General features: G+C 66.0%; 16 protein-coding genes (2 of these 16 running past the window's edge). 10 read left to right on the top strand and 6 right to left on the bottom strand.

The window, feature by feature from the left end; genetic code table 11:
* The 4 genes in view from NUG20_RS11395 to NUG20_RS11380 are tightly spaced (at most 23 nt apart) and all read right to left on the bottom strand, a layout consistent with a single transcriptional unit that may run on beyond the window.
* Positions 1-2,244, bottom strand: the 5' portion of a protein-coding gene (locus tag NUG20_RS11395) for an efflux RND transporter permease subunit (protein WP_263394612.1). It extends 837 nt beyond the left edge of the window; 2,244 of the gene's 3,081 nt are visible here — the first part of the coding sequence; its start codon is at positions 2,242-2,244; its stop codon lies beyond the left edge, outside the window.
* Positions 2,241-3,359 (bottom strand): efflux RND transporter periplasmic adaptor subunit, encoded by a 1,119-nt coding sequence (locus tag NUG20_RS11390; RefSeq protein ID WP_263394611.1) that lies wholly within the window; start codon positions 3,357-3,359, stop codon positions 2,241-2,243. The genes NUG20_RS11395 and NUG20_RS11390 overlap by 4 nt, the downstream gene beginning before the upstream one ends.
* A gap of 19 nt (positions 3,360-3,378) precedes the next feature.
* Positions 3,379-4,182, bottom strand: coding sequence for a MipA/OmpV family protein (locus NUG20_RS11385; protein WP_263394610.1), 804 nt, complete (start codon positions 4,180-4,182; stop codon positions 3,379-3,381).
* A gap of 23 nt (positions 4,183-4,205) precedes the next feature.
* Positions 4,206-5,660 (bottom strand): efflux transporter outer membrane subunit, encoded by a 1,455-nt coding sequence (locus tag NUG20_RS11380; protein ID WP_263394609.1) that lies wholly within the window; start codon positions 5,658-5,660, stop codon positions 4,206-4,208.
* Between the two features lie 111 nt (positions 5,661-5,771).
* Between NUG20_RS11380 and NUG20_RS11375 the strand changes: the two genes are divergently transcribed.
* The 5 genes from NUG20_RS11375 (at position 5,772) to NUG20_RS11355 (ending at position 11,759) form a co-directional block, all read left to right on the top strand.
* The gene (locus tag NUG20_RS11375) at positions 5,772-6,461 is read left to right on the top strand and encodes a response regulator (RefSeq protein WP_263394608.1); all 690 of its coding nucleotides are present in this window, start codon (positions 5,772-5,774) and stop codon (positions 6,459-6,461) included.
* Positions 6,458-7,645: a sensor histidine kinase gene (locus NUG20_RS11370; protein WP_263394607.1), complete on the top strand. Its 1,188-nt coding sequence runs from the start codon at positions 6,458-6,460 to the stop codon at positions 7,643-7,645. The genes NUG20_RS11375 and NUG20_RS11370 overlap by 4 nt, the downstream gene beginning before the upstream one ends.
* A 681-nt stretch (positions 7,646-8,326) precedes the next feature.
* The gene (locus NUG20_RS11365; protein WP_263394606.1) at positions 8,327-9,043 is read left to right on the top strand and encodes an ABC transporter ATP-binding protein; all 717 of its coding nucleotides are present in this window, start codon (positions 8,327-8,329) and stop codon (positions 9,041-9,043) included.
* 86 nt (positions 9,044-9,129) lie between these two features.
* Complete coding sequence (locus NUG20_RS11360; protein ID WP_263394605.1) at positions 9,130-10,446, top strand: ABC transporter permease; 1,317 nt, start codon at positions 9,130-9,132, stop codon at positions 10,444-10,446.
* Between the two features lie 95 nt (positions 10,447-10,541).
* Positions 10,542-11,759: an ABC transporter permease gene (locus tag NUG20_RS11355; protein WP_263394604.1), complete on the top strand. Its 1,218-nt coding sequence runs from the start codon at positions 10,542-10,544 to the stop codon at positions 11,757-11,759.
* Between the two features lie 178 nt (positions 11,760-11,937).
* Here NUG20_RS11355 and NUG20_RS11350 read toward each other — a convergent pair whose 3' ends face one another.
* Both NUG20_RS11350 and NUG20_RS11345 read right to left on the bottom strand, forming a co-directional pair.
* Entirely contained in the window at positions 11,938-13,668 is a 1,731-nt protein-coding gene (locus tag NUG20_RS11350; protein WP_263394603.1) for a cyclic peptide export ABC transporter, read from the bottom strand.
* A 42-nt stretch (positions 13,669-13,710) separates the two neighbouring features.
* Complete coding sequence (locus NUG20_RS11345; RefSeq protein WP_263394602.1) at positions 13,711-16,149, bottom strand: penicillin acylase family protein; 2,439 nt, start codon at positions 16,147-16,149, stop codon at positions 13,711-13,713.
* 485 nt (positions 16,150-16,634) lie between these two features.
* On the opposite strand from NUG20_RS11345, the gene NUG20_RS11340 reads away from it, so the two are divergent.
* The 5 genes from NUG20_RS11340 to NUG20_RS11320 all read left to right on the top strand — a co-directional run.
* Positions 16,635-18,290 (top strand): fatty acyl-AMP ligase, encoded by a 1,656-nt coding sequence (locus tag NUG20_RS11340; protein ID WP_263394601.1) that lies wholly within the window; start codon positions 16,635-16,637, stop codon positions 18,288-18,290.
* 117 nt (positions 18,291-18,407) lie between these two features.
* Positions 18,408-18,692: an acyl carrier protein gene (locus tag NUG20_RS11335; protein WP_263394600.1), complete on the top strand. Its 285-nt coding sequence runs from the start codon at positions 18,408-18,410 to the stop codon at positions 18,690-18,692.
* A complete protein-coding gene (locus NUG20_RS11330) occupies positions 18,689-41,209 on the top strand; it encodes a non-ribosomal peptide synthase/polyketide synthase (protein ID WP_263394599.1) in 22,521 nt (7,506 codons plus the stop codon). The genes NUG20_RS11335 and NUG20_RS11330 overlap by 4 nt, the downstream gene beginning before the upstream one ends.
* Complete coding sequence (locus NUG20_RS11325) at positions 41,202-51,062, top strand: non-ribosomal peptide synthetase (protein WP_263394598.1); 9,861 nt, start codon at positions 41,202-41,204, stop codon at positions 51,060-51,062. The genes NUG20_RS11330 and NUG20_RS11325 overlap by 8 nt, the downstream gene beginning before the upstream one ends.
* Positions 51,052-57,671, top strand: the 5' portion of a protein-coding gene (locus tag NUG20_RS11320) for a non-ribosomal peptide synthetase (protein ID WP_263394597.1). Its footprint extends 3,250 nt past the window's final position; only the first 6,620 of its 9,870 coding nucleotides appear in the window; its start codon is at positions 51,052-51,054; its stop codon lies off the right edge, out of view. Before NUG20_RS11325 ends, NUG20_RS11320 begins: the two co-directional genes overlap by 11 nt.

Raw genomic sequence — 57,671 nt, 5'->3', positions numbered from 1 at the left:
GTCGCGGATCGCCGAGGCATCGATGCCGCTGTAGCGCAGTTGCAGCGCCTGGGCGATGTCGTCGCTGCCGACTCCGGCGCGGCGCGCCTTGACCTGGTCGACGCGGACGTCGACGCGGGGAATGCGGATCTCCCAGTCGTCGCTGACGTCGATGGTCCCGGGCAGCTGCCGCAAGGCCTGGGCGATGCCGGCGGCGATGCGGCGCAACTGCGCTTCGTCCGGCCCGACCACACGGTAGATTGCCACGCCGGATTCGGTCGAGCCCATCGAGAAGCGCTTGGGCTCGGCGCGCACGGCAGGATAGCCCTGGCGCATGTGCTGGCGGACGCGGGCGATGAGCGCGTCGAGGTCGGTGCCGGCGCGCACGCTGACCGTGAAGTAGGCGATGTTGGCCGCGGCCTGTGGCGGATTCAGGCCCAGCACGATGCGCGGCCCGCCGTCGGCCACGTAGCCGATGCTGTCCACGATCTCGGGGTTGCGTTCGCGATCGGCCAGCCAGCGGCTGATCGATTGCACGGTGCGCAGGGTCTCGCGCGCATCGCTGCCCGGTTGCAGGGTCACCGGCATCTGGAACTGCAGGCGGTCGGACTTGGGCAGGAAGCTGTAGGGAATCGCGCCCAGGATGGTGGCGGCCACCGCCAACAGCAGCAGCATGCTGCCGAGGAACAGCGCCTTGTGCCCGAGCAGGATTTCGATGATGCGCCGGTAGCCGCGGTACAGCCTGGAGTCGTAGTGGTCGGCGCCTTCGGCATGCGCAGTGCCGTGTGCGCGCGCGAAGTACATGCACAGCAGCGGGGTCACGGTGACGCTGAGCAGCCACGAGCCGAGCAGGGTGACCGCCAGCACGATCGCCAGCGAACGCATGTATTCGTTGGTGCTGGTCTGGCCGAAGAAGAACGGCGAGAACGCGAGCACGATGACCAGCGAGGAGGTCAGCAACGGTAGCGCCAGCGTGCGCCCGGCCGCTTCGCAGGCGTGCCGGCGCTCCTCGCCGGCGGCGAGGCGGCGCTCGATGTCCTCGGCGATGACGATGCCGTTGTCCACCAGCAGCCCCAGCGCGAGGATGATCGCGGCGATGGACACCGTCTGCAGTTCCACGCTCAGCGCACGCATCACGATCAGTGTGCCGAGGATGGTCAGCGGCACGATCGCACCGACGATCAGGCCGGTGCGCCAGCCCAGGAACAGCATCACCACCGCCATCACGATGAGCACGGTCTCGCCCATGACGTGATGCATCTTGCCCATCTCGCGCTCGACCACGTCGGCCTGGAACGTGACCACGTGCTGGGCAAAGCCGACCGGCAGCATCCGCGCGGTCTCGCCGAGCTTCTGCCGCAGCGCCTGGCCCACTTGCGCGACGTTGTAGCCGGGCGCCATCGACACCGCCACCACCACCGCCGGTCGGCCCTGGTAGATGGCGGCGCTCTCCGGTGGATCGGCCGGCATCAGCTCGACGCGGGCCAGCTGCGACAGCGGGATCTGGCGTGCGCCGTCGGCGCCGGGCACCGAGATCAGCGTGCCGCGCAGTTCGTCCAGGCTACGGATCTCGCCGGAGGCGGTGACGGTCATCGCCAGGCCGGAGGCGGCGATCTGGCCGCCGCTGGCGACCACGTTCTGCGTGCGCAGCTGTTGCGCCACCGCGCTGGGCGTCACTCCGGCCTCGCTCAGCCGGGTGCGCTCGAAGGCGACGTAGATGCGGTCCTCGCGCAGTCCGTGGAAGCTGACGCGCTCCACGCCGGGCACGGTGTACAGCTGCTCGCGCATCTGCCGCAGCGGCGCGCGCATCTCGCTGGTGGTGAAGCCCGGCGCGGTCACCGCGATCGAGGCGATCGCGACGCGGCCGAAATCGTCGTCGACGAACGGCCCCTGCGTGCCCGGCGGCAACTCGGCGCTCGCGTCGGCGGCCTTGGTGCGCACCCGCTGCCATAGGGCGGGCAGGTCGTCGACGTCGTCGCGCGCGGTCAGTTGCACGATCGCGCTGCCCGGCCGCACCGTGGTGACGATCTTCTTGATGCCGCTCAGTTCGCGCAGGTGTTCCTCGAGCGGGCGCGCGATCATGTTCTCGACGCGCTCGCTGGGCATGCCCGGAAACGCGACCTGCACCACCGCGTCGCGCACGGTGACGCTGGGCTCCTCCTGCGAAGGGAAGCCGAGGAAGGTGACGATGCCGCCGATCAGGATCAGCACGGCGGTGAACAGCGCGAAGCGGCTCGAAGCGAGGGTGGCGCGGGTCAGGTTCATGGCGAGGCGTTGCCGGTCAGGCGGGTAGCGGGGCGGAAAGGGACGACGCGCTGTCCGTCGCTGAGGAAGGCCGCGCCGGCGGCGACGATGCGCTCACCGGCGTCGAGGCCCTGGCGGATCTGCACGCGGCCGCCTTCGGCATTCCCGGTCACCACCTGGCGGCGGCGCACGGTGGCGTTGCCGTCCTGGTAGACGAACACCATCGGCTTGCCGTTGCCCATGCTCGGCACCACGGCGCTGAGCGGCACGCTCAATGGCGGTGTCCGCTGTTGCGGCAGCGCAAGCAGTAGGTTCTCGCCGCTGCGCAGGCGGGCGCTGTCGTCCGCGGCGCTTTCGAACAGCGCCTGCACGGTGGCGCCGCCGTCCAGGCGATCGGATACGCTGCGCAGTCGCAACGGCAGCGCCTGTCCGGGCCCGTCGGCCCGATACGCGGCCGCCGCCTGGCCGGGACGCAGCGACGCTGCCAGCGCCGCCGACAGCGCGACCGTCACTTGCGCATGCCCGCGGCCTTCCAGTTGCAGCACCGGCTGGCCCGAGGCCACGTTGGCATCGGGCTGCTGCAGCCGCGCCACCACGCTGCCGTCGAACGGCGCACGTAGATCGGCCTGGCGCAAGCCGCGGCGTGCCAGCGCCAGGTCCGATCGCGCACTGCGCAGGCGCGCTTGCGCACTGGCGAACGCGGTCTTGGCGGCGGTCAAGGTGGTCGCGGATGCGGCGCCGTCCTCGAACATGGCCTGCTGCTGGGCCAGTTGGGTCTGCTGCTGTTGCAGGTCGGCGGCCGCGATGTGGACGTTGGCCTCGGCCTGCTCGGCGCGCAAGCGGTTCGGTTCCGGATCCAGCCGGGCCAGGATCTGGCCCTGGCGCACCGTGTCGCCGACGTCCACCTCGACAGAGGCGATGCGGCCGCCGCCTTCGAAGCCGAGCTCGGCACGCTGCGCCTGGCGCACCTGGGCCACGAAGCGATGGCCGTCGGTGTCGTCGCGGCTGCCGACGGCCTCCAGCTTCACCGCGCGCGGCGCTTCCGCAGGCGGCGGCGTGTCGCGGCTGCAGGCGGTCAACGACACTGCAGCCAATGGCACGCAGACGCAAAGGAACATCGCAAGACTCGGTTTCATGGGCGTTCTACGTGGCGGGTCAGAAGGTGTAGGTCACGGCGCCGATGGCGCTGGCGAAGGCGCGGCGCTGCACGATCGGGCTGCCGTCGGCGTTGTCGACATAGCGCGTGCCGGCGACCGTCAGCGAGGTACTCCAGTGCCTGGACAGCGCGTGGTCCCAGTTGGCCTCGACCGAATAGGCGTACAGGCCGGAGCCGGCGTTGTAGGCGGCCAACCCGCTACGCGCGCTCTGCGCATCGGTCACCCCGAAATAGGCCTGGTTGTAGCGGCGGTCGCCCCAGTGCGCGTCCAGGTTCATGGTCAGCGTGTCGCTGTCGTTCTGCAGCAGGGTGAACTTGGCCCCGGCGCGATAGTTGTTGCGGCGCGCGCCGTCCTTCACGGCGAATTCGGCTTCGGCGTCCAGCATCAGATACGGGGTGAACTGCTGCGCGACCATGGTGCGGCTGGTGATCGAACCGGGCACGTCGCCCATGCCGGCCAGGGTCCTGGAACCCGGGCGCCAGCTGCTGTTGCGGTCCAGCCGGCCCAGGTCGTAGCCGAACGACTGGCTGACGTAGAAGCCGCCATCGCTCTGGAATTGCGCGCCGAGGCCACGCACGCTGTCGAAGAACAGCACGCCGCTCTGCGCCGCGATCAGCGGGGCGAATTGCACGGGATCGTCCCTGGAGCCGAAGTAGCGCGGCGCCGCCACTGCGGCGACACCCACGCTGAGTTCGGTCTGGTGGCCGAACAGGCGGAAGCCGGATGCGTCCGCATCTGCGGCGTTGGCCGCCAGCGGTGATGCGGCGCAGGCCAGGAGCGGGAGTAAGGCGATGGTTTTCATGAGCGGTCTCTTCGACGTGGGGATCAGGATGCGTGCGGCAGTTGCACGCCATAGAACGCGCGGAACAGCGCGATGCGGTTGAGGATCAGGTCTTGGCGGGCTTGCAGGTGATCCAGTGCGGCCTGCTCGGCGGCGATGCGTTCGCCGAGCAGCGCGGGCCGATCCTGCAGGCCTTGCGCGACGCGCCGGCCCATGCGCTCGATGCGTTGCCGTTCGCGATCGCGATTGGCCTGCTCGCGCTGTTCGCGTTGCTGCAAGGCAGGGCCGGCATCGAGCGCATCGGCCACTTCGCGGAAGGCGGATTCGATCGCCTTCTCGTAGTCGGCGACGCCGGCCTGCTTGCGCAGCTGCGCGATGTCCAGGTTGGCGCGATTGCGGCCGAAGTCGAAGAGCGGCATGGTCAACTGCGGAACGAAACTCCAGGTGCGGCTGCCGGCCTGGAACAGGCCGCTGAGGGTGTCGCTGGCGGTCCCCAGCGAGGTGCTCAGGCGGATCGACGGGAAGAACGCGGCACGCGCGGCGCCGATGTCGGCATTGCGCGCGCGCAACTCGGCTTCGGCCTGCTGGATGTCCGGACGCTGCAGCAGTACCGCCGAATCCAGGTCGCGCAGGGCGATGCCGCCCGCATCGGTCGGCAGCAATTCCTCAAGCTCGCCGGCGCCGGCCGGCGCGTCGTAGCCGGCGACCAGTTGCAGGGCGCGGCGTGCGGCGGCGTGGTCGCTGGCCGCCTGCAGGGCGCGGACCCGGGCCTGATCGGCCTGGTGGCGTTGGCGGTCGAGCGCGTCAGTGGAGATCAGCCCGACATCGTGCTGGTCGCTGGCGAATGCGAGCAGCGCTTTATTGTCGTCGGCAATGGCCTGGAAGCGCGCCTGCGCCTGCGCGGCGGCGCGTTCCAGCGTATAGGTGCGCAGCAGCTCGGCGACCAGCGCGCCGCGCGCGGCTTGCTGGCCGGCGCTGGACGCCAGATAGCGCTGCTGTGCGGCAGCGGACAACGAGGCCAGCTTGCCGAACAGGTCCAGTTCGAAATCGTCGACGCCGACCGCCGCGGTGACCAGCTTCTGCCCGTAGCGTTCCTGCTGTTGCGGCGCGTCGTAGCTCTGCCGGGCCTGCTGCGCGTCGATCCCGATCTGCGGCAGCTGCTGCGCGCGCTCGATCCGGTATTGCGCGCGCGCCTGCCGCACCTGCAGCACCGTGTTGCGGAAATCCGGGTTGTGCGCCAGCGCCTGGAGCACCAATGGCGCGAGGTCGTGGTTCGGCGAGAACGCATGCAGGAACCGCTGTTCCTGTTCCGACAGGGGTGCCGTGGCGGCCGCTGCCTGCGTCGCCGGCGCTGCGGACACGCCACCCAGCGTGCGCGGCACTACGACCTGCGGGCGCTCGTAGACCGGCGCCAGCGAGCAGCCGCCGAGCAGTGCGACCAGCGCGGCGAGGAGGAGGCGAGGGCGGTGCGGACCCTTGCCTGCGGGCGATAGAATCATGGTGGTCAGTCGGTGGCCAATCTCGAGTGATAGAGTCGGCCGGCCAGTTCAAGCTGGCTTCTAGGAATCTTCAAGATTTCGTCAAGACGCACGACAAGGGCTGCACCGGGCATGAGTTCCAAGAAGATTCTCGTCGTCGAAGACGACGCCGACAGCGCCAGCATCCTCGAGGCGTACCTGCGCCGCGACGGATTCGACGTCGCCATTGCCGGCGATGGCGAGCGCGCGATCCAGCTGCACGCGCAGTGGAAACCGGACCTGGTGCTGCTGGACGTGATGCTGCCCAGGCTGAGTGGCACCGAAGTGCTGTCGAGCATCCGCCGCAGCAGCGATACGCCGGTGATCATGGTGACCGCGATGGGCGACGAGCCGGAAAAACTCGGCGCGCTGCGCTACGGCGCCGACGACTACGTGGTCAAGCCCTACAGTCCAAAGGAAGTGGTCGCGCGGGTGTATGCGGTGCTGCGCCGCGCCGGCCCGGCCAGGACGAGCGAGGAGCCGCTGAAATACGAACGACTCACGGTCGACACCAATGCGGTCCTGGCCACAGTGCAGGACGGCGACGGCAACCCGGTGCCGCTGGACCTGACCCCGACCGAATTCAACATCCTGGCCACCTTGCTGAAGACGCCGTTCAAGGCCTATACGCGCAGCGAGCTGCTGGAAATCTGCCTGCCGGAAAGCGACGCGCTGGAGCGGGTGGTGGACGCCCACGTGCACAACCTGCGCAAGAAGCTGGAAGGCGAACGCATCACCGGCGTGCTGGTGACGGTGCGCGCGATCGGCTACCGCTTCCGATGAAATGGCCATTCGCTCGCCGCACCGCGCACGCGCCGCTGTGGCAGTGGGTCGGCCTGCGCATGAGCGCGTTGGCGGTGGTCACAGTGCTGGCCATCGTGTTCGGCATGTGGCTGCGCTTTGCGATCTGGGACATCGTGACGCTGAACAAGCTGCCGCCGGCGGCACGCCAGGAAATGATGGAGCTGCGCCAGGACCCGCACAGCAACGAGCAGCGCCTGTGGCAACTGTTCGAACGCTACTACGACGTGGCCGACTTCCTGCCCGGCCTGGCCAGCCGCGACTGGCTGCTGCTGGCGGTGCTGGTGATCTCATCGATCCCGGTCATCGTGGTATGCGGGCTGCTGGCTTCGCGGCCGTTGTCGCGCCAGTTCTCCAACGTGGCGGAGGCGGCCCGTCGCATCAGCGACGGAGATTTCTCCGCACGCGCCAAGGTGATCGCGCGTGCGCCGGACGAACTGGCCAGCTTCGCGATGGACTTCAACGGCATGACCGCGCAGCTGCAGCAATACGAGCGCGAGATCCGCGATTCCAGCGCGATGCTGGCGCACGAGCTGCGCACGCCATTGAACGCGGCGATGGGCCGGGTGCAGGGCATGCTGGACCGGGTCTTCCCGTGCAGCGACGAACAATTGCAGATGGTCCATCGCCAGTTGGAACAGATCAATCGCCTGGTCGGCGACCTGCACCTGCTGTCGATGGCCCGCGCCAACCAGTTGATGCTGGAGCCGTACAGCTTCCCGATCGACGTCCTGATCCACGAGCGTCTGGCCTGGCTGGCGCAGCCGCTGCAGGCCGCGCAGATGGACGTGGAGCTGCGTATGCCGGCCGGACTGTCGATCAGCGCCGACCGCGACCGTATCGGCCAGGTGCTGTCGGTGCTGATCGACAACGCCTTGCGCTATGGCGCTGCCGGCAAGCGCCTGCTGATCGAGGTGAGCGCCGAGTCCAGCGAGGTGCTGGTCTGCGTCTGCGATCGCGGCCCCGGCGTGGCCCCCGAGGTATTGCCGCGGATGCTCGACCGCTTCTGGCGGGCCGAGGATTCGCGCGCCCGGCACTCGGGCGGCAGCGGCCTGGGCCTGTCCATCGCCGCGGCGATCTGCCAGGCGCATGGCGGCGCGCTGGAATTCAGCAACCGCGAGGGTGGCGGGTTGTGCGCGCGGGTGCGCTTGCCGCGGATGGTTTAGTCGAACTAGGCGGCCGGGGAAGGAGCGGTCGAAGGTATCGCGTCGCACCCTACAAGTGTCCGGAAAGTGTCCGGCGGACACCCGGAGTGTCCGGCCGGACACTTTCGAGGCGTATCCCACCGTTCAAATCGTCTACCTGTTGAGGGCATGGATATTGCTTAATGTCAGTCCGCCAATTGAACGCAACGACGGCATACGCATGGACGACCAACGCCGCATCCGCGACCTTTCAGTTTCCGATATCTGCTTCGACGTGCCGGCCGCTGCCGGATGATCGGCACGGCAATGGCCACGGCGTGCGATCCGCAAGGATTCGGGGATCTGCGTAGACGCCGCAATCCGCGGGGCGGCATCGAGTCCGGTATGGGCGCAATCGAGAGTATCGCCGCGTCAGCGTCCGAACCGGAAACTTGGCAAGACGCGGTTCAAGACGCGGTTGCTGCCGATGAACGCCTGAACGCCGTTTTCCGCGGCTCGGCAGGAGCAGTCGGCGACCGAGCTTGCCCGGGCGCTATCCGCGGCTGTCGGCATGCAGCCAAGACGGCACGGTGTCCGCGGCATGTCCTGTCTTCAAGCGCTGGTCGCTGGAACCGGCTATCGAGCGGGATCATGCCGAAATTGCGGCGTAGCGCCTCGTTCCGCGACCGAATGCCTTGTTACGCCCACAGATAGGACCTCCATATGCTTGAAATGCGCCAGGTCAGCAAGGTCTATCGCACGGAGATGGTCGAGACGCACGCGCTGCGCCTGCTCGACTTGCACGTCAGGCAGGGGGAGTTCGTCGCTGTCACTGGTCCTTCTGGTTCCGGCAAGACGACTTTCCTCAATATCGCCGGTCTACTGGAAACATTCGGCGGAGGCGAGTTCAGGTTGGATGGCGTCGACGTGAAGGGCATGTCCGATCGCCAGCGCAGCAAGCTGCGCAACGAAAAAATCGGTTTCATCTTCCAGAGCTTCAACCTGATCGCCGATCTTGACCTGTTTGACAACTGCGACGTGCCACTGCGTTACCGCCGCATGACAGCCAAGGAACGCAAGCTGCGCATCGAGGCAGCCCTCGATCAGGTTGGACTGGCCTCGCGCATGCGCCACTATCCCGCCGAGTTGTCCGGCGGCCAGCAGCAACGCGCGGCGATCGCCCGTGCATTGGCAGGCAGCCCAGGCTTGCTGTTGGCCGACGAGCCTACAGGCAACCTGGATACGCAAATGGCGCAAAGCATTCTGGAGCTGATCGAACAGATCAATGCGCAAGGTACAACGGTCATCATGGTGACGCACGATTCCGAGCTTGCTGCGCGTGCGAAACGCAATGTTCATATCGTCGATGGTATCGCCACGGACCTGTCGGGAAAGCCTCGCAACGAAAATTCCCTGACACAAGACAACACAGCCACATAGAACGACAACACCGCTCCCTCTTCATTGGATTGCCGCAGAGCCGCGTAACTCGCTCCGCTTCTACGGATAGCGCTAAGAGAGAACACATGTTCGGATACTACTTCGACCTGGCACTGCGCAGCTTCAAACGCAACCGGGTGTTGACCGCACTGATGGTGCTGGCGATCGCGCTTGGTATCGGTGCCAGCATGACAACCTTGACGGTGTTCTACATCCTGTCAGGCGATCCGCTGCCGGGCCGAAGCCAAACGCTGTTCTATCCGCAGTTGGATCCGGGCGACATGGAGAATTTCACCCCGGGCGAAGAGCCCGAGGACCAGATGACGCGGTACGACGCCGAAACACTGCTGCGACAGCGCCGCGCTGATCGTCAGGCGGTGATGAAACGCGGCAGCGTGGTGGTCAAGCCGCAGCGCGCCGAGTTCGGTTCGTTTTCGGTCGATGCCCGCTACACATCCGGCGACTTCTTTCCGATGTTCGCCACGCCTTTCTTGTACGGCAACGCCTGGGGCAACGCCGAGGACGACGGGCGCAGCCGTATCGCGGTGATCTCGAAGCCGCTCAACGACAAGCTCTTTGGCGGGGAGAATAGCGTAGGCAAATCGCTGTGGCTGAGTCAGAACGAGTTCCGCATCGTCGGCGTCCTCGACGACTGGCGTCCAATCCCGAAGTTTTACGATCCATACGGTGGACTCTACGGCGAGATAGAGCAGGTATTCGTTCCATTCTCGACCTCGCGCGATCTCAAGATGGACGTGTCGGGCCGCATGCATTGCTGGGGTGCCGACGATATGGAGGACGATCCCGATGGCACCACCGGCGTCAGTGCGCCATGCGCCTGGTTGCAATACTGGGTCCAGCTCGACACGCCAGAGAAAGTGGCCGCCTATCGGCAATACCTCACCAATTACTCCAATCAGCAGCGTGCCGCTGGCCGCTTCCAGCGACCGACCAACATCCGCCTGCGCAGCTTGATGGAATGGCTGGACTACAAGAAGGTGGTGCCGAGCGACGTCCGCTTGCAGGTTTGGCTGGCATTCGGATTCCTTGTCGTGTGCCTGCTCAATACCAGCGGTCTGCTGCTGGCGAAGTTCCTGCGCCGTTCCAGCGAAATCGGCGTTCGGCGTGCGCTCGGCGCCTCCTACCGCGCGATCTTCACGCAGTACCTCGTCGAAGCCGGCGTGATCGGGCTGGCCGGCGGCGTCCTAGGGCTGGGCTTCGCGCTACTGGGGCTGTGGGCGGTGCGCCAGCGCTCGACCAGCTATGCGGAACTGGCGCAGCTGGATCCCGCCATGCTGATCGTCACCTTCGTGCTCGCAGTCGGTGCCAGCGTCCTCGCCGGGCTGCTGCCTGCGTTCCGCGCATGCCAGGTTGCTCCAGCGATCCAGCTCAAGACGGATTAGTGGCCTGCACCTAGATCGCGCCGACCTGAACGTTGCGCGTTACTTCCAATCGCCCCCGGGCCAGTCGGGGGAACGCGCCATTACCGAGGAACGACATGGACATCCGCCCCATTTTCTCCGCACTGCGCCGGCACAAGACCGCTGCGATACTGATCGTGCTGGAGATCGCCGTGAGTTGCGCGATCCTGTGCAATGCGGTGTTCCTGATCCATAGCCGCCTGCAGCTGATGGATCGCACCACCGGCCTGGCGGAAAGCGAACTCGTGCGCATCCAGTTGGCGAAGAACGACAACAATGATCAGGCCGCAGCACGGGCCAAGGAAGATCTGGCTGCGCTGCGTGCATTGCCAGGGGTCAAAGTCGCAGCGGTTTCCAACTCGGTGCCGCTCGGCTTGCTTGGCAGAAGCCTGGACGTCAAGCTGACGCCGGATCAGACGCCGCTGTTCGAGACCGCCTACTATATTGGCGACAAGCAGTTGCTCGATGCGATGGGGCTGAACCTGGTGGCGGGGCGCCGTTTCCTGGCAGACGAATTCGTCGACTGGGCAGCGCTCGACGCACCCAATAGCAACGTCGGGATCCCCTCGGCCATCATCACGCGCGCGATGGCCAACAAGCTGTTTTCTGACCAGGATCCCCTCGGCAAATCCTTCTACGCCTGGAACGATGCGCCGATCAAGGTGGTCGGTGTTGTCGAGCACCTGGTGCAGCCGCATGGCTTTAATGATCCATCCTCCTACGAATACGCGATCCTATTGCCGGTGGAGGGGGGGTTCTCCACCTATCTGCTGCGCGTCGCGGACCCGTCGCGCCGCGCCGAGGTGCTGAAGCGTGCCGTGGACAGCTTGAAGCGCATCGATCCGAACCGGATCATCCTTGAGCAGGATACCGTCGAGGAGATGCGCGATAGCTACTACCGGCAGGATCGCGAGATGGCATGGCTGCTGGTCGTCGTCTGCGTCGCATTGCTGGTGATCACGGCGCTTGGCATCGTCGGCCTTGCCAGTTTCTGGGTGCAGCAGCGTACCCGGCAGATCGGTGTCAGGCGCGCGCTTGGCGCAACGCGCACGCAGATCCTGCGTTACTTCCAGACCGAGAACTTCCTGCTCGCCACTGCTGGCATCGTGCTCGGGATGTTCTTGGCTTACGCCATCAATCTGTTGCTGATGAGCAAATATGAGTTGCCGCGGCTTCCGTTGACCTATCTGCCGATCGGGGCGATCGTGCTGTGGCTGTTGGGCCAGTTGGCGGTACTTGCGCCTGCGCGGCATGCTGCGTCGATCTCGCCTGCGGCGGCGACGCGTTCGATCTGAGCAAACTCGCTTGCGGGACGACCGGTGCGCACTCAGCAGCCATACCGGGATGGACTTGCTGCAGCATGCGGCCAATGTCGGCCGTCACGTGGTGATGGCGCCGCCGACCAACCGCCATGCCGAGCGGCGTGGCGCGACTGCGGGTCTCGGTCCGAGGCTGGACCGTTGCTGTGACGATCTAGACCGTTTTCAACGTGGCAGGTTCATCGGCCGCATCCGCGTGCGGCGTCGGCCTGTCTTCGGCTTGCCCGTATTGCCGATCGACGCGGGTGACGACCCCTTCGCCGAGTACGACGAGTTGGTCGGCGAGATGGAAATAGCGGTCATCGTGGGTGATTACCACGATTGCCTTGCCCTTTGCCTTTAGCGCCGGAAGTATCTCGTCGTAGAACACCGACTTGAAGGTCGGATCCTGATCGGCTGCCCATTCGTCGAACAGGTACAGCTGCTTGTCGTCGATCATGGCGACGAGCAGCGCCATGCGGCGCCGCTGCCCATCCGACAGCGACAGGGTCGAGAACTTGCCCTGTTCGTACTTCACCTTGCCATCCAACTGGAGCGCATGCAGGTAGTGATCGACCATCGCCGCAAGGCCTTCGTCGGTCACGCCCAGGATCTGGTCGAACAGGTGATAATCGGAGTAGATCGCGCTGATGGCTTGCCGATAGGTGCCGATCGACGTGTTGCCGATGGCCTGGTCGCCGAAGTAAATGGTCCCGCTATCGGCGCGGTAGTGCAGGGTCAGCAGCTTGCCGAGCGTCGATTTTCCAGAGCCATTGCCGCCGACGATGAACGTGATCTCGCCCTTGCGGAATTCAAGATCCAAGGGGCCGACCTCGAAGCCGTTCCCGGTGCCGTTGTAATGGTAGCGAACGCCCTCGAATCGAACACGCTCCCAGGGCCGTGGCGCCTCCTGCTGCGTAGCGATGTCCTCGCTCGGGATATCACGAAACAGCTTGGCGACCCGCTGCATCGACACGCGCGAGATGGCGAGTTGCGGAATGTAGTTGAGAATGATCGAAACCGGGCCGGTCACGTACAGCAAGGCCATGATGACGCCGATCAGTTCCTGGTTACTGACCACTCGATAGTTGACGAAGACGAAGATGATCGAGCCGATCACGAAAAAGCTGAGAAGATCGCCATAGTTGCTGGCGGTGCGAACGACCGTATGGCCAGCCTTTTCATTGCGCTGCATCTCGCTTTCGTAAGACATCAGCACCGATTCGAAATAGGCCTGTCGCTTGCCGTCGTTGAGTTTGAGTTCCTTGATGCCGCGCAACAGCCCGTTGATCGATTCCTGCAGGCCATCGAAACCACGGCGTGCACGGATGAAGTAATGGCGGCCGATCATCATCGGCACTTGATAGGTCAGCACACCGAAAGCGATGCATCCGAGTACGAACCAGAACACATCGGAATTGAGGATCAGCAGGAAACCGAGCATGCCGATCAGGGTGACCATGTTGATCAGCAGATCAGGCAGCATGCGTGCTCCGAGTACGATGCGCGGAACGTCGGTGGTCAGTGCGGTGAGCAGGCGTGCGGATCCGATGCGCTCCAAGGCTGAAAGTGGAGCGCCGGCGATCTGTCGGTACAGCCCGGTGCGCAGCTGCGAGGCCACATCGATCGCGACCCGGCTCAGCATCACCTGCGACAGCGTCCTGCTGACCAGGATGAACACGCACACCGCGATGAAAATCAACGCAAATGGCGCATTGGCGATTTCCAGCGAAAACAGGCGGGTCGGCGCGGCTGCGATTTCGTCCAGACGCGTATCGCCTGGCTTGAGCACGCTCAGGATCAGCGGAATCAGCAAGGAGTAGCACACGCCCGATAGGCCGCCGAGCACGATCGACAGGAATACCTTGTTGGGTGCCTTGCGGGAAAACTCGGCAAACATGTTCATCTCGCGGCTCCTGAGAGTCTTCAACGTTCCTGCCGCCCCGACTCAAAGCGCGTCGGAAGTCCGACCCTTGTCGAAGGTGCTGTCCAGCGTCTGGTAGCGCACGTCGCGAAACGGCTCGACCATATCGTCGTAGTGCGGACTCAGCGCATTGCCGGACTGACCGGTCGAGTTCATGTAATAGTGTTCGGCGTGGACCCCACGCAAGGCGACCACCTGCCTGAACCCCGCGCCGAACTTCTGCAGGTAGCCATCGGCACCGGCGAACTCGGAGGAGGCGACGTTGATCGTGTTTTCAGAGCCCCCGTTGCCGATCCGGCGTTCGAACACTTTGTCCAGTGGCTTCCATTGGCTGAAGGGAAGATGCGTGTACACGGTGCTCTGGATTTCGCCCCAGCGCCAACTGGCCATGCTCCAGTCGCCCTTCAGCTTGTACAGCTCCCACAGCGCGCTGTTCTGCGCCGCGGCCAACTCAGCGTCGCAGGTCTTGCGCGCGGAAGTCGCGCTGTCGTCACACCAGGCAGGGTCATTGCGCTGCAGCATTTCGCGCAGATACGCCAGGGACACTTCGCTTTGCAGGCTACGCAGGATCTTCGAGGCCTGCTGGTTGTTCCAGGTCCCATGCAATTCGTTGCTGAAGACACGCTGGCGAAAGTGCAGCATCCACACGGTGAAGATGGCGGCGGCCTGGCTGTCCGCGCGCATGTCTCCATTCCATGTCTTCAGGTACGCGGCGGCTTGGGCGCCGTGCTCTCCCTGCGGCAGGCGGTGCTTCAGCTCCGCCATCAGCTCGGCCGCGTCCAGATCAGTGGTATCTGCCTGGATCCGCTGCATGTCGCCGACCGTTAAGAGCTTTCCTGCATCGGTACGCTGCCGCAGCAATTGCTCGATACGGCGCGCGCGCGCCGGCGACGCCCAGTCGTGCGAGATCAGGTAAGGATAATCGTTACCGACGATCTTGTTGTTGGCATTGACGATGTAACCGGAAGGCGGGTTGTAGCTTTGCGGCCAGGCAGCCTCTGGTATGTGCCCAGACCAGTCGTGGGAGTCGTCCCACCCGGGCGAGGGCAGCGTTCCCTGGCCCTGTTTGCGGATAGGGATCCGCCCTGCGCCGAGATAGCCTATGTTGCCGCCGCGATCGATGTAGAGGATGTTCATCGCCGGCGCGACATGGCTTGCGAGGGCAGCCTTGAAGCTCTTCCAGTCGGTGGCGTAGTTCAGGCGGAAAAAAGCCTCGTAGCTAGTGTCGCCCGGATCAAGCGCAGTCCAGCGCAGCGCGACGGGTTGGTCGAACACCCCGTAATAATCGCTGATGATGGGGCCATGTCGGGTCTGGCGAACCTTAAGCGTCACTGGTGCGTACTGCTTGCGCAACTGCTGCGGAAAATCCGCGCGGACCTGCAGTGTCTCGGTACGCGTCTGGAAGGGCTGCCATGCGCCGTTGATTTCGTAGCGCTCGCCGCTCCGATCAGGTCGTTCGAGAAATAGGTCCTGTGCGTCGGCCATCATGTTGGTGCCGCCCCAGGCGATATGCGCATTACGCCCGAGGACGGTCACGGGCAGGCCGACGAGGCTCATGCCCGAAACCTTGTAAGTCGGCGCATCGACGCTGACCACATACCACAGTGAAGGAATCTGCAGGCCCAAGTGCGGATCGTTTGCGAGCAATGCCATGCCGTCCTTGGAATGCCGGCCAGCGACGGCCCATGCGTTGCTGCCGACGTTGCGTCCGCCGAGCGCGTAGGCGCTTTCGAGGCCTCGCTGGAAAGCGGCCAGGGCTAGCAGCCGTTGCGCGTCGTGGCTGGTGGGTGGGAAGGCAGCGGCCGTCGTCGGTGCATCGGCTGGATAGGAAGGGAAAAAGGCGGCGAGTTGCGCGTCCGTCAGCGTCTGGCTGGCGACGTAGCGATCGATTTCACGGCGGAAGTTTCCGCCAAGATCAAGTGCGAACACCTTGATCCATGCCAGCGAATCCAATTCGGTCCAAGGCGCGGGGGTGACGCCCAGCGCCCGGAACTCTGGCGGCAGGGGATGCTTTTCCGCTATCCAGGCGTTGATGCCGGCCGAATAGGCAGTCAGCGATCGCTGCGCTTCCGGGCTGAGAGCGGGCCAGGCCGACTTCGCCGAATCATAGAGTCCCAAGGTGCGGAACCAGACGTCCGTCTCGATGCTGGCCTTGCCGAATATCTCGCTCAGGCGGCCGCGCGCCATGCGCCGTTGCAGCTCCAGTTGCCACAGTCGGTCCTGCGCATGCACGTAGCCGATAGCAAAAAAAGCATCGGTGTCGCTGTCGGCCCGTATGTGAGGCACGCCGTTGGGGTCGCGCGCGATCGCCACGGGCGCGGAGACTCCGTGTTCGAGGCGCAGCGTGCCATCGGCAGGCAGACTGGCGTGCAGCGAGAAAAACAGCCACCCCGCACCGGCGAGTAGTGGCAGCACGACGAGCGCGACCAGGCGCGTCGCCAGAGGAAACGATCGTGGCGTCATCAGGCGACGAGGGTCGATGGCGAGTCGCTGCGCGCGATGCCGGCGGTCTGTCGGATACCCGGAGTGAGGCTGAAGAACAGCGTATGGAGAAAAGAATCCAGCTCTACGTGCACCGCTGCGGATTCGCTAACTGCTTCAGCAAGCACGCCCGGCCACAACCGAGTGCAAGGTCCATGCAGGCCCGCGTGGCTCGTCCAGTCGAGAGTTCGTTTGAAAGAGCAACGCGTAGAGCATGGCATGTTCCAGTCCGTCCATGTGATTCCGTCGCGGATATATACACGGACTGGGCTTGACTAATCAAGATATCGGTGGAAAAGTAAATCGGAGTGATGGGCTGGCCCCTCGATATTCTGCGGGCCGCCCCGGGGGAAGGCCTCTTCAGCCAGTTTGGAACCTAGCGTTGCAGCTACTGCTGCCGCTGTTTGTCCAATGCCCTAGCTCAAGATGCGTCAGGAAAATGAAGCGTACTCAAGGAGAGGGTGGTCGTGCAGAGTTTTCCCGAGATCGTGCTCCAGCGTGCGCAGTTGAAATCGGACGACGTCGCCTGCCGCTTTTTCAAGGGGCCTGCGCTTGCGCATGAGCTCATGACGTTTGGTGCGCTATGGGAGCGCGCGTCGGGCTGGGCCCGCAAGTTTCAGGCGCAGGGCCTTGCGCAGCAGCGTGCTGTGCTCGTATGCAAATCGCAACAGAACTTTGTTGTCGCCTTCTATGCGTGCCTGCTTGCGGGCGTCGTCGCCGTTCCCGCCTCTCCGCCACGCCGGCAGAATTCGCAAAATCGTCTACAAATCATCGTCCATGATGCCGGCGCGCATGCGATCATCTTCGATTCCGACGAGTTTCTACAGGCGGAGTTGGCGGTGGGGGATGAGGCGCTGCTCAGAATCGATATGCGCGAACCTGTGGAAACGTTCGCGGACCCAGTGTGCGCCGCACAATGGGAGCCCGCGCGCGTGGAAGTATCGACACCTGCTTTTCTTCAATATACCTCTGGCTCCACCGGGGATCCGAAAGGCGTCGTCGTCACCCATGGAAATCTCGTAGACAATTGTGCTGCGATTCAAGATGGGATGGAAATCACAGGCGAATCACGTTTATTTACTGCACTACCATTGTTTCACGACATGGGGCTGGTTGGCGGCGTCCTGCAGTTCATGTATTCCGGATGTTCGGCGAGCTTCCTGTCGCCTGCCGAGTTCGTGCAGTATCCGGAGCGCTGGTTGCACGTCATCTCCGAGTTTCGCATCACTGTCAGTGGTGGTCCGAACTTCATGTACGATCTGGCCGCACGCACGGTTAGGGACGAAGCCATCGCTGGGGTCGATCTGTCTTCATGGGGTGTGGCGTTCTGCGGAGCCGAGCCCATCCGCGCCGGCGTCATTGACCGATTCACGCAGCGATTTGCGGCACATGGCTTCCGCGCAGAGGCGTTCTATCCCTGCTATGGCATGGCGGAATCGACGTTGCTGATCACCGGCGTGCAGGTCGGCGCTGCGCCGACGCTACGTCGGCATGGCGGCGCAGAGGTGGTGGGCTGCGGGTCGCCGCGTGGCGATGCGCGCATCGAGATCGTCGATCCCGAGACCTCGTCAAGGATGGCGGAAGGGCAGGAGGGGGAGATATGGGTCAGGGGTGGCAGCGTCGCGCACGGTTATTGGATGCGGCCGGAGTTGAGCCAGCGTGTTTTCCACGCGCGGATAGACGGTGCCGGCCCCGGTCACCTGCGTACCGGTGATCTCGGCTTCATGCTCGATGGCCAGTTGTACGTGACCGGACGCCTCAAGGATCTGATCATCGTCAACGGCAGGAAGTACGCACCTCAGGACATCGAAGACAGGTGCGAGCAAAGCCACGAAGCCTTGCGCCAAGCCGGCGGTGCCGCCTTCGGCATAAGCGACGTGGAGGGGGAACGGCTGGTGGTGGTGTTCGAACTCAAGCGTGAATGGCTGCGGCGCCGTCCCGACTTGCCCGCTGTGGTCGGTTCGATGCGCGCATCAGTCAATGCCGAATACGGGTTGCCGGTAGCGGATATCGTGCTGCTCAAGCCTGGTGCGTTGCCGCGGACCTCGAGCGGCAAGGTGCGACGGATGCAATGCCGGATGGACTACCTGTCTGGTGAGTTGGAGCGCGTCGCGGCGCATTGATATCGGCAGCTGATCGACCGCGTGTACGCGGTCATGCGAGTGCATCTCAAAGGATTTGCTGTTTGTCACGTCGTGGGTGGCTTTGGCGTTTTTCTCAAGGTTGAGGAGCGGTGATTGATGAGTGCGCGCGAGCTGTGGCTGAAGGATGCGTTGTCGGAATTGATGGAGGTCGATGTGGCGCAGATCTCGGCGACACGGACCTTCGCCGAGCAAGGGGTCGATTCGCTGATCGGTTTGCGCCTGACCCGCAAGCTCGAAGAGTCGCTAGGCTTGGAGGTCGACCTTGAATGGCTGTTCGACCATCCCAGCATTCGCGAACTGGCGCAGTTCCTTGACTCGCATTTTGGCGTGCTCGATGCCATGCCGGCCCGGCCGAACCATGATCGCAGGATCGATGCATGAAGCACGATGCGCAGGCAGGGCCATGGATGCCGCTGTCGGCTGCGCAACGTAGCCGTTGGTTCCTCTATCGGCTCAATCCTGATGCACAGGGTACCCACAACAACGCCTTCGCTGCGGCTGTCCACGGAGTACTCGCCCCGGACCAGCTTGCGCTCGCTTTACGGCAGCTTGCCCTGCGCCATCCAATGCTGCGGGTCCGCTTTCGCGAGCAAGCCGGGGAAGTCGAGCAGTCGGTCGCGCATTCCGCGGATGTGCCGCTGATCCTCGATGACGTCGCGTCGCTCGACGAGGCGGCTTTGTTGCAGCGCGTGCGGGACGATGCCGCGCAGGCCTTCGATCTTTTCCGGCAGCCGCCGGTCCGGGCGGGTTTATACCGCCGCGCGGACGAAACGCAGATCCTGCTGCTGACGTTCGACCATATCGCCGTCGATGGCTGGTCCTACTGGCGCTTGCTGGAGGAGCTGGGGGGGCTGCTTGGCAGCGGCGCGGTCGAGTGGGAGGCGCCGGATGCCGAGGCAGACTACGAGGACTATGTCCGCTGGCAAGCGCAATGGTTGCAAGGCCCCGCAGCGCAGGCGCAGCGTGCCTACTGGAAAGACGCGTTGCATGGCGCGGCACAGAGCCTGCAGCTTCCGGCGGATCGGCCATTGGCAGCCGCCTCGGGCCAGCTGGGCGAGATCGTATTGACGATCCCACTTTCGTTGAGTCTTGGCCTCCATGCGTTGGGGAGGCGTCATGCAGGCACGCTTTACACGACGCTGCTTGCCGCCTACACGATCCTGTTGCATCGCTATTGCGGCCAGGACGACATTTCGATTGGCTCGCCGATGCCTGGACGTAGCCGTTCCGAGTGGGATGGCGTGGTCGGCGACTTCGTCAATCCGATCGTATTGCGCTCCTCGTTGCCGCAGGACGCGAGCGTTGCGGATGCGCTGCGCACGGTGCGCAATACCGCGTTGCGCGGGATGAAGAACCAGGACTATCCCTTCGCATTGCTGGTCGAAGACCTGCATCCCCTGCGGATCGCAGGGCAGCATCCCTTCTACCAGACCATGTTCGTGTTCCAGAACGCCAGGCACGGCGGCGGCCTGCGCAGCTTGTGGGGCGGAATGGAGGCCGGTGGCCCGGTCGCGTGGGGTGGCGTCGGGCTGGCCTCCTATCCCGCGTGCCGCAGCGGCGCCAACGACGCCATTCCCCTGCTGCTGGAGACGATCGAGTTGGAAGAAGGCATCCGATGCGCCTTCAAGTTCGATCAGGCGTTGTTCGAACAACAGACGGTCGAGCGCCTGAGCCGCGCGTGGCTGACCCTGCTGCAGGGCTTGGTCGCCGATGATGCGCAGCTGGTTGCGCGCTTGCCGCTGCTGCCCGAAGCGGAACGCGAATTGGTGCTGCATGGGTTCAACGCTACGCAGGCGGAGTACCCGGAGGTGCCGATCCACACGCTGTTCGAGGCGCAGGCAGCGCAGCAGCCGCAGGCGCTCGCGCTGGAGTGCGGAGACTGGCGGCTGAGCTATGGCGAGTTGAACGCGCGTGCCAACCAGCTGGCGCACCGGCTGATCGCGTTGGGGATCATGCCTGACGATCGTGTCGCGATCTGCATGCAACGCAGTGCGGACATGGTGGTGGGGCTGCTGGGCATCCTCAAGGCGGGCGGCGCCTACGTGCCGTTGGATCCTTCCTATCCCGCCGAACGGCTGTCCTACATGCTGGCCGACAGCGCACCGGTGGCGCTGCTGACCCAGGCGGCACTGGTGGAAACGGTCCGCGCGCTCGATCCCGCAGGCACCGCGCTCGCGGTGGTGGCGCTGGATGACGACATCACCCTGGATGCGCAGCCCGTCCATGATCCGAGCATCGCGGAGCTGACATCGCGACACCTGGCCTATGTGATCTACACCTCCGGTTCCACCGGGCGGCCGAAGGGGGTGATGATCGAGCACGCCAGCGCAGCCAATCTGTTGGCGTGGGCGCAGGCAAACTTTTCGGTCGAACAATTGGCGACGACGCTGCTGTCGACCTCGATCAATTTCGATCTAGCGGTGTTCGAACTGTTCGTGCCGCTGAGCACGGGCCGGACGGTTCGGCTGGTCGCGGATCTGGTGTCGGCAGGTCCCGCGCTGGTCGGAACGACCCTGGTCAATACGGTGCCCTCGGCGATCGCGGCGGTGCTGGACGGCAATGGGCTGCCGGCGACGGTGACGGCGGTGAACCTGGCCGGCGAGCCGCTGAAGCGGACGTTGGTGGAGCGGGTGTTCGCCGCGAGCCAGGCACAGATGGTGGCCAACCTGTACGGCCCGTCGGAGACGACGACCTATTCGACGTGGACGGCGATGACGCGGGCCGGCGGGTTCGTGGGCCATATCGGTCGCCCGATCGCCAATACCCGGGTGTATGCGCTCGGCGCGTATGGCGAGCCGGTGCCGATCGGTGTGGCCGGGGAACTCCATATCGGTGGTGCGGGCGTGGCGCGTGGCTACTTGAACCGGGCCGACCTGACCGCCGAGCGGTTCCTGGTCGACCCGTTCGTGGACGACGCGAACGCGCGGATGTACCGCACTGGCGACCTGGGCCGTTGGTTGCCTGACGGCAATATCGAATACCTGGGACGCAACGACTTCCAGGTAAAAGTGCGCGGCTTCCGGATCGAGCTGGGCGAGATCGAGGCCCGGCTGTCCGAATGCGACGGGGTACGCGAGGCAGCGGTGTTGGCGCGCGAGGACGCGCCGGGCGAAAAACGACTCGTCGCCTACCTGGTGGCGGAAGAAGGCGCCGAACCGTCGGCCGTAGCGCTGCGCGACGCGCTATCGCAGGCGCTGCCGGAGTACATGCTGCCGAGTGCATTCGTGATCTTGCCAGCGTTGCCGTTGACGCCCAACGGCAAGTTGGACCGCCAAGCGTTGCCGGCGCCGGATCGGGACGCAGTGGCGAGCCGCGCCTACGCAGCACCGGAAGGCGAGGCCGAGCAGGCGATCGCAACGATCTGGCAGGATCTGCTGGGCCTGGAGCGGGTGGGGCGTCACGACCATTTCTTCGATCTGGGCGGACATTCGTTGCTGGCGGTGCGGCTGGTGACGCGCGTGCGTGCGGCGCTAGGGGTGGAACTGGCGTTGCGCGAGGTGTTCGCGCAGCCGGTGCTGGCAGCGCTGGCCAAGAGCGTGTCCGTGGCAGTGGCTTCCCTGCATGAGGCGATCGTGCCGGTGGACCGTGCGGGCTCGTTGCCGCTGTCCTGGGCGCAGCAACGGCTGTGGTTCCTCGATCGGCTCGACCATGCGGCAGGCGCGGCGTACCACATCCCCGCAGCGCTGCGGTTGAGTGGCGGCTTGGACCGTATCGCGTTGCAGAAGAGCCTGGATCGCGTGGTGGCGAGGCACGAGAGCCTGCGCACGACCTTCGTCAGCGTCGAGGGCGAGCCGCAACAGGCCGTCGCAGCGGCGGACAGCGGGTTCGCGCTGACCGTGCATGACCTGCACGCGTTGGACGCCATAGCGCAGGAACGGGCGGTGGCCGAACTGAGCATCGCCGAAGCGCGCGCTCCGTTCGATCTGGCGCGGGGCCCGCTGATCCGTGGACGCCTGCTGGTACTGTCCGCACAACAGCACGTGCTGCTGGTGACCCAGCACCACATCGTCTCCGATGGCTGGTCGATCGGGATCCTGGTGCGCGAAATCAGCGCACTGTATACCGCCTTCCTGCAGGGCGAAGCGGATCCGTTGCCGGCGCTGCCGGTCCAGTACGCGGACTATGCAGCGTGGCAGCGGCGTTGGCTGCAGGGCACCGCGTTGCAGGAGCAGCTCGCATTCTGGAAGAACCAGTTGCGCGACGCGCCTGCGCTGCTCGAACTGCCGACCGATCGTCCGCGGCCGATGTCGATGAGCTATCGCGGCGGCAGCCTGCCCGTGCGGTTGCCGGCTGAAGCGGTCGACGCGGTCCGTTCATTGTCGCAACGCCACGGCACGACGCTGTTCATGACGTTGCTGGCCAGCTGGTCGGCGTTGCTGGCGCGGCTGAGCGGCCAGGACCAGGTGGTGATCGGCAGCCCGGTGGCGAACCGGCAGCGGGCCGAGGTCGAGCCGCTGATCGGCTTCTTCGTCAACACGCTGGCGCTGCGCGTGGACCTGCGTGCCGATCCGAGCGTGGCCGAGTTGCTGGCGCAGGTCCGCACGACCCTGCTGGACGCCTATGCGCACCAGGACCTGCCGTTCGAGCAGGTGGTGGAAGCGGTGCAACCGGTGCGCAGCCTGAGTCATAGCCCGGTGTTTCAGGCGATGCTGAGCTTGAACAACACGCCAAGCGATGGCGGCTTGCGATTGCCTGGACTCGCCGTTGCGATGGTAGAGACGGGCACGCCTAGCGCGCAATTCGATTTGTCCTTGTCGCTGAACGAGACGACGGACGGACTGGTGGGCGCGCTGGTGTATGCGCAGGACCTTTTCGAGCCCGCCACCGTGGAACGGCTGTTGGGGCATTGGCAGACGCTGTTGATCGCAATGGCGGCCGACGCGGTGCAGCCGGTCAGCCGGCTGCCCTTGCTGTCGGCGGACGAGCGCAAGCAGGTGCTGGCCGGCTTCAACGCTACCGAAATCGACTATCCGCGGCATGCGCTGATCCACACGCTGTTCGAAGCGCAGGCCGCGCAGCAGCCCCAGGCGCTCGCGCTGGAGTGCGGGGACCAGCGGCTGAGCTATGGCGAGTTGAACGCGCGTGCCAACCAGTTGGCGCACCGGCTGATCGGGTTGGGCGTCACGCCTGACGACCGCGTCGCGATCTGCATGCAACGCAGTGCGGACATGGTGGTGGGGCTGCTGGGCATCCTCAAGGCCGGTGGCGCCTACGTGCCGCTGGATCCGGCCTATCCCGCCGAACGGCTGGCCTACATGCTGGCCGACAGCGCACCGGTGGCGTTGCTGACCCAGGTGGCACTGGTGGAGACGGTCCGCGGGCTCCGTCCCGCCGGGGCCGCGCTGGCGGTGGTGGCGCTGGATGACGACGCCGCGCTGGATGCGCAACCCGTCCATGATCCGAGCGTCGCGGGGCTGACACCGCGACACCTGGCCTATGTGATCTACACCTCAGGTTCCACCGGGCGGCCGAAAGGGGTGATGATCGAACACGCGCCCGTGGTGAATTTGTGGACAGAACTGGAGCACTCGGTCTTCGGCATGCTGTGCGCCGAAGAGCGTGTCGCGTTGAACTCGTCGTTATCGTTCGACGCCTCTGTTCAAACATTGACCCAACTCCTGTCCGGCCGCTGCGTCGTCGTGATTCCGGAAGCTGTCCGGATCGATACCGGCGCGTTGCTGCAATTCCTCAGCCGGCAGCGGATCGGAGCGTTCGACTGCACGCCAGCGCAACTGCGATTATTGCTGGACGCCGGCCTACTTGAAGGATCCGTCGCGTCATTGAAAGCCGTGCTGGTCGGCGGTGAAGCCATTGCGCCAAGCATGTGGAGGACACTGAGCCAGTCCGCATCGATCCGCATCTTCAATGCCTACGGCCCGACGGAGTGTACGGTCGAAAGCACCATTGCCGTCGTCAACGGAGCCGGAGAATTCCCGCACATCGGCCGCCCGATCGCCAATGCACGGGTCTACATCCTCGATGCACGAGCACAGCCAGTGCCTGTCGGGGTAGCGGGGGAGCTCCATATCGGTGGTACAGGCGTGGGACGCGGCTACCTGAACCGGCCTGACCTGACTGCCGAGCGGTTCCTGGCCGACCCGTTCGCGGACAATGCGAACGCGCGGATGTACCGCACTGGCGACCTGGGTCGTTGGTTGCCTGACGGCAGCATCGAATACCTGGGACGCAACGACTTCCAGGTGAAGGTGCGTGGCTTCCGGATCGAGCTGGGCGAGATCGAGTCTGCGCTGACTGCGTGCGCCGGGGTAGGCGAGGCCGTGGTATTGGCGCGCGAGGACGTGCCGGGGGAAAAACGGCTCGTCGCCTACCTGGTGGCGGAAGAAGGCGCCGAACCGTCGGCCGTGGCCCTGCGCGACGCGCTGTCGCAGGCACTGCCGGAGTACATGCTGCCGAGTGCGTTCGTGATCTTGCCAGCGTTGCCGCTGACGCCCAGCGGCAAGCTGGACCGCCAAGCGTTACCGGTGCCGGATCGGGCCGCAGTGGCGAGCCGAAGCTACGCAGCGCCGGAAGGCGAGGCCGAGCAGGCGATCGCGGCGATCTGGCGGGAGCTGCTGGGCTTGAAGCAGGTGGGGCGGAACGACCATTTCTTCGAACTGGGCGGGCACTCGTTGCTGGCGGTGCGGCTGGTGACGCGCGTGCGTGCGGCGCTGGGGGTGGAACTGGCCTTGCGCGAAGTGTTCGCGCAGCCGGTACTGTCGTCGTTGGCATGTGCGATTGCCGCGGCCGCGACGACGGCGCAGGGCGCGATCGTGCCGGTGGACCGCGCAGGCATACTGCCGTTGTCCTGGGCGCAGCAGCGGCTGTGGTTCCTGGACCAGTTGGATCATGCGGCGGGCGCGGCGTACCACATGCCGGCGGCGCTGCGCTTGAGCGGCACATTGGATCGCGCCGTGTTGCAGGCGAGCCTGGATCGCGTGGTGGCGAGGCACGAGAGCCTGCGCACGACCTTCGCCAACGTCGACGGCGAGCCGCAGCAGATGATCGCCCCGGCCGGCAGCGGGTTTGCGCTGGCTGCGCGGGATCTGCGGGAATTGGATGCCGTGGCGCAGGAAGCTGCGATCGCCGAACTGAGTAGCGCCGAAGCGCGCACCCCGTTCGACCTAGCACGCGGCCCCTTGATCCGTGGCCAGCTTTTGCAGTTGTCCGAGCACGAACACGTGTTGCTGGTGACCCAACACCACATCGTCTCCGATGGCTGGTCGATCGGGGTGCTGGTGCGCGAAGTGAGCGCGCTGTATGCCGCCTTCCGCCAGGGCGCTTCCGACCCGCTTCCGCCGTTGCCGGTCCAGTATGCAGACTACGCCGCATGGCAGCGGCGCTGGCTGCAGGGCGCCGCCCTGCAGGAACAGCTCGCGTTCTGGAAAAGCCAGTTGGGCGATGCGCCGGCATTGCTGGCGCTGCCGGCCGATCGAGCGCGGCCGGCGGTCCAGAGCTACAGGGGCGAACATATCGCAGTGTGCCTGCCGCAGGCATTGAGCGAGAAGCTGTACGGCCTGTCGCAGCGCCATGGTACGACCTTGTTCATGACGCTGCTGGCGAGCTGGTCCGTGCTGTTGTCGCGGCTGAGCGGCCAAGACCAGGTGGTGATCGGCAGCCCGGTGGCGAACCGGCAGCGGGCCGAGATCGAGCCGCTGATCGGCTTCTTCGTCAATACATTGGCGTTGCGCGTGGACCTCAGTGCCGACCCGAGCGTGGCCGAGTTGCTGGCGCGAATCCGCGCCATGACCCTGGGCGCGTATGCGAACCAGGATCTGCCGTTCGAGCAGATCGTCGAAGCGCTGCAGCCAGAACGTAGCCTCAGCCACAGTCCGATTTTCCAGACGCTGTTGACGCTGAACAACACTGGCTCCGATGCACTCAGCTTGCCGGGACTGCTGCTCTCCACGATGGCTGCGGCGCAACAGACCGCGCAGTTCGACCTTGCGCTGTCTTTGGCCGAGACGACAGACGGCCTGGTCGGCAGCCTGGTCTATGCCGTCGATCTGTTCGACCACGGAACCGTGGAGCGAATGCTTGGATACTGGACGACGCTGCTCGAAGCCATGGTGGAGAACGACGCGCAAACCGTTGCGCGTTTGCCGCTGCTGTCGGGCGAAGAGCGCGCGCAGGTGCTGTACGCATTCAATGCGACGCAGGCCGCATATCCGCAAGACGGATTGATTCATGGCGCATTCGAAGCGCAGGCGCAGGCACGGCCCGATGCGGTCGCGATCGAGTTCGGCGGAGAGTTCCTGAACTACGGCGAGTTGAACCGACGGGCGAATCACGTGGCATACCGCTTGATTGCCCTGGGAGTGGAACCGGACGACCGTGTCGCGATCTGCGCCGAGCGCAGCATCGAGATGGTGATCGGTCTGCTCGGCATCCTGAAGGCGGGCGGCGCCTATGTTCCGCTCGATCCGGTTTACCCGAGCGAACGCCTGGCGTACATGTTGTCCGACAGCGCGCCGAAGGCGGTACTGACGCAATCGGCGTTGAACGACCGGTTGCCGCTGTTGGCATCGATGCAGTGTCCGGCGATTGCGCTGGACGATTGCGATACGCTGGCCACGCAAGCCTCGCACGATCCATCGGTATCCGGCCTGACGTCGCGGCATCTGGCCTACGTGATCTATACCTCGGGTTCGACCGGGCTTCCTAAGGGCGTGATGATCGAGCACGCGAATGCAGCGAACCTGCTGGCATGGGCGCAGGCGAGCTTCACGCAAGCGCAGCTGTCGACGACGCTGCTGTCGACATCGATCAACTTCGACCTGGCGGTATTCGAGCTGTTCGTCCCATTGAGCGTCGGCGCGACGGTGCGGCTGGTGCGCGACTTGGTGTCGGCGACGCCCGCGTTGGCGGGCACCACGCTGGTGAACACCGTGCCGTCTGCGATCGCGGCGGTGCTCGAATCGTCGCAGTTGCCGGCAACGGTGCGGACGGTGAATCTGGCCGGCGAACCGTTGAAGCGGGCGCTGGTCGATAAAATTTTTGCATCGAGCCAGGCACAATCGGTGGCCAACCTGTACGGCCCATCGGAGACGACGACATACTCGACATGGGTGGAGATGGCGCGTGCGGACGGCTTCGCGCCGCACATCGGCCGGCCGATCGCCAATACGCAGATCTACATCCTGGACGGGGAGGGCGAGGCGGTGCCGATCGGTGTGGCCGGCGAGATCCACATCGGCGGTGCCGGTGTTGCGCGCGGCTATTTGAACCGCCCGGACCTGACCGTCGAACGCTTCCTGGCCGATCCGTTCGCGCCAGGCGCCGGTGCGCGCATGTACAAGACCGGCGACCTCGGTCGCTGGCGACCGGACGGTACCATCGAGTACCTGGGCCGTAACGACTTCCAGGTGAAGATCCGCGGCTTCCGGATCGAGTTGGGCGAGGTCGAGGCCAGGCTCGCCGTCTGTGCGAACGTGCGCGAGGCGGTGGTGGTCGCGCGCGAGGACCTGGCCGGCGACAAGCGGCTGGTGGCGTATGTGGTGGCGCAGGACGGCGCCAGTGCACCCTCGATCGCCGCGTTGCGCGAGCAACTGGCGCAGGACCTGCCCGAGTACATGATCCCCGGCGCGTTCGTGCAGCTGCAGGCGTTGCCGCTGACGCCCAACGGCAAGCTCGATCGCAAGGCCTTGCCGGCCCCCGACCTGGACGCGGTCGCGAGCCGGGCCTACGAGGCGCCCGTCGGCGCGACCGAACAGGCGATCGCCGAGGTCTGGCAGGAACTGCTGGGACTCGAACGTGTCGGCCGCCACGATCACTTCTTCGAACTGGGCGGGCACTCGCTGCTGGCGGTGCGGCTGGTGACGCGCCTGCGCGGCGCGCTGGGCGTGGACGTGGCGTTGCGCGACGTGTTCGCGCAGCCGACCCTGTCCGGGTTGGCGCGGATCGCCTCCAGCGCGGAGGCGTCGACGCATGGCGCGATCGAGCCGGTGGACCGTAGCGCACCGCTGCCGCTCTCGTGGGCACAGCAGCGGCTGTGGTTCCTGGACCAGCTCGATCATGCCGCGGCGGCGGCCTACCATATCCCCGCCGCGTTGCGGTTGAGCGGGGAGCTGCACCGCGCCGCCTTGTGCGCGAGCCTGGACCGGATCGTGGCGCGGCACGAGAGCCTGCGCACGATCTTCGCCAGTGCCGATGGCGCGCCGCACCAGGTCATCGTCTCCGAAGGCATCGGCTTCGCCCTGCTCGAACACGACCTGCGTGCGATGGAGGCATCAGCGCAGGCCGCGACGCTGGCCGAGCTGAGCGCCGAAGAGGCACGCGCGCCGTTCGACCTGGCGGCCGGCCCGCTGATCCGCGGCCGGCTGCTGCAGCTGGCCGACGATGACCACGTGCTGCTGGTCACCCAGCACCACATCGTCTCCGACGGCTGGTCGATCGCGCTGCTGATCCGGGAACTCGGCGCGCTGTATGCGGCCTTCAGCCAGGGCGAGGCCGATCCGCTGGCGCCGCTGCCGATCCAGTACGCCGACTATGCGGCATGGCAACGGCAGTGGCTGCAGGGCGATGTGCTGCAGCGGCAGATCGCCTTCTGGCGCGAGCACCTGGCCGGGGCGCCGGCCTTGCTCGAACTGCCGAGCGACCGGCCGCGCCCGGCCACGCAAAGCTACCGCGGCGATGCGGTGGAGGTACGCCTGGGGCAGGAACTGACGGGGGCATTGCATGCCTTGTCGCAGCGCCACGGCGTGACCCTGTTCATGACGCTGTTGGCGGGGTGGTCGGCGCTGCTGTCACGCTTGAGTGGGCAGGACGAGGTGGTGATCGGCAGCCCGATCGCGAACCGGCAGCGCGCCGAGGTCGAGCCGATGGTCGGCTTCTTCGTCAACACGCTGGCGTTGCGCGTGAAGCTGGATGCGGACCCGAGCGTGGCCGAGTTGCTGGCGCAGATCAAGGCGACGACGCTGGGCGCGTACGCGCACCAGGACCTGCCGTTCGAACAGGTGGTCGAAGCGCTGCAACCCGCGCGCAGCCTCAGTCACAGTCCACTGTTCCAGGCACTGCTGGCGCTGAACAACACCAGCGCCGATGCGCTGCGCCTGCCGGGGCTGATGCTATCCACGATCGATGTCGCGCAACGGACCACGCAGTTCGATCTCACCTTGTCCCTGGTCGAGACGGCAGACGGACTGGTCGGCAGCTTCGCCTATGCGGTCGATCTGTTCGACCAGGCCACCGTGCAACGGATGTTCGGGCATTGGACGACGCTGCTCGAAGCGATGGTTGCCGACGATGCGCAAAGCCTGAGCCGCCTGTCGCTGCTGTCGCTGGACGAACGCCAGCGCATCCTGACGGGATTCAACGCTACACGGGTCGAGCATCCGCACGACAAGACGATCCACGCCTTGTTTGAAGCGCAAGCCGCACGGCATCCGGATGCCGTCGCGGTCGAGTGCGGCGATGGACGGCTGAGCTACGGCGAACTGAACCATCGCGCGAACCGACTGGCGCACCATCTGGCGGCGCTCGGCGTGCGATGCGACGAACGCATCGCATTGTGCATGGAGCGCGGTATCGAGATGGTGGTCGGCGTGCTCGGCATCCTGAAGGCAGGTGCGGCCTACGTGCCGCTGGACTCGGACTACCCGCCCGAGCGGCTAGCCTTCATGTTGAGCGACAGTGCGCCGGTCGCGCTGCTGACCGATACGGTGCACGCGGAGCGGCTCTCTGTGCTGAATCCGCCACGCATGGTGGTGCTGGATGGTGCGGACGATCGGAGTGCGATCGCGAAGCATCCACAACACGATCCGCAGGTGAAAGAGCTTGCGCCACATCATCTTGCCTACGTCATCTATACCTCGGGTTCGACCGGGCGGCCGAAGGGTGTCATGGTCGAACACCGGCAGCTCGTGGCTTCGACGCTGGCGCGCACGCATGCGTACTCGAAGTACGAGCGTTTTCTGCTGCTGTCCTCGATCGCGTTCGACAGTTCGGTTGCCGGAATCTTCGGCACCTTGGCCAGCGCGGGCACCTTGCTGATTCCGGAGGAGGTATCCGCGCGGGACCTGGACGCGATCGCGGCTCTGGTCGAACGACTCCAGGCCACGACGCTGCTTTGCGTGCCTTCGCTCGCGCGCTTGATCCTGGAACATCTTAGCCGGCATACAGAGCGAAGCTTGCGGGAGATCATCGTCGCTGGCGAGACCTGTCCGCCTGCGTTACGGGACATGGCCGCAAGCTTCGTGCCGACGTTGACGCTCTACAACGAATACGGCCCGACCGAAGCCACCGTGTGGGCGACGCTGTATCGCGCCAGCGCAGGCGATGGCGGTCCTGTACCGATCGGCCGACCTGTCGCGAACACGCGCATCTATGTGCTCGATCGGCATGGCGCGTTGCTGCCGGTCGGCGTCGCAGGCGAACTCCATATCGGCGGCGCCGGCGTGGCCCGTGGCTATCTGGGGCGCCCAGACCTGACCGCTGAACGCTTCCTTGCCGATCCGTTCTCCAACGATGCCGATGCCCGCATGTACAGGACAGGCGACATGGGCTGCTGGTTGGCGGACGGCAACCTCCAGTATCTCGGCCGCAACGACTTCCAGGTAAAGATCCGCGGATTCCGCGTCGAACTCGGCGAAATCGAGGCGAAACTCTCTGCTTGCGCAGGTGTGCGCGAAGCGGCTGTGATCGTCCGCGAGGATGTAGCGGACGACCGGCGTCTGGTGGCCTATGTTGTGGCGCAGCCGGGCATGGCGCCGTCGGCCGCGGAGTTGCGCATGCAACTTTCGCAGGACTTGCCTGAGTACATGATCCCGAGTGCCTTCGTCGGCCTGGATGCGCTGCCGCTGACGCCCAACGGCAAGCTCGATCGTAAGGTCTTGCCCGCGCCCGACCAAAGCGCGATCGCCAGCCGCGACTATCAGGCGCCAGTCGGCGACAGCGAGCAGATGCTTGCCGGGCTCTGGCAGGAACTGCTCGGCCTGAAGCAGATCGGTCGCGCCGATCACTTCTTCGAACTCGGCGGCCACTCGCTGCTGGCGGTTCGCCTGGTGGCGCGCCTGCGCGCGATGCTTGGCATCGATGTGCCGCTGCGCGACGTATTCGCGCGGCCGATCTTGTCGGAGCTGGCGCAACTTGTCTCTGGTGCGACCGTATCGTCGCAGGCTGCGATCGTGCCGGTACAGCGCGACATGGCGTTGCCGTTGTCGTGGGCGCAGCAACGGCTGTGGTTCCTCGATCAGCTCGATGACGGCGCCGGCGCGGCGTATCACATCCCGACCGCTTTGCGGCTGAGTGGGGTGCTCGATCAGGCTGCATTGCAGGCGAGCCTGGACCGGGTCGTGGCGCGGCACGAAAGCCTGCGTACGACATTCGTCAGCGTCGACGGAGAGCCGCGGCAAACGATCGCGCCAGCGGATTCAGGTTTCGCTTTGACTCGGCATGATTTGCGCGAATTGGAGATAGTCGCGCAAGCCATTGCCGTCGCCGAACTGAGCGAAAGCGAAGCGCGCGCACCCTTCGACCTTGCGTGTGGTCCGCTGATCCGTGGACGCCTGCTGCAATTGGCCGAGCGCGAGCACCTGTTGCTGGTGACGCAGCATCACATCGTGTCGGACGGCTGGTCGATCGGCGTGCTGGTGCGAGAAGTCAGCGCCCTCTATGCCGCCTTTAGCCAGGGCCACGCCGACCCATTGCCCGCGTTGCAGCTGCAATATGCGGATTACGCGGCGTGGCAGCGGCAATGGCTGCAGGGTGATGCGCTGCAGACGCAGATCGGCTTCTGGCGCGACCATTTGCGCGGCGTGCCGACACTGCTGGAATTGCCGACCGATCGGCCGCGGCCCGCGCTGCAGCGCTACATCGGCGATCGTGCCCAGGTGCGTGTGCCCGAAGCGCTGACGGCCGCGCTGCGCACGCTGTCGGCGCGTCACGGCGCCACCTTGTTCATGACGCTGCTGGCCGGCTGGTCGACGTTGCTGTCGCGGCTGAGCGGCCAGCACGATGTCGTGATCGGCACGCCGGTGGCCAATCGCCAGCGCGCCGAAATCGAACCGCTGATCGGGTTCTTCGTCAACACGCTGGCACTGCGCGTCGACCTGTCGTCGGCTCCGAGCGTGGCCGAGTTGTTGGCGCAGATCAAGTCGACCACGCTCGGGGCCTACGCGCACCAGGATCTGCCATTCGAGCAGGTCGTCGAAATCCTGCAGCCCGAGCGCAGCCTGAGCCACAGTCCGGTGTTCCAGGTGCTATTGGCCTTGAACAACGTGCCTGCCGGCGAAGCTGCAACGCTTCCCGACTTGGCGCTGTCGGTCGTCGACGCTGCGCAGCAGACCGCGCAGTTCGATCTCGCGCTGTCGCTGACCGAAACAGCGGAGGGCCTGGTCGGCGGCCTGACGTATGCCGTCGACCTGTTCGACCGCGGCACCGTCGAGCGCATGCTGGACTGCTGGAAGACACTGCTCGAAGCGATGGTCGCAGGCGAGAATCAGTCCGTCGCGCGCTTGCCGCTGCTGTCGGCATCGGCGCGCGCGCAGGTGCTGACGGCGTTCAATGCGACGCAGTCGGCCTATCCATCGCACGAGACGATCCATGCCCAGTTCGAGGCGCAGGCGGCGCGAAACCCGGACGTCATCGCGGTGGAGTTCGACGGCGAGCAGTTGAGTTATGGCGAATTGAACCGCCGTGCGAACCGGCTTGCGCATCGCCTGATGCTGCTCGGGGTCGAACCCGACGCCCGGGTTGCGATCTGCGTCGAACGCAGCCTGGAGATGGTGGTAGGCGTGCTGGGTACGCTGAAAGCGGGAGCCGCCTACGTCCCGCTCGATCCCGCGTATCCGAACGAACGTCTCGCCTATGTCCTGGAAGACTGTGCGCCTGTGGCGGTGTTGACGCAGACGGCGTTGCGCGAACGCCTGCTTTCGCTGCATCTTGCGTCGTCGGCGGCAACCTGGCTGACACTGGACGCCGCCGCGGTGCTGGCGGGCCAGCCTGATCATGACCCGTGCCCGCAGGGCTTGGCCTCGGATCATCTGGCCTACGTGATCTACACGTCCGGCTCGACCGGGCAGCCGAAGGGCGTGGCGATGCCGCATCGGGCGCTGCGTAACCTGCTGGAATGGCAAGGTGTGCAAGAGTCCGAAGCCGTCGAGCATGAGCGCGTGCTGCAGTTCTCCGCGCTCGGATTCGATGTCGCGTTCCAAGAGATGTTCTATACCCTGGGCTCGGGCGGATGCCTGATCCTGGTGAACGAAGCGGTTCGGCAGGATCCGTTCGAGCTGATCGGCTTCATCCAGGCCCATGCGGTGCAGCGCATCTTCCTGCCGTTCGTGGCGCTGCAGGGACTCGCGGCTGCAGCCGAGCATGCGCAAGCGGCCTTGCCGTCGCTGCGGAACGTGGTCACCGCCGGCGAGCAACTGTTCGCCAATCCGGTAGTCAAGGCGTTCTTTGCAACGAACCCGGCCTGCCGGTTGCACAACCAATATGGCCCTACCGAAACCCACGTCGTCACTGCGTTGACGCTCTCCGGCGCGCCGGAGCAGTGGCCGGCGCTGCCGCCGATCGGCCGGCCGATCGCCAATACGCAGATCTACATCCTGGACGGGGAGGGCGAGGCGGTGCCGATCGGTGTGGCCGGCGAGATCCACATCGGCGGTGCCGGTGTTGCGCGCGGCTATTTGAACCGCCCGGACCTGACCGTCGAACGCTTCCTGGCCGATCCGTTCGCGCCAGGCGCCGGTGCGCGCATGTACAAGACCGGCGACCTCGGTCGCTGGCGACCGGACGGTACCATCGAGTACCTGGGCCGTAACGACTTCCAGGTGAAGATCCGCGGCTTCCGGATCGAGTTGGGCGAGGTCGAGGCCAGGCTCGCCGTCTGTGCGAACGTGCGCGAGGCGGTGGTGGTCGCGCGCGAGGACCTGGCCGGCGACAAGCGGCTGGTGGCGTATGTGGTGGCGCAGGACGGCGCCAGTGCACCCTCGATCGCCGCGTTGCGCGAGCAACTGGCGCAGGACCTGCCCGAGTACATGATCCCCGGCGCGTTCGTGCAGCTGCAGGCGTTGCCGCTGACGCCCAACGGCAAGCTCGATCGCAAGGCCTTGCCGGCCCCCGACCTGGACGCGGTCGCGAGCCGGGCCTACGAGGCGCCCGTCGGCGCGACCGAACAGGCGATCGCCGAGGTCTGGCAGGAACTGCTGGGACTCGAACGTGTCGGCCGCCACGATCACTTCTTCGAACTGGGCGGGCACTCGCTGCTGGCGGTGCGGCTGGTGACGCGCCTGCGCGGCGCGCTGGGCGTGGACGTGGCGTTGCGCGACGTGTTCGCGCAGCCGACCCTGTCCGGGTTGGCGCGGATCGCCTCCAGCGCGGAGGCGTCGACGCATGGCGCGATCGAGCCGGTGGACCGTAGCGCACCGCTGCCGCTCTCGTGGGCACAGCAGCGGCTGTGGTTCCTGGACCAGCTCGATCATGCCGCGGCGGAGGCCTACCACATTCCCGCCGCGTTGCGGTTGACCGGGGAGCTGCACCGCACCGCCTTGCGCACGAGCCTGGACCGGATCGTGGTGCGGCACGAGAGCCTGCGCACGATCTTCGCCAGTGCCGATGGCGCGCCGCACCAGGTCATCGTCTCCGAAGGCATCGGCTTCGCCCTGCTCGAACACGACCTGCGTGCGATGGAGGCATCGGCGCAGGCCGCGGCGCTGGCCGAGCTGAGCGCCGAAGAGGCACGCGCGCCGTTCGACCTGGCGGCCGGCCCGCTGATCCGCGGCCGGCTGCTGCAGCTGGCCGACGATGACCACGTGCTGCTGGTCACCCAGCACCACATCGTCTCCGACGGCTGGTCGATCGCGCTGCTGATCCGGGAACTCGGCGCGCTGTATGCGGCCTTCAGCCAGGGCGAGGCCGATCCGCTGGCGCCGCTGCCGATCCAGTACGCCGACTATGCGGCATGGCAACGGCAGTGGCTGCAGGGCGATGTGCTGCAGCGGCAGATCGCCTTCTGGCGCGAGCACCTGGCCGGGGCGCCGGCCTTGCTCGAACTGCCGAGCGACCGGTCGCGCCCGGCCACGCAAAGCTACCGGGGCGATGCGGTGGAGGTACGCCTGGGGCAGGAACTGACGGGGGCGTTGCACGCCTTGTCGCAGCGCCACGGCGTGACCCTGTTCATGACGCTGTTGGCGGGGTGGTCGGCGCTGCTGTCACGCTTGAGTGGGCAGGACGAGGTGGTGATCGGCAGCCCGATCGCGAACCGGCAGCGCGCCGAGGTCGAGCCGATGGTCGGCTTCTTCGTCAACACGCTGGCGTTGCGCGTGAAGCTGGATGCGGACCCGAGCGTGGCCGAGTTGCTGGCACAGATCAAGGCGACGACGCTGGGCGCGTACGCGCACCAGGACCTGCCGTTCGAACAGGTGGTCGAAGCGCTGCAGCCCGCGCGCAGCCTCAGCCACAGTCCGCTGTTCCAGGCATCGCTGGATCTGCAGAATACGCCGCAAGGCGAGTTACGGATGTCGGGGCTGATGTTGGCCATGCAGGAAACGCCAAGCCCGACGTCGCAGTTCGATCTGACCTTGTCGCTGACCGAACTGGATGGCGCGCTATGCGGTGTGTTGAAGTACGCGACCGATCTGTTCGACCGTGCGCGCATCGAGCGCCTGGCGGGCCATTTCGAGTTCCTGTTGCGGGCACTGGTGTCCGATCCGGCGCAGCGTGTCAGCGCATTGCCGCTGCTGAGCGACGCCGAGCGCCATCAATTGCTGGTGGCCTTCAACGCGACGGATGCCGATTATCCACGCGACGCCTGCATCCACGCCTTGTTCGAAGCGCAGGTGCGGGAACGCCCGGACGCGGTGGCGGTCGCGTTCGAAGGCGACCGCCTGTGCTATGGCGAACTGAACCGGCGCGCGAACCGGCTGGCGCATCGCCTGATCGCGCTCGGCGTGGCGCCGGGCAACCGCGTTGCGATCTGCGCCGAGCGCAATCCGGCGATGGTGATCGGCGTGCTGGGCATACTCAAGGCCGGCGGCGCCTATGTGCCATTGGACCCGGCGTATCCAGCCGATCGCCTGGCCTTCATGCTCGACGACAGCGCACCGGTGGCACTGCTGGCGCAGTCCAACCTTTCAGGCCTGGCTGCCGCGTCGAATGCTAACGGGGCCGCGCTTCCGTTGATTCTGCTGGATCGCGAGGAAATGCGGGCCGAGCATCCCGCGCACGATCCGGTCGTACCGGGCCTGACCTCGCGCCATCTGGCCTACGTCATCTACACCTCGGGCACTACCGGGCAACCCAAGGGTGTGATGGTGGAGCACCGCAGCCTGGTCAACTACGTCGTCGATGCGATGCGCCTGTTCGGCATCGTGCCTGGCGACATGGTGTTGCAGCAGAACTCCTTGAACTTCGACATATCGGTCGAAGAAATGCTGCCGGCCCTGTGCGGCGGCGCAGCCCTGGCGCCGACCAGCCGGATCTTCGGCAGCGACGACGAAGCAGCGCTGCCGCTCACCTTCGTGCACATCACCGCAGCGCATTGGCATACGCTGGTGACCCAATGGCAACGTGATCCGGGCCGAGCGCAGCGCCAGTTGCAGGGGCTGCGGCTGATCAACGTCACCGGCGACGCGCTGTCGACGCAGAAGCTGCAGGTCTGGGACGCGCTGCGCCCGCCCGCGTTGAAGCTCATCAACACCTACGGTCCCACCGAGACCACGGTCTCGTGCACGGCGGCGTACGTGCGCTACGACGAGTTCAACCAAGCGATGGCCAGCGCCACCATCGGGCGGCCACTGGCGAACACCCGGATCTACATCCTTGATGCGCATCTGCAGCCGGTGCCGCTGGGCGTCGCTGGCGAAATCCACATCGGTGGTGACGGCGTAACCCGCGGCTATCTGAACCGCCCGCAACTCACCGCCGAACGTTTCCTGCACGATCCGTTCAACGCGGATCCGACGGCGCGCATGTACAAGAGCGGCGATCGCGCACGTTATCGCGAAGACGGCAACATCGAATATCTGGGGCGCAACGATTTCCAGGTAAAGATCCGCGGATTCCGGGTCGAACCTGGCGAGATCGAAGCCAGGCTCGCAGCGTGCGCTGGCGTGCGCGAAGCGGTGGTGATCGCACGCGTGGGCACGGCGGGTGACAGGCGCCTGCTCGCCTACATCGTGCCGCACGACGGTGCCGCAGTGTCCGTGGCGGCATTGCGCGAGGAACTGCTGCTTGACCTGCCCGACTACATGGTTCCGAGCGCATTCGTGAGGCTGGATGCGTTACCGCTGACACCGAACGGCAAGCTTGATCGCAAGGCGTTGCCGGAGCCCGATCAGGCCGCGCTGGTCAGCCGCGAGTACGAGGCGCCGGTTGGCGACGCCGAATCTGCCGTTGCCGAGGTGTGGCAGGCGTTGCTGGGCGTGGAGCGCGTGGGACGTCATGACCATTTCTTCGAACTCGGCGGGCATTCGCTGCTGGTGATCGGCCTGATCGAGCAGTTGCGCCGGCGCGGCTTCGGTACGGATGTGCGCACGGTGTTCATGGCGCCGACACTGAGCGGTTTGACGGCGAGGTTGTCCGCCGCTGTACCGTCACGGCGAACGGATGTGCCGCCGAATCCGATCACCCAGGCGACCGTGCGGATCACGCCGGAGCTGTTGCCGCTGGTGCGGCTGACCCAAGATGAAATCGATGCCTTCGTCGTCGCCGTGCCCGGCGGGGTGGGAAACATCCAGGACGCCTATCCGCTGGCGCCGCTGCAGCAGGGCATCTTGTTCCACCACCTGCTCGAACGCGAAACCGGCGGCGACACCTATTTGTTGTGCACGGTCGCGGAATTCGACGAGCGCGCGCAGTTGGACGCGTTCCTGGCCGCGTTGCAGCGGGTGATCAACCGTCACGACATCCTGCGAAGCGCGGTGCATTGGGAAGGTCTGAGCAAGCCGGTGCAGGTCGTACAGCGGCATGCGTCGCTGCCGGTGCACGAACTGTCGCTATCGGCGGACACGCCGGCATTGGCGCAGTTGCTGGCGCACACCGATCCGGGCCGGATCCGAGTGGATTTGCGGCGGGCGCCGCTCCTGGCTGCGCATGTCGTTCGCGACCCGGCCACGGGCCATTGGCTGCTGGCGCTGCTGAACCACCACATGGTCTGCGACCATATCGCCCAGGATTTGATCCTGGCGGAGATCCAGACGCTGCTGGAAGGGCACGAGGACGCATTGCCGCCGCCGATGCCATATCGCGACTTCATCGCACGCACGCTGGCGGTGCCGGAAGCCGAGCATGAGGCGTATTTCCGCGAGCGGCTGGGGGACGTCGACGAGCCGACCGCGCCGTTCGGCGTGTTGAACGTGCAGGCTGATAGCGGCGGCAAGGTGGAAGAAGGGCGCCTGCGTCTCGACGACGCGCTGGCGAAGCGGATCCGCGACAGCGCACGGCGCGAGGGCGTGACATCGTCGGTCCTGTTCCACGTCGCGTGGGCACAGGTGTTGGCGCAGTGCAGCGGCCGCGACGATGTGGTGTTCGGCACGGTGCTGTCCGGCCGCCTGCAGGAGACCGAAAGCACTGAACACGTGGTCGGCATGTTTATCAATACGTTGCCGATCCGCATCCGTCTGGCGGAGGCCAGCGTAGCCGACACTGTGCGCGAGACGTACCGGCAGCTGGGCGCCTTGCTGTCGCACGAACAGTCGCCGCTGGCGCTCGCGCAGCGTTGCAGCGGCATCCAGGTGCCGCTGCCGCTGTTTACGGCGCTGTTCAACTACCGCCACAACCTCGACGACGCCGGTACGGTCGCGCCCGCGTGGGACGGCATGCGTGTGATCAGCGACGAGGTGCGCACCAACTATCCGTTGACGATGTCGGTGGACGATTTCGGGCAGGCCTTCGCGCTGGTGGTGCAATGCGGTGCGGGGATCGATCCGGAGCGGATGGTCGGGTATCTGGCCGCGGCTATCGAGGGATTGGTGGACGCGCTCGAAGCCTCGCCGACATTGCCGGTCCGTTCTGTGACGGCGCTGCCGGCATTCGAGCGCCAGCGGATGCTGTTTGCTTTCAACGCGACCGATACGGCATATCCGCACTTGGCGACGATCCACGGCCTGTTCGAAGCGCAGGCGGCGCAGCAGCCGGATGCGGATGCGCTGGAGTACGCCGGCGACCGGCTGAGCTACGCGGCGCTGAACCGGCGCGCGAACGCGGTGGCGCATCGCCTGATCGCCATGGGCGTGACCCCCGGCGACCGGGTCGCGATCTGTGCCGAGCGCAGCCTGGCGATGGTGGTGGGCGTGCTCGGCGTGCTCAAGGCCGGGGCTGCCTACGTGCCGCTGGACCCGGCCTATCCGGCCGATCGCCTGGCCTACATGCTCGCCGACAGCGCACCGATGGCGGTGCTGACGCAAGCGGTGCTGCGCGCGCGGCTGCCGATGCTGGATGGACTCGACGTGCCGGCGATCGTGCTCGACGCGGAGGTTGAAGAGACTGCGTCAGATCTGGCGAATCCGGTCGTTGCGAACCTGACCTCGCGCGACGTGGCCTACGTGATCTACACGTCGGGCTCGACCGGCCAGCCGAAGGGGGTGATGGTCGAACACCGCTCGGCGGTGAACTTCTGGCAGGCGATGACGCGCACCACCCACCGCAGCTGCGGGCCGAACGTGCGGGTGGCCTTGAACGCGGCATTCTCGTTCGACATGTCGCTGAAGGGCTTGTTGCAGTTGCTGTCCGGCCACTGCCTGGTGCTGATCCCGCAGGCGATCCGCGCCAGCGGTCCAGCCTTGCTGGCGTTCCTGGAAGAGCAGCGGATCGATGCGTTCGACAGCACGCCATCGCAGCTGGAAGGCCTGCTGAGCGCCGGGCTGCTGGAACCGGGCGGCCACCGCCCGCGCAACGTGCTGCTGGGCGGCGAGGCGATCGGGGCAGGGATGTGGGAGCGGCTCAAGGCCTCGCCGGTGGTGCGCTTCCACAACATGTACGGCCCGACCGAGGCGACGGTGGACGCGACGATCGAGGACATCGGCGCCTCGGTGGCGGGGCCAGTGATCGGCAAGCCGTTGGCGAACGCGAGGATCTACCTGCTCGACGCGCGCGGCGAGCCGGTGCCGCTGGGCGTGGCCGGTGAGATCCACATCGGCGGGGTCGGCGTGGCGCGCGGCTACTTGCACCGTCCGGACCTGACCGCCGAGCGCTTCGTGAAGGACCGGTTCTCGGACGACCCGCAGGCACGGATGTACCGGACCGGCGACCTGGGCCGCTGGCGTGCCGACGGCACCCTGGAATACCTGGGGCGCAACGATTTCCAGGTGAAGATCCGCGGTTTCCGCATCGAACTGGGCGAGATCGAGGCGAAGTTGCGCGGCTGCGCCGGGGTGCGCGAGGCGGTGGTGATCGCGCGCGAAGACGTCGAAGGCGACAAGCGGCTCATCGCCTACGTGGTCGCGCAGGAGCACACCGAGCTGTCGATCGCGAGCCTGCGCGAGGAGCTGTTGCAGGACCTGCCCGAGTACATGATCCCGAGCGCGTGCGTGCTGTTGCCGGCCTTGCCGCTGACGCCGAACGGCAAGCTGGACCGCAAGGCGCTGCCGGCGCCCGACCAGGCCGCGGTGGCGAGCCGCGCCTACGAGGCGCCGGCGGGCGAGATCGAGCAAGGGATGGCGGCGATCTGGCAGGAGCTGCTGAATCTGCAGCATGTCGGCCGCAACGACCATTTCTTCGAGCTGGGCGGGCACTCGCTGCTGGTGATGCAGCTGGTGATCCGCATCCGCGAGCAGTTCCACGTCGACGTGCCGCTGCGGGTGCTGTTCGAGCAGCCAATGCTTTCGGAGCTGGCCGGATCGATCGGCGAACTGCAGCGGGAGGTCTTCCTGGGCGAGGACTTGGAACACATGCAGAACGAACTGGATTCGCTTTCCGAAGAGGAATTGCGCGCCATGCTCGAACGGGAATCGATCAATGAGTGACAACAACGACGCGCTGGAAGCGCTGAAGCGCACCATCCTGCAGAACCGGATGAAGCAGCGCATGGCGTTGCATGCCACCGGCAAGAAACTGCAAGGCATCCCGCGTGCCGATCGCGGCGTGCCGTTGCCGCTGTCGTCGGCACAGCAACGGCTTTGGTTCCTGGATCAGCTCGATCGCGCTGCGGGCGCGGCCTATCATGTGTCCGCCGTGTTGCGGCTGGTTGGCGCTCTGGATCAGGCGGCGCTGCGTGCGAGTCTGGACAGGATCGTGGCGCGGCACGAGAATCTGCGGACCACGTTCGTCAACGCGGGCGGATCGCCGGTTCAGGTGATTGCGCCCGAAGACATCGGCTTCGCGCTGGCCGACCAGGACCTGCGCGATCTCGATGCCGGTGCGCAGGCCGAGGCGGTGGCCGACCTGAGCGCGAGCGATGCGCACGCGCCGTTCGATCTTTCGCGTGGTCCGTTGATTCGCGGCCGCCTGCTCAAGCTCGCCGAGCACGAGCATGTGCTGCTTGTCACCCAGCACCACATTGTCTCCGATGGCTGGTCGACCGCAATCCTGGTGAAGGAATTCAGCGCGCTGTACGCCGCGTTCTGCAGGGGCGAGCCCGATCCGCTCCCGCCATTGCCGATCCAGTACGCAGATTACGCCGTATGGCAACGGCAATGGTTGCAAGGCGACGTGCTGCAGGGCCAACTCGATTTCTGGCGCGAGCATCTGGCTGGTGCGCCGGCGCTGCTGGAATTGCCCGTCGACCATCCGCGGCCGGAGGTTCCTAGCTATGCGGGCAGCTCGGTCGATGTGAACCTGTCCCCGGAACTCACCGCCGCACTGCGGGCATTGTCGCAACGCCATGGCGTGACCCTGTTCATGACGCTGCTGGCGGCCTGGGCGGTGCTGCTGTCGCGCCTGAGCGGGCAGGACGACATCGTGATCGGCAGCCCGGTCGCGAACCGCGCGCGCGCCGAGATCGAACCATTGGTGGGTTTCTTCGTCAACACGCTGGCATTGCGGGTGGATCTGTCTGCGGACCCGAGCGTTGCGCAACTGCTTGCGCAGATCAAGGCGACGACGCTCGGCGCATATGCGCACGCGGATCTGCCGTTCGAACAGGTCGTGGAGGCGCTGCAACCCGAACGCAGCCTCAGCTACAGTCCCGTATTCCAGGTGCTGTTGAGCATGAGCAACGACAATGGCGACCGCTCGCTGCATCTGCCCGGCCTGGCGCTCGAGCAGATCGAAGCGCCATACAACAACGCTCATTTCGATCTGGATCTGGCGTTCTTCGATTCGGGAAACAGCCTCACGGGCAAGCTGACTTACTCCAGCGATCTCTTCGACCGCAGCACGGTAGCGCGCTTCAATGCATATCTGGTCGCTGTGCTGGCAGCAATGGCGTCCGACGCGGCGCAAGCGACAAGTTCGTTGTCGCTGTTGTCGCCATCCGAGCGCCAGCAGATGCTGTTTGCTTTCAATGCGACCGACACGGCATATCCGCACTTGGCGACGATCCACGCCCTGTTCGAAGCGCAGGCGGCGCAGCAGCCGGACGCGGACGCGCTGGAATATGCCGGTGACCGGCTGAGCTACGCGGCGCTGAACCGGCGCGCGAACGCGGTGGCGCATCGCCTGATCGCCATGGGCGTGACCCCCGGCGACCGGGTCGCGATCTGTGCCGAGCGCAGCCTGGCGATGGTGGTGGGCGTGCTCGGCGTGCTCAAGGCCGGGGCTGCCTACGTGCCGCTGGACCCGGCCTATCCGGCCGATCGCCTGGCCTACATGCTCGCCGACAGCGCACCGATGGCGGTGCTGACGCAAGCGGTGCTGCGCGCGCGGCTGCCGATGCTGGATGGACTCGACGTGCCGGCGATCGTGCTCGACGCGGAGGTTGAAGAGACTGCGTCAGATCTGGCGAATCCGGTCGTTGCGAACCTGACCTCGCGCGACGTGGCCTACGTGATCTACACGTCGGGCTCGACCGGCCAGCCGAAGGGGGTGATGGTCGAACACCGCTCGGCGGTGAACTTCTGGCAGGCGATGACGCGCACCACCCACCGCAGCTGCGGGCCGAACGTGCGGGTGGCCTTGAACGCGGCATTCTCGTTCGACATGTCGCTGAAGGGCTTGTTGCAGTTGCTGTCCGGCCACTGCCTGGTGCTGATCCCGCAGGCGATCCGCGCCAGCGGTCCAGCCTTGCTGGCGTTCCTGGAAGAGCAGCGGATCGATGCGTTCGACAGCACGCCATCGCAGCTGGAAGGCCTGCTGAGCGCCGGGCTGCTGGAACCGGGCGGCCACCGCCCGCGCAACGTGCTGCTGGGCGGCGAGGCGATCGGGGCAGGGATGTGGGAGCGGCTCAAGGCCTCGCCGGTGGTGCGCTTCCACAACATGTACGGCCCGACCGAGGCGACGGTGGACGCGACGATCGAGGACATCGGCGCCTCGGTGGCGGGGCCAGTGATCGGCAAGCCGTTGGCGAACGCGAGGATCTACCTGCTCGACGCGCGCGGCGAGCCGGTGCCGCTGGGCGTGGCCGGTGAGATCCACATCGGCGGGGTCGGCGTGGCGCGCGGCTACTTGCACCGTCCGGACCTGACCGCCGAGCGCTTCGTGAAGGACCGGTTCTCGGACGACCCGCAGGCGCGGATGTACCGGACCGGCGATCTGGGCCGCTGGCGTGCCGACGGCACCCTGGAATACCTGGGGCGCAACGATTTCCAGGTGAAGATCCGCGGTTTCCGCATCGAACTGGGCGAGATCGAGGCGAAGTTGCGCGGCTGCGCCGGGGTGCGCGAGGCGGTGGTGATCGCGCGTGAGGACGTCGAAGGCGACAAGCGGCTGGTCGCCTACGTGGTCGCGCAGGAGCACACCGAGCTGTCGATCGCGAGCCTGCGCGAGGAGCTGTTGCAGGACCTGCCCGAGTACATGATCCCGAGCGCGTGCGTGCTGTTGCCGGCCTTGCCGCTGACGCCGAACGGCAAGCTGGACCGCAAGGCGCTGCCGGCGCCGGACCAAGCCGCGGTGGCGAGCCGCGCGTACGAGGCGCCGATTGGCGATGCCGAACAGGCCATCGCCGAAGTCTGGCAGGCGCTGCTCGGCCTCGAACGCGTTGGCCGGCATGACCATTTCTTCGAATTGGGTGGGCATTCGCTGCTGGTGATCGGCGTCATCGAACAGTTGCGCCAACGCGGCCTGAGCCTCGACGTGCGCGCGATCTTCATGACCCCGATGCTGAGCGCGCTCGCCGCGCAGCTCGGTGGTGGTTCACAGACGCCCGAACGCGGCGAAGTGCCACAGAACCGGATCACGCTGGCGACCACGGCAATCACGCCGGACCTGCTGCCGCTGGTGGACATGACGCAGGACGAGATCGACGGCATCGTCGCCAGCGTGCCCGGCGGCGTGGCCAACATACAGGACATCTATCCGTTGGCGCCGCTGCAGGAAGGCATTCTCTTCCATCACCTGCTGGAGAACGAAAGCGGCGGCGACACCTATCTGCTGAACACGATGGTGGCCTTCGATGGCCGCGAACGCCTGGACGCGTTCCTGGACGCTCTGCAGCGCGTGATCGACCGTCATGACATCCTGCGCAGCGCGATGCACTGGCAGGATCTGGCCACACCGGTGCAGGTCGTGCAGCGGCGGGCGACATTGCCAATCCACGAACTGCTGCTGTCGGACGATAGTCCTGCACAGGCGCAATTGCTGGCCCATGCCGATCCGCGACGCACGCGGCTGGATCTGCGGCAGGCCCCGATTCTGGCAGCGCATATCGCACGTGATCCCGCAACCGGCGAATGGCTGCTCGCGTTGCTGAATCACCACATCACCTGCGACCATATCGCGCAAGACTTGATCCTGTCCGAGATCCAGATGCTGCTGCAGGGCCGGCAACACGCGCTGCCGCCCACGATGCCGTATCGCGATTTCATCGCGCGCACGCTGGCGGTGCCGGCAGCCGAGCACGAGACGTACTTCCGCAGCCAGCTGGCTGACGTCGACGAACCGACCGTGCCGTTCGGCGTCCTGAGCGTACAAGCCGACGAGAACGGCGACTTCGACGAAGCGCATGCGCGGATCGACACTGCGCTGTCGCGCCGAATCCGCGACAGCGCACGCAAGCATGGCGTGACTCCAGCCGTGTTGTTCCACGTGGCGTGGGCGCAGGTGCTGGCCCAGTGCAGCGGCCGCGACGATGTGGTTTTCGGCACGGTGCTGTCGGGCCGCTTGCAGGAAACCGAAGCTGCCGAGCATGTCGTCGGCATGTTCATCAACACCCTGCCGGTGCGCATTCCGTTGGCGGGTGTCGGCGTCGCTGAGGCCGTGCGCGATACCCACCGACGGCTCGCGGAATTGCTGCCGCACGAGCAGACGCCATTGGCGTTGGCGCAACGCTGCAGCGGCATCCTGCCGCCGCTGCCGCTGTTCGCGGCGCTGTTCAATTATCGCCACAGCCACGAAGTGAGCCACCCCGACGATATTGCGGCGCGGGTGTCGGCATGGGAAGGCGTCTGGGTCCTGGGCGGATATGCAAGAACCAACTATCCGCTGACCGTATCGGTGGACGATTTCGGACAGGACTTCGGCCTGGCCATCTGGTCCGCGCCGGGCATCGACAGTGCGCGCCTGCTTCGGTACATGGAAATCGCCGTCGCCGCGTTGACCGACGCGTTGGCGGATGCTCCCGCCGCGCCGCTGCTGGGTCTCGACATCCTGCCGGCGGCCGAACGCGAACAGGTGCTGGTCGGGTTCAACACCACGCGCGCGGAGTATCCGCAAGACGCGACGATCTGCGCCGTGTTCGAGTCGCAGGCCGCACGACGTCCGGACGCGGTCGCGCTCGAATGCGATGGACGGCGTCTTAGCTACGACGCATTGAACAGTCGCGCGAATCGGCTCGCGCATCGCCTGATCGCGGCAGGTGTGCGTCCCGATGACCGCGTCGCGATCTGCGCCGAGCGCGGCCTGGCGATGGTCGTGGGCATGCTCGGTGTGCTGAAGGCAGGCGGCGCCTACGTGCCGATGGATCCGGCGTATCCCGCCGAGCGCCTGGCTCACATGGTGGCGGATGCCGAGCCGATCGCACTGCTGACCGAAGCCGAATCGCGCGACGCGCTGGCGTTGCCCGCCGCGATGCAGTGCCCTGTGTTGATGCTGGACGATGACGAAAGGGGAGCGTTGCCGAAGCATTCGGCCAATCCGCTAGTCGCGGGGCTGACATCGCGGCATCTGGCCTATGTGATCTATACCTCTGGTTCGACCGGCCGGCCGAAAGGCGTGATGGTCGAGCATCGCAGCGTGTTGCGGCTGGTCATCAACAATCCGTACGCGCCGATCGGGCCGGACGACTGCATCGGCCACTGCTCGAATCCGGCATTCGATGCGTCCACTTGGGAAATCTGGGCGGCCTTGCTCAATGGCGCGCGATCGCTGGTGGTGCCGCAGCGGATCGTGCTCGATCCGCAGGCCCTGAATCAGGCGCTGGTCGACGGCAATGCGACCGCACTGTGGTTGACCGCCGGCCTGTTCAACGAATACGTGAATGCCCTAGGCCTGGCATTCGCCGGCCTGAAATACCTGCTGATCGGCGGCGACGTGCTGGATCCGCGCAGGGTCGCGCGGGTGTTGAACGGCGCGCAGCCGCCACGGCATCTGATCAACGGCTATGGCCCTACCGAAACGACCACGTTCGCGACCACGTTCGCGATTGAAGCGCTGCCGGACGGGGCACGCACGATTCCGATCGGTAGGCCGATCGCTAACACGCAGGCATACGTACTGGGCACGCATGGCGAAGCAATACCGGTCGGCGTCGTCGGCGAACTGCACATCGGCGGCGCCGGTGTGGCGCGCGGCTATTTGAACAACGCCGCACTGACCGCCGAGCGCTTCCTGCGCGATCCGTTCTCCGCAGAACCCGGTGCTCGGATGTACAGGACCGGCGATCTGGCACGCTGGCTGCCTGACGGCAATCTCGAATATCTCGGACGCAACGACTGCCAGGTGAAGATTCGCGGATTCCGTATCGAACTCGGCGAGATCGAGACGACGCTGCGCGCGTGCGCGGACGTCTGCGAGGCGGTCGTGAGCGCGCGCGAAGACGCGTCCGGCGACAAGCGGCTTGTCGCCTACGTGGTGCCGCGTGGCGGCGCCGATCCGTCGACACTGGACCTGCGCGCAGTCTTGGCGCGGGAATTGCCGGACTACATGATTCCTGCAGCATTCGTGTATCTGGATGCGCTTCCGCTCACGCCGAACGGCAAGCTGGACCGGAAGAGTCTGCCGGCACCGGACCAGGCGGCCGTCGCAAGCCGCGACTATGAACCCCCGGTCGGCGACATCGAGCAGACCATCGCCGGCATCTGGCAAGAACTGCTGGAACTGGAGCAGGTGGGGCGTCACGACCATTTCTTCGAACTGGGCGGGCACTCACTGCTGGCGGTGCGTCTGACGACACGCCTGCGTGCGGCGTTGGGGACGGAGGTGGCATTGCGCGACGTGTTCGCGCAGCCGACGCTGGCGATGCTGGCGCGGACGGTCTCCGGCGCGGCACCGTCCCACGGCGCGATCGTGCCCATTTCTCGCGACCAGGCATTGCCCGTGTCGTGGTCCCAGCAGCGGCTGTGGTTTCTCGACCGGCTCGATCGCGCGGCCGGTGCGGCGTACCACATCCCGGCGGCGCTGCGGCTCAGTGGCGACTTGAACCGTGCCGCGCTGCAGGCGAGCCTGGACGGCGTTGTGGCCCGGCACGAGGTCCTGCGTACGCGCTTCGTCGATATCGAAGACACTCCGCATCAGGCGATCGCGCCGGCGGACAGCGGCTTCGCGTTGACCGAGCACGATCTGCGCGATCTCGATGCCGCCGCGCAGGCCGCTGTGGTGGCCGAATGGAGCGCCGACGAAGCGCGTGCGCCGTTCGATCTTGCCATGGGCCCTTTGATCCGCGGACGTCTGTTGAGGCTGGCCGAAGAGGAACATGTGCTGTTGGTCACGCAGCACCATATCGTGTCCGACGGTTGGTCGATCGGCGTCCTGGTGCGCGAAGTCAGCGCCTTGTACACGGCGTTCTGCCAGGGCGAGCCCGATCCGCTGCCGCCGCTGCCGATCCAGTATGCCGACTACGCGGCATGGCAACGGCAATGGCTGCAGGGCGACGTGCTCCAGGGCCAGCTTGATTTCTGGCGCGAGCACTTGAACGGCGCACCGGCATTGCTTGAGCTGCCGACCGATCGGCCGCGGCCGGCGGTGCAGAGCTATCGCGGCGACCGTATCGAGATCCGGTTGCCGGAAAAACTCAGCGTATCGCTGCACGCACTGTCGCAACGCCACGACGTGACCTTGTTCATGGTCCTGCAGGCGTCCTGGGCGGTGCTGCTGGCACGCCTGAGCGGACAGGACCAGGTCGTGATCGGCAGCCCGGTCGCCAACCGCCCGCGCGCGGAGATCGAGCCGCTGATCGGCTTCTTCGTCAATACGCTGGCGTTGCGCGTGGATCTGGCCGCCGATCCGAGCCTGGCCGAACTGCTCGCGCAGATCAAGGCCACCACGCTCGGCGCCTACGCGCACCAGGATCTGCCGTTCGAACAGGTCGTGGAGGCGCTGCGACCCGAACGCAACCTGGGCCACAACGCGTTGTTCCAGGTGTGGTTGAACTTGAACAACACGCCCAACGACGCCTTGAGCCTGCCGGGCCTGACCCTGTCCACGATCGACACCGAACAGCGTACCGCGCGCGTCGACTTGTCGTTGTCGCTGACCGATCTCAGCGATGGCCTGATCGGTAGCCTCGTCTATTCCACGGACCTGTTCGACCGCAGCACGGCGGGACGCATCCTCGGACATTGGACAACGCTGCTCGAGGCGATGGTCGGCGACGGTGTGCAGACGGTGAGCCGCTTGCCGTTGCTGTCTTCGGCCGAGCGCCAGCAGATGCTGTTTGCTTTCAATGCGACCGATACCGCATATCCGCACTTGGCGACGATCCACGCCCTGTTCGAAGCGCAGGCGGCGCAGCAGCCGGACGCGGACGCGCTGGAGTACGCCGGGGACCGGCTGAGCTACGCGGCGCTAAACCGGCGCGCGAACGCGGTGGCGCATCGCCTGATCGCCATGGGCGTGACCCCCGGCGACCGGGTCGCGATCTGTGCCGAGCGCAGCCTGGCGATGGTAGTGGGCGTGCTCGGCGTGCTCAAGGCCGGGGCTGCCTACGTGCCGCTGGACCCGGCCTATCCGGCCGATCGCCTGGCCTACATGCTCGCCGACAGCGCACCGATGGCGGTGCTGACGCAAGCGGTGCTCCGCGCGCGGCTGCCGATGCTGGATGGACTCGACGTGCCGGCGATCGTGCTCGACGCGGAGGTTGAAGAGACTGCGTCAGATCTGGCGAATCCGGTCGTTGCGAACTTGACCTCGCGCGACGTGGCCTACGTGATCTACACGTCGGGCTCGACCGGCCAGCCGAAGGGGGTGATGGTCGAACACCGTTCGGCGGTGAACTTCTGGCAGGCGATGACACGCACCACCCACCGCAGTTGCGGGCCGAATGCGCGGGTGGCCTTGAACGCGGCATTCTCGTTCGACATGTCGCTGAAGGGCCTGTTGCAATTGCTGTCCGGCCACTGCCTGGTGCTGATCCCGCAGGCGATCCGTGCCAGCGGTCCGGCCCTGCTGGCGTTCCTGGAAGAGCAGCGGATCGATGCGTTCGACAGCACGCCGTCGCAGCTGGAAGGCCTGCTGAGCGCGGGCCTGCTGGAACCGGGCGGCCACCGCCCGCGCAACGTGCTGCTGGGCGGCGAGGCGATCGGGGCAGGGATGTGGGAGCGGCTCAAGGCCTCGCCGGTGGTGCGCTTCCACAACATGTACGGCCCGACCGAGGCGACGGTGGACGCGACGATCGAGGACATCGGCGCCTCGGTGGCGGGGCCAGTGATCGGCAAGCCGTTGGCGAACGCGAGGATCTACCTGCTCGACGCGCGCGGCGAGCCGGTGCCGCTGGGCGTGGCCGGTGAGATCCACATCGGCGGGGTCGGCGTGGCGCGCGGCTACTTGCACCGTCCGGACCTGACCGCCGAGCGCTTCGTGAAGGACCGGTTCTCGGACGACCCGCAGGCGCGGATGTACCGGACCGGCGATCTGGGCCGCTGGCGTGCCGACGGCACCCTGGAATACCTGGGGCGCAACGATTTCCAGGTGAAGATCCGCGGTTTCCGCATCGAACTGGGCGAGATCGAGGCGAAGTTGCGCGGCTGCGCCGGGGTGCGCGAGGCGGTGGTGATCGCGCGTGAGGACGTCGAAGGCGACAAGCGGCTGGTCGCCTACGTGGTCGCGCAGGAGCACACCGAGCTGTCGATCGCGAGCCTGCGCGAGGAGCTGTTGCAGGACCTGCCCGAGTACATGATCCCGAGCGCGTGCGTGCTGTTGCCGGCCTTGCCGCTGACGCCGAACGGCAAGCTGGACCGCAAGGCGCTGCCGGCGCCGGACCAGGCCGCGGTGGCGAGCCGCGCCTACGAGGCGCCGGCGGGCGAGATCGAGCAAGGGATGGCGGCGATCTGGCAGGAGCTGCTGAATCTGCAGCGTGTCGGCCGCAACGACCATTTCTTCGAGCTGGGCGGGCACTCGCTGCTGGTGATGCAGCTGGTGATCCGCATCCGCGAGCAGTTCCACGTCGACGTGCCGCTGCGGGTGCTGTTCGAACGGCCGGTGTTCTCCGCGCTTGCCGAAGTGGTGGTCTGCGAGCGGCTGAAGCGCTTTGCGGACGCGGATGTCGCAGCCGCAGAAGACGAATTGAGCGACCTTTCCGAGGAAGAACTCCTCGCCATGCTAGCGAGCGATAGTGACGATGAGCGCTGACCAGAGCCAGACCCTGCAACAACTGCGACGTGCGGTCGCGCTGCAACGGCTACAGCAGCGAGGTGGCGTGCAGCTGGAAGCGGTGGCGGTCCCGCCGATCCGCATCGTCGACCGCAACGAATCCCTCCCGCTATCGTGGGCGCAACAGCGCTTGTGGTTCCTGGATCAATTCGACCATGCCGCCGGCGCGGCATATCACATCCCGATGGCAATACGCTTGACCGGTGCATTGGACCGCACCGCCTTGCAGGCGAGCCTGGACCGGATCGTGGCGCGCCACGAGGGCCTGCGTACGACATTCGTCAACGTCGAGGGCGAGCCACGGCAGGTGATCGCCGCCGCGGACGGCGGATTTTCCTTGATCGATCACGATTTGCGCCATCTGCAAGACGCGGCGCAAGCGGCGGCGATCGCCGAGTTCGGCGTGGCCGAGGCGAACGCGCCGTTCGACCTGGCGAGCGGGCCATTGATCCGGGGTCGCCTGTTGCGATTGGCTGAGCACGAGTACGTGCTGCTGCTCACCCAGCACCACATCGTGTCGGACGGTTGGTCGACCGGCGTGCTGGTGAAGGAAGTCAGCGCATTGTATGCCGCGTTCAGCCAGGGCCAGGCCGATCCGCTGCCGCCGCTACCGATCCAATACGCTGACTACGCCGCATGGCAGCGGCAATGGCTGCAAGGCGACGTGCTGAAGCAGCAGATCGATTACTGGCGCGAACACCTCGGCGGCGCTCCGGCCCTGCTGGAGTTGCCGACCGATCGGCCTAGGCCCGCGGTGCAGAGCTACCGTGGAGATCGCGTGCCGGTGCGCCTGTCGCGCGAATTGAGCGGGGCCCTGCGCGCCTTGTCGCAACGCCATGGGGTGACGGTGTTCATGACCTTGCTGGCGGGCTGGTCGGCTTTGCTGGCGCGGTTGAGCGGGCAGGACGATGTGATGGTCGGCACGCCGATCGCCAATCGGCAGCGTGCCGAGGTCGAACCGCTGATCGGCTTCTTCGTCAACACGTTGGCGTTGCGCGTGGACCTGTCCGCCGACCCGAGCGTGGCGGCGCTGCTGGCGCAGGTCAAGGCGACCATGCTCGGCGCCTACGAGCACCAGGATCTGCCGTTCGAACAGGTCGTGGAAGCGCTGCAGCCGGAGCGCAGCCTCGGTTACAGCCCGATCTTCCAGGTGATGCTGTCGCTGAACAATACGCCTGCAGGAGATGGTCTGAGCCGCTTGCCCGGGTTGACCTTGTCCGGGATCGACATGGAACGGCAGACCGCCCAATTCGAGCTGTCGTTGTCGCTGAACGACACCGCGGACGGGCTGGCGGGCAGCATCGGCTATGCCACGGACCTGTACGAGCGCAGCACGGTGCAACGCATGCTCGGGCACTGGACGAGGGTGCTCGAGGCGATGATCGCCGACGACTCGCTCGCGGTCAGCCGCCTGCCGCTGCTGTCCGAGCAAGAGCGCGAGCAACTGCTGATTACATTCAATGCCACCCGGCGCGACTATCCGCATCAGCGGACCGTGCACGCATTGTTCGAAGCGCAAGCCGCGCAGCGGCCGCAGGCGATCGCGATCGCATTCGAAGGCCAGCGCATCGATTACGGCGACTTGAACCGCCGCGCGAACCGAGTCGCGCACCGCCTGATCGCTTTGGGTATCGGCCCCGACGATTGCGTCGCGATCTGTACCGAACGCAATGCGACGATGATCGTCGGCATGCTCGGCATCCTGAAGGCCGGCGCTGCATACGTGCCGCTCGATCCGGCGTATCCGGCCGATCGCCGCGCCTACATCCTTGACGACAGCCGGCCGAAGGCCTTGCTGACGCAGTTCAGCCTCGCCGCTCTGGCCGATGAGTCGATCACCGCTAGCTGTACTGGGGCGGCCCTTATCGTGTTGGATGCCGATGCGTCGCTCACCATGCAGTCCGATCACGATCCAGTCGTGCCCGGCCTCACCTCCAGCAACCTCGCCTACGTGATCTATACCTCCGGCACCACCGGCCAGCCCAAGGGCGTGATGGTGGAGCACCGCGGCCTGGTCAATTACGTCGTCGATGCGGTGGATCTGTTCGGCCTGGTCCCTGGCGACACGGTGCTGCAGCAGAATTCGCTGAATTTCGACGTGTCGGTCGAGGAGATCCTGCCGACCTTGTGTGGTGGTGCGACCGTCGCGCCGACCAGCCGCATTTTCGGCGCTGCCGATCTCGATGAGGCGATCCTGCCCAGCGTCGTACACATCACGGCGGCGCATTGGCATACCCTGGTCGCCGAATGGCAGCGCGATCCCGAACAGGCGCATCGCCAGTTGCAGCATGTGCGGCTGTTCAACGTCACCGGCGATGCCGTGTCGATGCAGAAACTGCAGGTATGGGACGCGCTGCGGCCGCCTTCGGTCCAACTCATCAACACCTACGGCCCGACCGAGACCACGGTGACATGCACGGCCGCCTACGTGCGCCACGATACGTCCAACCAGGCCATGGCCAGCGTCACCATCGGCAAGCCGTTGGCGAACACGCAGATCTATATTCTCGATGCGCATCTGCAGCCGGTGCCGATTGGCGTCGCAGGCGAGATCTACATCGGCGGCGATGGCGTGACGCGCGGCTATTTGAACCGTCCGGGATTGACCGCCGAGCGCTTCTTGCACGATCCGTTCGCCTCCGCCCCCGCGGCCCGCATGTACAAGAGCGGAGACCGCGCGCGCTATCTCGAAGACGGCAATATCGAATTCCTGGGTCGCAACGATTTCCAGGTGAAGATCCGCGGTTTCCGGGTCGAGCTTGGCGAGGTCGAAGCGAAGCTGTCGGAGTGCGCCGGGGTGTGCGAGGCGGTGGTGGTCGCAGCAAAGGGCGCATCGGACGAAAAGCGCCTCGTCGCCTACGTGGTACCGCACGACGGAGTGGAACCTTCCGCGGCGTCGCTACGCGAAGAACTTTCGCGGGATCTGCCGGACTACATGATCCCAAGCGCGTTCGTGCGGCTGGACGCATTTCCGTTGACGCCGAACGGCAAGCTCGATCGCAAGGCGCTGCCGGCGCCCGATCCGGCGTCGATCACAAGCCGCGCATATGCGGCGCCGGTCGGCGACATCGAATGCGTCATCGCCGAGGTTTGGCAAGAATTGCTTGGCCTGGAGCGGGCCGGTCGGCATGACCACTTCTTCGAGCTCGGCGGCCATTCCCTTTTGGTCATCCGCCTGATCGAGCGTCTGCGCCGGCGTGGCCTGAACGCGGACGTGCGCATGGTGTTCATGACGCCGATGCTGCACGCGCTGGCAAACCAGCTCGCCGATGGCGCGCAGGCGGTCGAGCGCGCGAGCGCACCACCGAATCCGCTCACAGTCGCGACGACGCGGCTGACGCCGGAACTCCTGCCGCTGGTGAGCCTGACGCAAGAGGAGATCGACGGCCTCGTCGCCCTGGTGCCGGGGGGGCTGGCGAATATCCAGGATATCTATCCGCTCGCTCCGTTGCAGGAGGGGATCCTGTTCCACCATCTGATCGGAGACGAGGGCGATACCTACCTGCTGCGGACGGTGATCGGCTTCGACAGCCAACAGCGCATGGCGACCTTTCTCGGCGCCTTGCAGCAGGTGGTCGATCGCCACGACATCCTGCGCAGCGCCGTGCACTGGGAAGGCTTGTCCCAGCCCATCCAGATCGTGCACAGGCACGCGCCGCTGCCGGTGACCGCGCTGGATGCGATAGCCTGCGCTGCGGATTCGGCAAGATTCTTCGCCGATACCGATCCGCGCCGCTTGCGCCTCGACCTGCGCAAGGCGCCGATGCTGGCGGCGTATACGGCCCACGATGCGCGCAGCGGCGAATGGCAGCTGGCACTGCTGCTGCATCACATGGCCTCCGACCACATCACGCAGGATCTGATCCTGGCGGAAATCCAGATGCTGCTGCAGGGGCGGGGCGACCATCTGCCAGCGGCGGTGCCGTACCGCAACTTCATCGCGCAGATTCGCGCGGTACCGGAATCCGAGCACGAAGCATACTTTCGCAGCCAGCTCGCCGATGTCGACGAACCCACCGCGCCGTTCGGCGTCGCGGCCGTGCAGGAACACGGGCGCAGGCAGCAGGAAAGCGCGTTCCAGTTCAACGACGCGCTGGCGTTGGATATTCGCGAAAGCGCACGTCGGCATGGCGTGACGCCGGCAGTACTGTTCCACGTGGCCTGGGCGCAGGTGGTCGCCGAATGCAGCGGGCGCGACGATGTGGTGTTCGGGACGGTCCTGTCCGGCCGTTTGCAGGGTTCCGATACGGCCGACCAGGTCGTCGGCATGTTCATCAATTCGCTGCCGATCCGGATGCGCTTGGCGCAACTGAGCGTGGCCGAGGCGGTGCGCGAAGCCTATGCACGGCTGAGCGATCTGTTGCTGCACGAACAGGCGCCACTGGCGCTCGCACAACGCTGCAGCGGTGTACCGTCGCGGTTGCCGTTGTTCACGGCGTTGCTGAACTACCGGTACAACGACGGCAGCGGCATCGCCAAGGATGCCGCGGCATCGGCATCCGCGTGGGAAGGCATCCGCGTGGTGTCGAGGGGCAAGACCCACGGCAGCTATCCGCTGACGCTCTCGGTCGAGGACTGGGGCCGGGCGTTGGGGCTGTCGGTGCTGTGCGTGCCGGACATCGACGGAGCGCGCCTGCTGCGCTACCTGGAAACCGCGATGACCTCGCTGGTCGCGGCACTCGCCGATACGCCCTCGTTGCCGATACGGCGCCTGGCGGTGCTGCCGCAGGACGAACGCGCACAGCTGTTGGCCGCCTCGAGCGGCGAGCGCACGGACTACCCGCACGATCGCCTGGTACACGAGTTGTTCGAAGCGCAGGCTCGGCAGCGGCCCGATGCCGTCGCGCTGACGTGCGGCGAAGCCAGCCTGAGTTACTGCGCATTGAACCGGCGTGCAAACCAACTTGCGCACTATCTGCGCACACTCGGCATCAAGCCCGATGCGCGGGTAGCGATCTGCATGGAACGCGGCATCGACATGGTAGTCGGACTGCTCGGCGTATTGAAGGCGGGAGGCGCCTATGTGCCGCTGGATCCTGCCAATCCGGCCGAACGCCTGGCCGCCATTCTGAAGGAAGATCCTCCGTTGGCGTTGCTCACGCTTGCCTCGATCGAGGACGACCTGCCGGCGATGAGCCTGCTCCGCGTCGTGGTGATGGACGACGAACCGGCGATCGCGCGGCAGCCGGAGCACGATCCGGCTGCCGCGGCGGGCTTGACTCCCGAGCACCTGGCCTATGTCATCTATACGTCCGGTTCGAGCGGCCAGCCCAAGGGCGTGATGGTGCCGCACCGGGGCGTGGTCAATTATCTCGCACATGCGCACGCTGCATATCTGCCTGACGACATTCGCGGCGCGGTGGTGGCGACGCCTCTCGGCTTCGATGCGACGCTGACCACGCTGCTCGCGCCCTGGCTTGCAGGCAAACCGGTCGCATTGCTTCCCGAAGACGCACAAGCGTGTCTGCTCGAGGTGCTGGAGTACCTCCGCCGGCCGGAACCGTGGCTGTTCAAACTCACACCGGCGCACCTGGACGTGCTGTCCAGCCTGGTGGAGGCATCGCCTGTCGCGACGCCGCATCGGCTCGTGGTCGGCGGCGAACAGCTGACCAGGCATAGCCTGGCCCGTTTCCGAGACCGCGTGCTGCCCAACGCGATCGTGGTCAACGAATATGGCCCCACCGAGGCGGTAGTCGGTTGCACGACCTTCGTCAGCGACGCAAGCACGGTCGAACCCCAACGCAACGTGGTGCCGATCGGACGTCCGATCGCCAATACACGCACCTATCTGCTCGGCTTGCACGGCGCGCCGGTGCCGGTCGGCGTCGTCGGCGAAATCCATATCGGCGGCATAGGTGTCGCGCGTGGCTATTTGAACCGACCCGACTTGACCGAGGAGCGCTTCCTTGCCGATCCTTTCGTCGACGATGCGCATGCGCGGATGTACAGGACCGGCGATCTTGCGCGCTGGTTGCCGGAAGGCGATCTGGAATATCTGGGCCGCAACGACTTCCAGGTGAAGGTCCGCGGGTTCCGTATCGAACTCGGTGAGATCGAAGCGAAACTCTCCGCGTGCAAAGGCGTACTCGACGCGGTGGTGATCGTCGGCGAGGACGCGTCAGGCGACCAGCGGCTCGTTGCCTATGTGGTTCCGGAGGACGACGAAGCTGCGCCGAGTGCAGCGGATCTGCGCGAACGCCTGTCACGCGAACTTCCGGATTACATGGTGCCGAGCGCCTTCGTCGGTTTGGCAGCTTTGCCGTTGACGGCCAACGGCAAGATCGATCGCAAAGCACTTCCTGCGCCCGACCTCGCATCGGTGGCGAGCCGCGACTACGAGGCGCCAGTAGGCGATGTCGAACAAGCCATCGCTGCGATCTGGAGGGAGCTGCTCGGGCTCGAGCAGGTCGGCCGCCATGACCATTTCTTCGAACTCGGTGGGCATTCCTTGCTGGCCGTACGCCTGGTAACGCGCCTTCGCGCCGTACTGGATGTGGAAGTGGCGCTGCGCGACGTTTTCGAGCAACCGACATTGTCGCAACTCAGCGCGCTCACAGCCCAAGGCAGCGCGTCGTCGCAGACCGCGAT

The organism is Xanthomonas sp. CFBP 8443 (genome assembly GCF_025666195.1).
Taxonomy (GTDB): Bacteria; Pseudomonadota; Gammaproteobacteria; order Xanthomonadales; family Xanthomonadaceae; genus Xanthomonas_A.
The sequence above is the reverse complement of the archived record's forward strand: the minus strand, read 5'-3'. Positions and strand labels throughout refer to the sequence as shown.

Bases quoted from the DNA above. Each gene is read 5' to 3' on its own strand.
- NUG20_RS11390 (WP_263394611.1), bottom strand. From the start codon at position 3,359: ATGAAACCGAGTCTTGCGATGTTCCTTTGCGTCTGCGTGCCATTGGCT.
- NUG20_RS11385 (WP_263394610.1), bottom strand. From the start codon at position 4,182: ATGAAAACCATCGCCTTACTCCCGCTCCTGGCCTGCGCCGCATCACCG.
- NUG20_RS11380 (WP_263394609.1), bottom strand. From the start codon at position 5,660: ATGATTCTATCGCCCGCAGGCAAGGGTCCGCACCGCCCTCGCCTCCTC.
- NUG20_RS11375 (WP_263394608.1), top strand. From the start codon at position 5,772: ATGAGTTCCAAGAAGATTCTCGTCGTCGAAGACGACGCCGACAGCGCC.
- NUG20_RS11370 (WP_263394607.1), top strand. From the start codon at position 6,458: ATGAAATGGCCATTCGCTCGCCGCACCGCGCACGCGCCGCTGTGGCAG.
- NUG20_RS11365 (WP_263394606.1), top strand. From the start codon at position 8,327: ATGCTTGAAATGCGCCAGGTCAGCAAGGTCTATCGCACGGAGATGGTC.
- NUG20_RS11360 (WP_263394605.1), top strand. From the start codon at position 9,130: ATGTTCGGATACTACTTCGACCTGGCACTGCGCAGCTTCAAACGCAAC.
- NUG20_RS11355 (WP_263394604.1), top strand. From the start codon at position 10,542: ATGGACATCCGCCCCATTTTCTCCGCACTGCGCCGGCACAAGACCGCT.
- NUG20_RS11350 (WP_263394603.1), bottom strand. From the start codon at position 13,668: ATGAACATGTTTGCCGAGTTTTCCCGCAAGGCACCCAACAAGGTATTC.
- NUG20_RS11345 (WP_263394602.1), bottom strand. From the start codon at position 16,149: ATGACGCCACGATCGTTTCCTCTGGCGACGCGCCTGGTCGCGCTCGTC.
- NUG20_RS11335 (WP_263394600.1), top strand. From the start codon at position 18,408: ATGAGTGCGCGCGAGCTGTGGCTGAAGGATGCGTTGTCGGAATTGATG.
- NUG20_RS11330 (WP_263394599.1), top strand. From the start codon at position 18,689: ATGAAGCACGATGCGCAGGCAGGGCCATGGATGCCGCTGTCGGCTGCG.
- NUG20_RS11325 (WP_263394598.1), top strand. From the start codon at position 41,202: ATGAGTGACAACAACGACGCGCTGGAAGCGCTGAAGCGCACCATCCTG.